The sequence below is a fragment of the bacterium genome (assembly GCA_035308905.1).
In the GTDB taxonomy this organism is placed as follows: Bacteria; Sysuimicrobiota; Sysuimicrobiia; order Sysuimicrobiales; family Segetimicrobiaceae; genus DASSJF01.
Map to the genome: position 1 here is coordinate 57,672 of DATGFS010000003.1, position 55,734 is coordinate 113,405.

At 69.7% G+C, this 55,734-nt stretch carries 58 protein-coding genes and 1 tRNA gene (2 of these 59 running past the window's edge); 23 read left to right on the top strand and 36 right to left on the bottom strand.

Annotation, left to right across the window (positions count from 1 at the left end):
* The 3 genes in view from VKT83_00545 to VKT83_00555 are tightly spaced (at most 18 nt apart) and all read right to left on the bottom strand, a layout consistent with a single transcriptional unit that may run on beyond the window.
* Window positions 1-216 carry the 5' portion of a hypothetical protein gene (locus VKT83_00545; protein HLY20936.1) on the bottom strand. Its footprint begins 108 nt before the window's first position, so 216 of the gene's 324 nt are visible here — the first part of the coding sequence; its start codon is at window positions 214-216; its stop codon lies beyond the left edge, outside the window.
* An 18-nt stretch (window positions 217-234) separates the two neighbouring features.
* Window positions 235-537, bottom strand: coding sequence for a TrbC/VirB2 family protein (locus VKT83_00550; GenBank protein ID HLY20937.1), 303 nt, complete (start codon window positions 535-537; stop codon window positions 235-237).
* Window position 538: 1 nt separating this feature from the next.
* The gene (locus VKT83_00555) at window positions 539-1,867 is read right to left on the bottom strand and encodes a hypothetical protein (GenBank protein ID HLY20938.1); all 1,329 of its coding nucleotides are present in this window, start codon (window positions 1,865-1,867) and stop codon (window positions 539-541) included.
* Window positions 1,868-1,979: 112 nt separating this feature from the next.
* Between VKT83_00555 and VKT83_00560 the strand changes: the two genes are divergently transcribed.
* Window positions 1,980-4,604, top strand: coding sequence for an ATP-binding protein (locus VKT83_00560; GenBank protein ID HLY20939.1), 2,625 nt, complete (start codon window positions 1,980-1,982; stop codon window positions 4,602-4,604).
* Window positions 4,605-4,611: 7 nt separating this feature from the next.
* Here the strand turns inward: VKT83_00560 and VKT83_00565 are convergent, their stop codons facing one another.
* Entirely contained in the window at window positions 4,612-5,211 is a 600-nt protein-coding gene (locus VKT83_00565) for a hypothetical protein (protein ID HLY20940.1), read from the bottom strand.
* A 252-nt stretch (window positions 5,212-5,463) separates the two neighbouring features.
* A complete protein-coding gene (locus tag VKT83_00570; GenBank protein HLY20941.1) occupies window positions 5,464-5,628 on the bottom strand; it encodes a hypothetical protein in 165 nt (54 codons plus the stop codon).
* Between the two features lie 120 nt (window positions 5,629-5,748).
* Here VKT83_00570 and VKT83_00575 point away from each other — a divergent pair.
* The 4 genes from VKT83_00575 (at window position 5,749) to VKT83_00590 (ending at window position 7,687) form a co-directional block, all read left to right on the top strand.
* A tRNA-Glu gene (locus VKT83_00575) sits at window positions 5,749-5,826 on the top strand.
* Window positions 5,827-5,832: 6 nt separating this feature from the next.
* Window positions 5,833-6,402 carry a putative glycolipid-binding domain-containing protein gene (locus VKT83_00580; protein HLY20942.1) on the top strand — a complete coding sequence of 190 codons (570 nt, stop codon included), beginning with the start codon at window positions 5,833-5,835 and terminating at the stop codon, window positions 6,400-6,402.
* Between the two features lie 69 nt (window positions 6,403-6,471).
* Window positions 6,472-7,269 (top strand): sulfite exporter TauE/SafE family protein, encoded by a 798-nt coding sequence (locus VKT83_00585; GenBank protein HLY20943.1) that lies wholly within the window; start codon window positions 6,472-6,474, stop codon window positions 7,267-7,269.
* Window positions 7,253-7,687 carry a DUF1634 domain-containing protein gene (locus VKT83_00590; GenBank protein ID HLY20944.1) on the top strand — a complete coding sequence of 145 codons (435 nt, stop codon included), beginning with the start codon at window positions 7,253-7,255 and terminating at the stop codon, window positions 7,685-7,687. Before VKT83_00585 ends, VKT83_00590 begins: the two co-directional genes overlap by 17 nt.
* 13 nt (window positions 7,688-7,700) lie before the next feature.
* Here the strand turns inward: VKT83_00590 and VKT83_00595 are convergent, their stop codons facing one another.
* Window positions 7,701-8,480 carry an enoyl-CoA hydratase-related protein gene (locus VKT83_00595; GenBank protein HLY20945.1) on the bottom strand — a complete coding sequence of 260 codons (780 nt, stop codon included), beginning with the start codon at window positions 8,478-8,480 and terminating at the stop codon, window positions 7,701-7,703.
* Window positions 8,481-8,493: 13 nt separating this feature from the next.
* On the bottom strand, window positions 8,494-9,843 hold the full coding sequence (locus tag VKT83_00600; protein HLY20946.1) for an aminotransferase class III-fold pyridoxal phosphate-dependent enzyme: 1,350 nt from the start codon (window positions 9,841-9,843) through the stop codon (window positions 8,494-8,496).
* Window positions 9,844-10,029: 186 nt separating this feature from the next.
* Here VKT83_00600 and VKT83_00605 point away from each other — a divergent pair, with 186 nt between their 5' ends.
* The 3 genes from VKT83_00605 to VKT83_00615 are packed head-to-tail and all read left to right on the top strand — an operon-like array spanning window position 10,030 to window position 14,867.
* Window positions 10,030-11,484, top strand: coding sequence for an NAD-dependent succinate-semialdehyde dehydrogenase (locus VKT83_00605; GenBank protein HLY20947.1), 1,455 nt, complete (start codon window positions 10,030-10,032; stop codon window positions 11,482-11,484).
* A gap of 17 nt (window positions 11,485-11,501) precedes the next feature.
* Window positions 11,502-13,442, top strand: coding sequence for an FAD-dependent oxidoreductase (locus VKT83_00610; protein ID HLY20948.1), 1,941 nt, complete (start codon window positions 11,502-11,504; stop codon window positions 13,440-13,442).
* Window positions 13,443-13,445: 3 nt separating this feature from the next.
* Window positions 13,446-14,867 (top strand): MFS transporter, encoded by a 1,422-nt coding sequence (locus tag VKT83_00615; GenBank protein ID HLY20949.1) that lies wholly within the window; start codon window positions 13,446-13,448, stop codon window positions 14,865-14,867.
* A 25-nt stretch (window positions 14,868-14,892) separates the two neighbouring features.
* Here VKT83_00615 and VKT83_00620 read toward each other — a convergent pair whose 3' ends face one another.
* Complete coding sequence (locus VKT83_00620) at window positions 14,893-15,228, bottom strand: cupin domain-containing protein (GenBank protein HLY20950.1); 336 nt, start codon at window positions 15,226-15,228, stop codon at window positions 14,893-14,895.
* Window positions 15,229-15,359: 131 nt separating this feature from the next.
* On the opposite strand from VKT83_00620, the gene VKT83_00625 reads away from it, so the two are divergent.
* Window positions 15,360-16,094, top strand: coding sequence for a class I SAM-dependent methyltransferase (locus tag VKT83_00625; protein HLY20951.1), 735 nt, complete (start codon window positions 15,360-15,362; stop codon window positions 16,092-16,094).
* A 31-nt stretch (window positions 16,095-16,125) separates the two neighbouring features.
* Here VKT83_00625 and VKT83_00630 read toward each other — a convergent pair whose 3' ends face one another.
* Window positions 16,126-16,665, bottom strand: coding sequence for a GNAT family N-acetyltransferase (locus tag VKT83_00630; protein ID HLY20952.1), 540 nt, complete (start codon window positions 16,663-16,665; stop codon window positions 16,126-16,128).
* Window positions 16,666-16,750: 85 nt separating this feature from the next.
* Here VKT83_00630 and VKT83_00635 point away from each other — a divergent pair, with 85 nt between their 5' ends.
* From VKT83_00635 to VKT83_00665, 7 genes are all read left to right on the top strand, one after another.
* Window positions 16,751-17,731: a hypothetical protein gene (locus VKT83_00635; GenBank protein HLY20953.1), complete on the top strand. Its 981-nt coding sequence runs from the start codon at window positions 16,751-16,753 to the stop codon at window positions 17,729-17,731.
* Between the two features lie 7 nt (window positions 17,732-17,738).
* A complete protein-coding gene (locus tag VKT83_00640) occupies window positions 17,739-18,221 on the top strand; it encodes an 8-oxo-dGTP diphosphatase (protein HLY20954.1) in 483 nt (160 codons plus the stop codon).
* A 59-nt stretch (window positions 18,222-18,280) separates the two neighbouring features.
* A complete protein-coding gene (locus VKT83_00645) occupies window positions 18,281-18,943 on the top strand; it encodes a hypothetical protein (protein HLY20955.1) in 663 nt (220 codons plus the stop codon).
* A gap of 32 nt (window positions 18,944-18,975) precedes the next feature.
* A complete protein-coding gene (locus tag VKT83_00650; protein ID HLY20956.1) occupies window positions 18,976-19,800 on the top strand; it encodes a DNA glycosylase in 825 nt (274 codons plus the stop codon).
* Window positions 19,797-20,453, top strand: a complete 657-nt coding sequence (locus VKT83_00655; GenBank protein HLY20957.1) for an isoprenylcysteine carboxylmethyltransferase family protein — start codon at window positions 19,797-19,799, stop codon at window positions 20,451-20,453. Before VKT83_00650 ends, VKT83_00655 begins: the two co-directional genes overlap by 4 nt.
* Window positions 20,454-20,615: 162 nt before the next feature.
* A complete protein-coding gene (locus VKT83_00660) occupies window positions 20,616-20,972 on the top strand; it encodes a luciferase family protein (GenBank protein HLY20958.1) in 357 nt (118 codons plus the stop codon).
* A 34-nt stretch (window positions 20,973-21,006) separates the two neighbouring features.
* Window positions 21,007-21,342, top strand: coding sequence for an NIPSNAP family protein (locus tag VKT83_00665; protein ID HLY20959.1), 336 nt, complete (start codon window positions 21,007-21,009; stop codon window positions 21,340-21,342).
* Window positions 21,343-21,358: 16 nt separating this feature from the next.
* On the opposite strand, the gene selD is transcribed toward VKT83_00665, so the two are convergent.
* A complete protein-coding gene (selD, locus tag VKT83_00670) occupies window positions 21,359-22,408 on the bottom strand; it encodes a selenide, water dikinase SelD (GenBank protein ID HLY20960.1) in 1,050 nt (349 codons plus the stop codon).
* Window positions 22,409-22,482: 74 nt separating this feature from the next.
* Here selD and VKT83_00675 point away from each other — a divergent pair, with 74 nt between their 5' ends.
* The 5 genes from VKT83_00675 (at window position 22,483) to solA (ending at window position 29,096) form a co-directional block, all read left to right on the top strand.
* On the top strand, window positions 22,483-23,391 hold the full coding sequence (locus VKT83_00675) for a LysR family transcriptional regulator (GenBank protein ID HLY20961.1): 909 nt from the start codon (window positions 22,483-22,485) through the stop codon (window positions 23,389-23,391).
* 434 nt (window positions 23,392-23,825) lie between these two features.
* Window positions 23,826-24,998: an alanine--glyoxylate aminotransferase family protein gene (locus VKT83_00680; GenBank protein ID HLY20962.1), complete on the top strand. Its 1,173-nt coding sequence runs from the start codon at window positions 23,826-23,828 to the stop codon at window positions 24,996-24,998.
* Window positions 24,999-25,000: 2 nt separating this feature from the next.
* Complete coding sequence (gene serA, locus VKT83_00685) at window positions 25,001-26,620, top strand: phosphoglycerate dehydrogenase (GenBank protein HLY20963.1); 1,620 nt, start codon at window positions 25,001-25,003, stop codon at window positions 26,618-26,620.
* A gap of 31 nt (window positions 26,621-26,651) precedes the next feature.
* Window positions 26,652-27,941 carry a serine--tRNA ligase gene (gene serS, locus VKT83_00690; GenBank protein ID HLY20964.1) on the top strand — a complete coding sequence of 430 codons (1,290 nt, stop codon included), beginning with the start codon at window positions 26,652-26,654 and terminating at the stop codon, window positions 27,939-27,941.
* Window positions 27,942-27,962: 21 nt separating this feature from the next.
* On the top strand, window positions 27,963-29,096 hold the full coding sequence (solA, locus tag VKT83_00695; GenBank protein ID HLY20965.1) for an N-methyl-L-tryptophan oxidase: 1,134 nt from the start codon (window positions 27,963-27,965) through the stop codon (window positions 29,094-29,096).
* Between the two features lie 233 nt (window positions 29,097-29,329).
* Here solA and VKT83_00700 read toward each other — a convergent pair whose 3' ends face one another.
* The 5 genes from VKT83_00700 to VKT83_00720 all read right to left on the bottom strand — a co-directional run bounded on the left by VKT83_00700 (window position 29,330) and on the right by VKT83_00720 (window position 34,577).
* On the bottom strand, window positions 29,330-29,719 hold the full coding sequence (locus tag VKT83_00700; GenBank protein ID HLY20966.1) for an Hsp20/alpha crystallin family protein: 390 nt from the start codon (window positions 29,717-29,719) through the stop codon (window positions 29,330-29,332).
* 78 nt (window positions 29,720-29,797) lie between these two features.
* On the bottom strand, window positions 29,798-32,029 hold the full coding sequence (locus tag VKT83_00705) for a copper-translocating P-type ATPase (GenBank protein ID HLY20967.1): 2,232 nt from the start codon (window positions 32,027-32,029) through the stop codon (window positions 29,798-29,800).
* Window positions 32,030-32,664: 635 nt separating this feature from the next.
* Entirely contained in the window at window positions 32,665-33,483 is an 819-nt protein-coding gene (locus VKT83_00710) for a DUF2182 domain-containing protein (GenBank protein HLY20968.1), read from the bottom strand.
* Window positions 33,484-33,936 carry a DUF1326 domain-containing protein gene (locus tag VKT83_00715; protein HLY20969.1) on the bottom strand — a complete coding sequence of 151 codons (453 nt, stop codon included), beginning with the start codon at window positions 33,934-33,936 and terminating at the stop codon, window positions 33,484-33,486.
* 32 nt (window positions 33,937-33,968) lie between these two features.
* On the bottom strand, window positions 33,969-34,577 hold the full coding sequence (locus VKT83_00720; GenBank protein ID HLY20970.1) for a DUF1326 domain-containing protein: 609 nt from the start codon (window positions 34,575-34,577) through the stop codon (window positions 33,969-33,971).
* Window positions 34,578-34,779: 202 nt separating this feature from the next.
* Between VKT83_00720 and VKT83_00725 the strand changes: the two genes are divergently transcribed.
* Window positions 34,780-35,073 (top strand): GYD domain-containing protein, encoded by a 294-nt coding sequence (locus VKT83_00725; protein ID HLY20971.1) that lies wholly within the window; start codon window positions 34,780-34,782, stop codon window positions 35,071-35,073.
* A 32-nt stretch (window positions 35,074-35,105) separates the two neighbouring features.
* On the opposite strand, the gene VKT83_00730 is transcribed toward VKT83_00725, so the two are convergent.
* The 11 genes from VKT83_00730 to dnaX form a co-directional block, all read right to left on the bottom strand.
* On the bottom strand, window positions 35,106-35,228 hold the full coding sequence (locus tag VKT83_00730) for a hypothetical protein (protein HLY20972.1): 123 nt from the start codon (window positions 35,226-35,228) through the stop codon (window positions 35,106-35,108).
* 280 nt (window positions 35,229-35,508) lie between these two features.
* Complete coding sequence (locus VKT83_00735) at window positions 35,509-35,922, bottom strand: hypothetical protein (GenBank protein ID HLY20973.1); 414 nt, start codon at window positions 35,920-35,922, stop codon at window positions 35,509-35,511.
* 65 nt (window positions 35,923-35,987) lie between these two features.
* Window positions 35,988-37,232 carry an FAD/NAD(P)-binding oxidoreductase gene (locus VKT83_00740; GenBank protein ID HLY20974.1) on the bottom strand — a complete coding sequence of 415 codons (1,245 nt, stop codon included), beginning with the start codon at window positions 37,230-37,232 and terminating at the stop codon, window positions 35,988-35,990.
* A gap of 294 nt (window positions 37,233-37,526) precedes the next feature.
* The gene (locus VKT83_00745) at window positions 37,527-38,300 is read right to left on the bottom strand and encodes a creatininase family protein (protein ID HLY20975.1); all 774 of its coding nucleotides are present in this window, start codon (window positions 38,298-38,300) and stop codon (window positions 37,527-37,529) included.
* Between the two features lie 25 nt (window positions 38,301-38,325).
* A complete protein-coding gene (locus VKT83_00750) occupies window positions 38,326-38,817 on the bottom strand; it encodes a pyridoxamine 5'-phosphate oxidase family protein (protein HLY20976.1) in 492 nt (163 codons plus the stop codon).
* Window positions 38,818-38,910: 93 nt separating this feature from the next.
* Window positions 38,911-39,531: a 3-isopropylmalate dehydratase small subunit gene (gene leuD, locus VKT83_00755; GenBank protein ID HLY20977.1), complete on the bottom strand. Its 621-nt coding sequence runs from the start codon at window positions 39,529-39,531 to the stop codon at window positions 38,911-38,913.
* A 1-nt stretch (window position 39,532) separates the two neighbouring features.
* Window positions 39,533-40,939, bottom strand: a complete 1,407-nt coding sequence (leuC, locus tag VKT83_00760; GenBank protein ID HLY20978.1) for a 3-isopropylmalate dehydratase large subunit — start codon at window positions 40,937-40,939, stop codon at window positions 39,533-39,535.
* Entirely contained in the window at window positions 40,936-41,529 is a 594-nt protein-coding gene (locus VKT83_00765; protein ID HLY20979.1) for a ribonuclease H-like YkuK family protein, read from the bottom strand. The genes leuC and VKT83_00765 overlap by 4 nt, the downstream gene beginning before the upstream one ends.
* Before the next feature lie 115 nt (window positions 41,530-41,644).
* Window positions 41,645-42,262, bottom strand: a complete 618-nt coding sequence (gene recR / locus VKT83_00770) for a recombination mediator RecR (GenBank protein ID HLY20980.1) — start codon at window positions 42,260-42,262, stop codon at window positions 41,645-41,647.
* Between the two features lie 8 nt (window positions 42,263-42,270).
* On the bottom strand, window positions 42,271-42,585 hold the full coding sequence (locus VKT83_00775; GenBank protein HLY20981.1) for a YbaB/EbfC family nucleoid-associated protein: 315 nt from the start codon (window positions 42,583-42,585) through the stop codon (window positions 42,271-42,273).
* Window positions 42,586-42,599: 14 nt separating this feature from the next.
* Window positions 42,600-44,312, bottom strand: a complete 1,713-nt coding sequence (gene dnaX, locus VKT83_00780) for a DNA polymerase III subunit gamma/tau (GenBank protein HLY20982.1) — start codon at window positions 44,310-44,312, stop codon at window positions 42,600-42,602.
* Here dnaX and VKT83_00785 point away from each other — a divergent pair, their 5' ends adjacent.
* Window positions 44,313-45,281 (top strand): type II CAAX endopeptidase family protein, encoded by a 969-nt coding sequence (locus VKT83_00785; protein ID HLY20983.1) that lies wholly within the window; start codon window positions 44,313-44,315, stop codon window positions 45,279-45,281. It abuts the gene before it with no gap.
* Between the two features lies 1 nt (window position 45,282).
* Here VKT83_00785 and VKT83_00790 read toward each other — a convergent pair whose 3' ends face one another.
* From VKT83_00790 to VKT83_00835, 10 genes are all read right to left on the bottom strand, one after another.
* The gene (locus VKT83_00790; GenBank protein ID HLY20984.1) at window positions 45,283-46,596 is read right to left on the bottom strand and encodes a M20/M25/M40 family metallo-hydrolase; all 1,314 of its coding nucleotides are present in this window, start codon (window positions 46,594-46,596) and stop codon (window positions 45,283-45,285) included.
* A gap of 30 nt (window positions 46,597-46,626) precedes the next feature.
* Window positions 46,627-47,130 carry a cupin domain-containing protein gene (locus VKT83_00795; GenBank protein ID HLY20985.1) on the bottom strand — a complete coding sequence of 168 codons (504 nt, stop codon included), beginning with the start codon at window positions 47,128-47,130 and terminating at the stop codon, window positions 46,627-46,629.
* 20 nt (window positions 47,131-47,150) lie between these two features.
* Window positions 47,151-47,981 carry an ABC transporter permease gene (locus tag VKT83_00800; protein HLY20986.1) on the bottom strand — a complete coding sequence of 277 codons (831 nt, stop codon included), beginning with the start codon at window positions 47,979-47,981 and terminating at the stop codon, window positions 47,151-47,153.
* A gap of 43 nt (window positions 47,982-48,024) precedes the next feature.
* Window positions 48,025-48,945, bottom strand: a complete 921-nt coding sequence (locus VKT83_00805) for an ABC transporter permease (protein HLY20987.1) — start codon at window positions 48,943-48,945, stop codon at window positions 48,025-48,027.
* Window positions 48,946-48,967: 22 nt separating this feature from the next.
* Entirely contained in the window at window positions 48,968-50,572 is a 1,605-nt protein-coding gene (locus VKT83_00810) for an ABC transporter substrate-binding protein (GenBank protein HLY20988.1), read from the bottom strand.
* A gap of 17 nt (window positions 50,573-50,589) precedes the next feature.
* Window positions 50,590-51,279, bottom strand: a complete 690-nt coding sequence (locus tag VKT83_00815) for an isochorismatase family protein (protein HLY20989.1) — start codon at window positions 51,277-51,279, stop codon at window positions 50,590-50,592.
* A gap of 14 nt (window positions 51,280-51,293) precedes the next feature.
* Window positions 51,294-52,346 (bottom strand): Ldh family oxidoreductase, encoded by a 1,053-nt coding sequence (locus tag VKT83_00820; protein HLY20990.1) that lies wholly within the window; start codon window positions 52,344-52,346, stop codon window positions 51,294-51,296.
* A 6-nt stretch (window positions 52,347-52,352) separates the two neighbouring features.
* Window positions 52,353-53,588, bottom strand: a complete 1,236-nt coding sequence (locus tag VKT83_00825; protein ID HLY20991.1) for a Xaa-Pro peptidase family protein — start codon at window positions 53,586-53,588, stop codon at window positions 52,353-52,355.
* Window positions 53,578-54,777, bottom strand: a complete 1,200-nt coding sequence (locus VKT83_00830) for a threonine synthase (GenBank protein ID HLY20992.1) — start codon at window positions 54,775-54,777, stop codon at window positions 53,578-53,580. The genes VKT83_00825 and VKT83_00830 overlap by 11 nt, the downstream gene beginning before the upstream one ends.
* Before the next feature lie 168 nt (window positions 54,778-54,945).
* Window positions 54,946-55,734 carry the 3' portion of a helix-turn-helix domain-containing protein gene (locus VKT83_00835; GenBank protein ID HLY20993.1) on the bottom strand. Its footprint extends 171 nt past the window's final position, so only the last 789 of its 960 coding nucleotides appear in the window; its start codon lies off the right edge, out of view — the gene reads right to left on this strand; its stop codon occupies window positions 54,946-54,948.

The following is a 55,734-nucleotide window of genomic DNA, read 5'->3' on the forward strand; positions in this document are numbered from 1 at the left end:
CAGCCGCCGCCATACAGCAAACACCAACCCCGTGGCGCAGGCGGATACCGCGGCCTCGGCCCGAGGCCACCCCATGGCGCGTCCCACAAACAAGTCGCTCAGTCTGGACAGCACGACAAAGGCTACGCCGAGTCCGAACCAGTCCTCCAGTTCTACGCCCAAGAGCGTGACCGGAGCATCCAACTTCCGGTAGACGACATGGCGGGGCAGCATCACCGACCCTCGTCCGTGGCATTATCCGTGGATCATGCGGATGATCTGCCCGCCGAAAAACAACACGACGGAACCGATGATGACCCACAACGCGTTTCGAATGCCGTTGCGGTGGTCCGCGATGATGACGGCCCCGGCCACTAGCAGCGCAGCCGTGGCATATGCCAGGCCGAAAGCACCGGACAGGCTGAGCGCGGCCTGGTTGAATAGGTTCGTGAGCGGCGCGAAGAGATCGCCGCCCGTGGATCCGGGGGTCTGGGCATGGGCGCGAACTTGCGCAACCAGCACAATCACGACTGCGAGGCCGGGGGGCGTCAATCGCATTTCAGTGCGCCTCTGTCACCAAAATGATGCACCGGGTCCCGGCCGGGATCTCAAGTGTTTCGACGACCGCCCCTGACGTCTGAGGGTTCAACGTATCGGCAAGGCGCGAAGCGGCATATGTCCATCCCGGTGCCGCCCCGCCGACAGACACCTGGGTCGCACCGTCGGCCACGGTAACCTGGGCCGCACGCGCCAGCGCCTGCAGGTAGTCCGAAACGGCCAGCACCACGGCGCGGATGGCCGACGCCGCCGCAGCCCGGCGGCGAATGACGACCCGGCCGGACAGCCCATCCGACAGCGAGTCCGGGTCAAGCGCGACGCCGCTCACAGGTCCGCCGGCCGTCCGCGATCCGCCGGACCCGCCACCGGCGTCGCGGTCCGCGGTCTGGAATGAAATGTGCACCCGTCCGTCTGGTTCGGCCTCGGCGTGACCGAGCCAAGACGACCCGTCCACTCCCTCCGCGATGACGGGTACCGGAGGCACGCCGGCCGCCACGACGACGCCGGTCGCAAGCCGCGCCGCGAGCTGATCGCCGACTTTCCGTGCACCGGCTCGCATGCCGCGAACTTCTTCGGTCGTGCTCGCGCGCAATGTGGGTGCCGCCCCGGTGTCGCCCCCCGCATTACGGGCATATACCACCGGAGAGCGCGGCGCGGCGTCGACGTTGGGTGACGGGATGCCGCTCGACTCGGGCATACGGTTGAAAACGATCGACGGTGAAAGTGCTCTCTCGACGGCGCCTGTTCCCGAGAGAACAGACGGAAGCGGCAGAACGGGCACAGGCGGCAGCTGCGAAAGCGAGCGCATTGCGGGGGCGGGCGGCACAGCCGGCAGCGCCGTCCGCCCCCGCATCCACAGCAGTGTGCCCCGCACGGTGCCCGGAGCAACCGCGGGCGTTGCTTCGTGCGTGGAGCTGCCGGCCCGGTGCAGCGCGCCGACCGGCGCCGGCGAGATCGACGTGCGGTGGGAACGGGTCAGCAGCGAGGACGCGCCGGCGGCTACCAGCAGGACGGCGGCAAGGCCGAGCGGCACCGTCGCCGCGACGCGCCGTTTTGCGAGGAGCCGGTCACCGGCGTCGCTTTCGTACTCACCCCATCCGAACAGCGCGCGACGCAGAACCGTGCGTCGGTGACGGCGGTGCAATACCCGCTCGCTGTCGAGCCGGATGTCCGACCCCGAGAGTTGATCCAGCACTTCGGAATAGAGGTCAGGCGCCGCCTCGGCGAGGCGCGCCAAGACCTGGGGCACCGCTGCCGGCGAGAGGTCTACGGAATCGCCCAGAACCGCGCGAATGCGGGAGGCGGATTCGGGAGCGAGCACGATTTCCACGTCGCGCCTCCTGAGATGCTTTTATGTTTAGATGTTCACACATCACTATAGAGCAGGGCCAGCCTACGTCAAGAGGCGAACGCTTGCTCCTGAACGAACGAGAAAAATTGTCATGTCCACCTCCCTCGGTGACGACCGGCAGCTAAGCCCCGACGCGCTCCGCCGCCGCAGCGACCCGGCGAGCCTCGGGTTTCAGACCACCGCCGAATTGCAATCGGACGGCGGGCCGCGCCTCGTGGGCCAGCCGCGGGCGGTGCGCGCGCTCGACTTCGGGCTGCGCGTCGACCAGCCGGGCTACAACGTCTTCATGAGCGGGCCGCCCGGTACGGGGCGCATGACCTACGCGCGCTCGGCGGTCGAGGAGGCCGCCCGCGGAGGCCGCGTGCCGCCGGACTGGTGCTACGTCCGCAACTTCGCCGCGCCGAGCCAGCCGATCGCGATCATGCTGCCCTCCGGGATCGGCCGCAAGTTCCAGCGCGACGTGCGGGAGTTGCTCGTCGAGATCCGGGAGGGGCTCCGCCAGGCGTTCACGAGCGAGCTCTATGAGCGCCGGCGCGCGGAGGTCGTGAAGCGCTACGAGCAGCGGGTGGGCCAGATCTGGGAGGGGCTCGAGGCCGAGGCGCGCACGAGGGGCCTCATGCTGCAGCGGACCCCGACCGGCATCGCCACGGTCCCCGTTGACCTGCAGGGCAAGCCCATCCCCGAGGAAGTCTTCAACCAGCTGCCTGAGGCCGACCGGACGAAGCTGCAACAACGCACGACCGAGCTCGGCGACGCGGTGACCGAGGCGCTGCGGCAGGTGCGCGCGCTCGAGCGCGAAGGCCGCGACGCCCTCCGCGACCTCGAGCGGCAGACCGCCCAGTACATGATCGACGCGCCGGTGGCGCGGCTCCGCGAGCAGTACGCGGACCACCTGCGGGTCCTCACGTACTTCGACGCCTTGAAGCAGGACATGCTCGACCATCTCTCCGAGATCACCCAGACCGGCGACGAGGAAGGCGGCGGGAGGCCGTCCGTCGAGATGCCGGGCATGCCGCGGCGCGACCCCTTCGCCCGCTACCAGGTCAACCTGCTCGTGGATCACGCCGACACCAAAGGCGCGCCGGTCATCGTCGAAACCAACCCGACCTACTACAACCTCGTCGGCCGGGCCGAACTGCGCGTGGAGTTCGGCGCGCTCGTCACCGACCTCACGATGATCAAGCCGGGCGCGCTGCACCTCGCGAACGGGGGCTACCTGATCCTGCACGTGCGGGACGTGCTGACGAGCCCGTTCGCGTACGAGGGGCTCAAGCGCGCGCTGCGCGGGCGCGAGATCCGCATCGAGCCGCTCGGGGAAGCGGCCGGCATGCTGCCGACGGCGACCCTGCGGCCCGACCCGATCCCGCTCGACCTCAAGGTCATCCTGGTCGGCACCCCCTACCTCTACCACGCGCTCTACGCGCTCGACGAGGACTTCGAGCAGCTGTTCAAGATCCGGGCCGATTTCGACACCGTGGTCGAGCGCACGCCGGAGACGATGCGGGAGTACGCGCGGGCCATCGCCGGGATCGCGCGGCGCTGCGGGATCTGCGAGTTCGACGCGGGGGCCGTCGCGGAGGTCATCGACCACGGGGCGCGCGTCGCCGGCGAGCAGGACAAGCTCAGCACCCGCTTCAACGAGGTCACCGAGATCGTCTTCGAAGCGGCCACCTGGGCCAAGCAGGCCGGGCGGACCGTCGCGACGCGCGACGACGTCCGGCGCGCGGTCGATGAGAAGGCGCTCCGCAGCAACCTCATCGAGGAGAAGATCCGCGAGGCAATCGAGACCGGGCAGATCCTCGTCGACATCCAGGGCAAGGTCACGGGCCAGATCAACGGGCTCGCCGTGCTGCAGTTGGGGGACTACATGTTCGGACAGCCGAGCCGGATCACCGCGCGTGTGCACGTCGGCTCCCGCGGCGTCGTCAACATCGAGCGGGAGACGCAGATGTCGGGCAAGATCCACACCAAAGGCGTGTTTGTCCTGTCGTCGTTCTTCGCCAGCCGGTTCGCGCAGCAGGCGCCGCTCAGCCTCTCGGCCTCTCTCACCTTCGAACAGCTCTACTCGGAAGTCGACGGGGACAGCGCGAGCTCAACCGAACTGTACGCGCTCCTCAGCGAGCTCTCCGGGATCCCGATCGACCAGGGCATCGCCACGACGGGGTCGGTCAACCAGCGGGGCGAGATTCAGCCGATCGGCGGCGTCAACGAAAAGATCGAGGGCTTCTACTACACGTGCAAGGCGCGGGAGCTCACGGGCCGCCAGGGCGTGATCATCCCTCACCAAAACGTCCGCAACCTGATGCTGCGAGAGGAAGTCGTCGACGCGGTGCGCAGCGGCAAATTCCACGTATGGACGGCGCGGACGGTCGACGACGGCATCGAGATCTTGACGGGGGTCCGGGCCGGGGCGCCGGATGCGAACGGCGCCTACCCACCGGACACGATCAACGGACGGGTCGTGGCACGGCTGGCCGACCTGGCGCAGCGCCTCCGGCAGTTTGGCGACCGCCGCGACAACATCCGGGAGACGATCATCATGCAGGGCGGTCCCGCAGCCCCGCCGGTGCCGGGCCCGCCGCCCGGGCCGCCCGAACCGCCCCCGCCCGGCAGTCCCCCCCCCGAGCCGCCGCCGCCTGGGCCGCCGCCCGGCGGTCCGCCGCCGACGTTGCTCACCGATCGAGGTACGGGAGAACCCGAGCCGTTCGGGCCGTAAGCCCGCCTTAACTCCGTGACGGCCGACGGTGCGCGACCTGCGGCATCGGGGCCGTTCGCCGCGGGCCGGTCCGGCCCGAAAGCAGGAGGCCGATCCGGGTGTAGACACGGCGGAGCCCGATCGTCGTATTGGGATCGTCGACGCCCCGCCGCGTCAGGTAGTCGTGTAGCACGCAAAGCAGCATGCCCGACGACATCCGGTTGAGCAGGCGGCGGCTCGCGCGGGCGACCGCCTCCATCTCCACGATCTGCTCCTCGAGCACGTCGTCGTCGAGATCTTCGCCCGCGCGCTGCCGGCGGGCGTGCACGAGCTCGTGCAGGATCGTGAACTGCTTCTCCGGCGCGGGCAGGCCCGCTTCCACCCAGATCTCGTTGCCGTCGTCGCCCATATTGAGCAGGCCGTCGAAGGTCGTATCCGGACTCAGCGGGATGTCCGTCAGTTGACGGGCGAGCGTGCGAAACCGTCTCAGGTACTTCTCGCGAATCACATAGGAACGCTTCGGGAGCCGCGTGAGGCGGGCGGCCCGCTTTTTGGAGCGAATAAGAACGACCCCGCGCGTCGCAGGACGCCTCAGGCGCACCGCGCGGATCCGTGTCTTGCGCGACATACGTCCTCCCACACGAATCGGTGCAAACGATTACCGGGCGAAACGAGCGCCCGGCGCGGAATGTTCCACCGGGACGGGGGAACCCCGATCAGGTGTTCGTGGCCGCGCCGATATCGCTACCCGGTGTATTCCCCGGACGCGGACCGGCCGTGGCGCGCTTCCGGCGGAGGATCGAGGGGCGGTCGAGACGTTGCATCGGACAAAAGATAGAGGGGCCGGAGAACCCCGGCCCCCAAACACCGCTTCTGTTCTTTAGGCGTCTTTCGCCATTTTCATTACTTCTTCGCGTGGAACTCCTTGCGGAAAGTCCTTGCTGTGCGCGTGTTTGACGTGCACGTTCACAACCTCGACCAACTCATCAACGGTATGGACTTTGAATTCAGCTCCACAAGGACTGGGGCATGTGATCTTCTTCATGGATCACCTCCCTTGTCGGCTCTCAGAGCGACCGATTAGAAGACGCACGCCGGATTCCTTCCGAGCGACTGCCACGTAAGCCTTTGCAGGGCTTCAGCGTCCTATGTTAATGTGGGGACGGCCCCGATCGTCTAGGTCGGCCTAGGACATCGGCCCTTCAAGCCGGTAACGCGGGTTCAAATCCCGCTCGGGGCACCATCCAACATGCCGCCTTTCTTCCGCGAGGTCATGTGGCGCCGGGTGCTGGACGACCTCAGCGTCGAGCACGCGCGATTCGAGGGGACCGAGTCCGGCCGCGAGATCTCGGGCGCGGTCATGCTCGCCGAGCAAGGCGCTCCCCTCCGCGTCGACTACCGGATCGCCTGCGACAAAGATTGGCGCACGCGGACGGTCGAGGTGCACACCGCCTGGCAGGGTGCGCGGCGGCTTCTGTGCCTGGAGCGCGACCCCGGCGGGCAGTGGCGGCGCGACGGAGAGCCGAGCCCAGAACTCGACGGGTGCGGCGACGTCGACCTCGAAGTCACGCCGGCCACCAACGCGCTCCCGGTCAATCGCCTGCGGCTTCCGGTCGGCGGGCGGCAGGAAATCCTCGCCGCGTGGGTCCGCTTTCCGTCCCTTCGCGTGATCCCGGCCCGGCAATCCTACGAACGGCTCGCGGAATCGCGATATCGCTACACGAGCCTCGAGAGCGGCTTCACCGCGCTCGTCGACGTGGATACCGACGGTATTCCCATCGACTATGAGGGCATCTGGCGCCGGATCGCGGAAGGCTAACCGACAACAGGGAGCGCGGAACGGCCTCCCGAAAGCCGAAGGGTGTTCGTCGAGATTCTGGCGCTGTCGATGTTCGCGGGCGTGATCGGCGCGCTGCTCGGACTCGGCGGCGGGATCATCATCGTGCCCGCCCTCACGCTGCTGATCGGCCTGCCGATCCGCTACGCCATCGGCGCCAGCATCGTGTCGGTCATCGCGACGAGCAGTGGCGCGGCCGCGGCGTACGTGCGCGGCGGCCTTGCGAATCTCCGCATCGCCATCGGCCTCGAAGTCGCGACGACGGTCGGCGCGGTGTCCGGCGCCTTCATCGCCGGACACGTCCCCGTCCGCGTGCTGTACCTCATCTTCGGGCTGCTGCTCGCCTACTCGACGGTCGCGCTCCTTGGGCGGGTGCGAATCGAACTGCCGGGCGACGTGCCGTTCGACCCGCTGGCCGGCCGGCTGCGGTTTCACGGCGATTACCACGATCAGGTCCTCGGGCGCCGCGTCGCCTACACGGCGACGTCCGTCGTCCCGGGCAGTCTTATGATGTACGCGGCGGGCCTGATGTCGGGGCTGCTCGGCATCGGCAGCGGCCTCTTCAAGGTGCTCGCCCTCGACGTCATCATGCGCCTGCCGATGAAGGTCTCTACGGCGACGAGCAACTTCATGATCGGCGTCACCGCCGCGGCCAGCGCGGGCGTGTACTTCTCACGCGGCGACATTCACCCGCTCGTCGCGGCGCCGGTGGCCCTCGGCGTGCTGGCGGGGGCGTGGAGCGGCACCCACGTGATGCAGCGCCTGCGGAACACGACGCTGCGGAAGCTCTTCGTCCCGGTGCTGGCGGTGATTTCAGTGGAGATGATTCTGCGTGGACTCGGAGTCTAGGGCGGGAAGCGCCCCCGCCTCGCCCGAGGCGGGTCACGAACCCGATGCGACCGCGCGGGTGCTCGGCGCCATTCTCCGGGCGGGCGTGCTGATCTCGGCGGCGATCATCGTCTTCGGCGTGGCCCTGTTCGTGCACCGGCGCGGCGCCGCCGCGGTGCTGTTCGGGGCGCGCGGCCTTCCCGCCGGCTCCGGCGAGGACCCGAGTACCCTCGGCGAGCTGCTCGACGCGCTCCGGAACGACGTCCACGTCCCGGCGGCGGTGACGGACATCGGCCTGTTGACGCTCATGATCACGCCGGTCATCAGCGTCGTCGTCTCGCTGATCGCCTTCGCGCGGGAGCGCGACTGGAACTATGTCCTCCTCGCCGCAATCGTCCTCGGCATGCTGGCGCTCGGCTCCGCCCTCGGCCACATCTGAGGCCGCGCGCCGCCTACCGGCCCGTCCAGCGCGGCGCGCGCCGTTCGTTGAACGCGGCGATCCCCTCCCGGCAGTCGTCGCTGGCGTAGAGCATCCGCTGCAGCTCGCCCTCGAGCCTCAACCCGTCCTCGAACGGATGCGTGAGCCCGTACCGGATCGCCTGCCGCGCGGCACGGACGGCGAGCGGCGCATTGGCCGCGATCGCCCGCGCCGTGTCCGCGGCGGCCGCGGCGAGATCGGCGGCCGGCACGACCGCGTCGACCAAGCCGAGCCGATGCGCCTCCGCGGCGCTCACGCGCCGGCCGGTGAGCACGAGGCTCATCGCCCGCGCCGGACCGAGCAGCCGCTCGAGACGCTGCGTCCCGCCGGCGGCCGGGATGATCCCGCGGGTGACCTCGGGGCAGCCCAACTCCGCGGTGTCGGCCGCCCACCGCAGGTCGCAGCCGAGCGCGATCTCACAGCCCCCGCCGACCGCGAGCCCGTTGATGGCCGCGATCGACGGAATCGGCAGCGCCTCGATCGCGCGCGGCACTTGAACGATCGCCCGGTTGTGCCGCCAGATCGTCTCCTCGGCCGCCCCGGCCCGCTCCTTGAGATCGGCGCCCGCACAGAACGCGCGCCCCTCGCCGGTGAGGATCAGCACGCGCGCCGCGGGCTCCCGGCCCACGGCCTCGAGCGCGGCCGTCAGTTCCCGGCAGACCGCCGTGCTGAGCGCGTTCAGCGCATCCGGCCGGCGGATCGTCAGCGTGACGATGCCGTCGTGCGAATCGAGCGTCACCAGTGGCGCAGCCATTCCCCGTCCCTCCTCATGGTCGTGTGCGGCGCCGCGCCGTGGCGAGCGCCGTGACGGCGCTCGCCACGGCGTCCGCGAGCTCCCCCGCGTCCTGATCCGTGATCGTGAGCGGCGGCGCCACGATCACCGGGTTGTCGGTGAAGCACAGCACGCCGCGGTGGCGCATCTCCCGCTCCAGCCGGTCGATTCCCCGCGTCCCGAGCGCAAGCGGGTGGCGCGTCGCGCGGTCCGAGACCAGCTCGACGGCGGCCATGAGGCCGAGCCCCCGCACCTCCCCCGCGATCGGGCAATCACGAAGCCGCGCCGCGAGCCCGTCCGCGAGGCGGCGGCCGAGCGACGCGGCCCGGTCGACGAGCCCCTCCTCTTCGATGATCCGCAGGCAGGCGAGCGCCGCCGCGCAGGCCGCGGGATGGCCGCTGTAGGTGAAGCCGTGCGGCACCAGCCGGCGCGCCAGCCGCTCGGCGACGTGACGCCGCAGCGCGATCGCGGCCAGCGCTTGATAGCCGCCGGTCATCCCCTTCCCGAGGATCATGATGTCCGGCGTGACCTGCCAGTGGTCGCACGCGAACCACCGGCCGGTCCGGCCGAATCCCGTCACCACCTCGTCGGCCACCAGCAGCACGCCGTGGCGGTCGCAGATCGCGCGCAGCCGCGGCCAGTACTCGGCCGGCGGGACCAGCACGCCGCCCGGCCCGGGCACCGGCTCGGCGAAGACGGCCGCGACGCGGCCGGGGCCCGCGTCGACAATCACCCGCTCGACTTCGTCGGCGCAGGCAAGCGTGCAGGCGTCGAGCACGGCGCAGTGCGGGCAGCGGTACCGGTACGGCGCGTGGACGAACCGGATCCCGGCGAGCGGCGTGCCCATCCCGCGCAGGAGGCCGCGGTCCGGGTCGCTGAGTGAGGAGCCGGCGTAGGTGCTGCCGTGCGCGGAGTACTCCCGGCTGATGACGATCCGGCGCCGGCCCTCCCCCGCGGCGCTGTGAAACCGCCGGGCGAACTTGAGCGCCGTGTCCACCGCCTCCGACCCCGTCGGCACCGGGACGATGCTCACGAGATCGCCGGGCAGCACGGCGCGGAGCCGTTCGGCCAGCGTCTCTACAAGCGGCGAGGCGGCGTCCGTCAGCGGCGCGAACGACAGCGTCCGCAATTGGCCCGCGATCGCGTCGATGATCTCGGTCCGGCCGTAGCCGACGAGCGCCGCCCACAGCCCGGACCGCGCGTCGAGGTAGCGGCGCCCGTCCGCGTCCCAAACGTGCGGCCCCTCGCCCCGCACGAGCCGTAGGGGTCCGCCGCGGCGCGCGAGCGTGGCCTGGACTTGCCCCTGGTACCACACGGAGGGCGGGGACGGCAGCGGCCCGGACATCGCCGACACCTTCTCGGCAGGAAGCGCCGGGACCCGCAGGAAATGCTCCGGCACCCTCCGGCACGGGCGCAGGTCCGGCTTTGATTTCATGGTTGCGGGCGCGCTTTGGCCCTGGGCCTACGGCGTGAGCCAAAGATGCCCGCAGGCCCAGGATCGGCCCGCGCGGGCGGTTGAGGAGGCATGGCGATGGCCGTAAAGCAGTATCCGCTGTTCATCGACGGGCGGTGGGTGAACGGCAACGGGCGCGGCGCGTTCGACGTGCTCAACCCCGCGACGTCCGAGCCGATCGCGGCCGTCCCCGACGGCAGCGTCGAGGAAGCCCGCGCCGCGGTGGACGCGGCCGCGCGCGCGTTCCCCGGCTGGGCCGAGCGGACCGCGCTCGAGCGGGGCGCGATTCTCCTCCGGGCGCGCGACATCCTGACCGGGCGGCTCGATGCGCTGGCGCGCCTCGTCACCGAGGAGAACGGCAAGCCGGTCGCGGAAGCGCGCGGCGAAGTGGCGTTTGCGATCCAGTATCTGCCGTGGTTCGCGGAGGAGGCGCGCCGCGTCTACGGCGAGATCGTGCCCCCGCCGGTGCCGCACAAGCGCCTGTGGGTCATCCGGCAGCCGCTCGGGGTCGTCGGCGCGATCACCCCCTGGAACTTCCCGGCCACGATGGTGCTGCGCAAGATCGCCCCGGCGCTCGCGGCCGGGTGCACCGTCGTGCTGAAGCCGGCGAAGGAGACGCCGCTCACGGCGATCGAGATCGCGCGCGCCTTCGAGGAGGCGGGCCTCCCGCCGGGCGTGTTCAACGTCGTCGTCGGCCGGCGCGCGGCACCGATCGCCGACGTGTTCCTCACGGATCCGCGCGTGCGCAAGATCGCGTTCACCGGCTCCACGGAGGTCGGCAAGACGCTGATGCGCGGCGCCGCCGATCAGCTCAAACGGCTCACGTTCGAGCTCGGCGGCAACGCCCCGTTCATCGTCTTCGAGGACGCCGACCTCGACCGCGCCGTGCAGAACGCCGTCGCGATCAAGTACTTCCGGGTCGGCGGCCAGTCGTGCATCTGCGCGAATCGCCTCTACGTGCAGCGCGCCATCGCGGACCGCTTCCTCGCGAAATTCGTCGAGGCGGTGAAGGCGATCAAGGTCGGCCCGGGCACCGAGCCCGGCGTCCAGGTCGGGCCGCTCATCAACGCCGAGACGCTCGAGAAGGTCGAGACGATGGTCGCGGAGGCGGTGGGCCAGGGCGCGCGGCCGCTCGCCGGCGCCCGGCGGCTGACCGACGGCGCGTTCGCCCGCGGGTACTTCTACGCGCCTACGGTCCTCACCGACGTGCGCGAGGAGATGCGCGTCGCGAAGGACGAGACGTTCGGCCCGGTCGCGCCGATCCTGCCCTTCGACACCGAGGCCGAGGTCATCGAGCGGGCCAACAACACGACCTTCGGCCTCGCCGCCTACCTCTCGTCCCGGGACCTCGCGCGGGTCGTGCGGGTCGGCGAGGCGCTCGAGTACGGCCTCGTCTGCGTGAACGACGCGACCGGGTACACGCACGAGATCCCGTTCGGCGGCGTCAAGGAGAGCGGGCTCGGCCGCGAGGGCGGGCGGCACGGCATGCACGAGTACACGGAGGTCAAGTCGATCTCCATTAACATCTCGTAGCCGCGCCGCGGCGGCGGATGCAGCCCTCCACCCAGATTACGGAGATCGCCTGTGACGTGCTCGTCTGCGGCGCCGGCCTCGGCGGCGTTGCCGCGGCCCTGCGCGCCGCCCGGCTCGGCCTGCGCGTCTGCCTGACCGAAGAAGCGGCGTGGCCCGGCGGGCAGGTCACCACCCAGGGCGTCTCCGCCCTCGACGAGCACCAGTACATCGAGACGTTCGGCGGCACCGCGGCGTACTACGAGCTGCGCAACGGGATCCGCGCCTACTACCGCAGCGCCTACCGTCTGTCCGCGGCCGCGGACAGCGCGGGACCGCTCAACCCCGGCAACGCCTGGGTGAGCCCGCTCTCGTTCGAGCCGCGGGCCGCGGCGACGGTGCTCGAAGCAATGATGGCCCGGTCGCACGACTCCGGCGCGCTGCAGGTCTTCTACCACACCCGGGCGATCGCGGCGGAGGTCTTCAGCGGCGAGGTCCGGTCGGTGCTGACGCGCCAGACCGAGAGCGGCGCGCTCATCCGCTTCCATGCGCGGTTCGTGCTCGACGCGACGGATCTCGGCGATCTCCTGCCGCTCACCGCGACGCCGTACGCGGTGGGCGCGGAGTCGCAGGCTGAGACGGGCGAGCCGTCCGCGCCGGCGGCGGCCGACCCGACATGCTTCCAGTTCCTGACCTTCCCGTTCGCCGTGGAGTGGCGCCCCGGCGAGAACAACACGATCCAGAAGCCGGACGGCTACGAGAACAATCGCACCGCGCAACCGTACTCGTTCGCGTACAAGACGGCCGACCCCGTGGCGCCGGTGTACCAGATGTTCGGGACAGCGCCGGGAACCCACGGATCGTTCTGGACCTACCGGCGGGCGCTCGACGCGGCGAATTTCGACGACGCGCGCATTCCGAACGACGTCAGCATCATCAACTGGACGAGCAACGACTACCGCGGCCCGGCGCCGATCGACCGGACGGCGCTCGAGCTCGCGGCGCTCTACCGCGACGCGCGCCTGCTGAGCCTCGGGTTTCTCTACTGGCTGCAGACCGAAGCCCCGCGCGACGACGGCGGCGCCGGCTACCCTGAGCTGCGGCCCCGGCCGGATGTAATGGGCACGGTCGACGGCGTGTCGCAGATGCCGTACGTCCGCGAAGGGCGCCGTCTCAAAGCGCTGGTCACGATCCGCGAGCAGGACATCGCGGCATCGGCGCAGCGCGGCGCGCGCGCCGCGCCGCAGGCCGCGTCGGTCGGGGTGGGCCTGTATCCGATCGATCTCCACGGCTGCGGCGTCAACACCGTAAGCCTGTCGACCCGGCCGTTTCAGATCCCGCTCGGCGCGCTGGTGCCGCAACGCACGACCAACCTGCTCGCCGCCGCCAAGAACATCGGCACGACCCACCTGACCAACGGCGCGTACCGCGTGCATCCGGTGGAGTGGGCGGTCGGCGAGGCCGCGGCGCTGCTTGCGGCGTTCTGCCTGCATGCCGGCCGCCCCCCGCACGAGGTGCACGACAACCCACGGCTCGTCCTGCGGCTGCAGCTCCTGGCGCTCGATCAGGGTGTCCCGCTCTACTGGTATGACGACGTGCCGATCGGCCATCCGGCGTTCGTCGCGACGCAGCTGCTCGCGGTCGCCGGCGTCTGGCCGGGCAACGACGACACGCTGTCGTTTCGGCCCGACGAGCCGGTCAGCCAGTTCGACGCGAAGCGGACGATCGTCGCCACGGCGCAGATGGTGCAGGCAGCGGGCGGCCGGGCCGTCCCCGTGAGCGCCTCGCTGCAAATCACCATGGGCGACGCGCTCACCCCGATGTCCCGCGAGGCCGCGATCCAGGCGCTCGCGGACGCGCTGCCCGACGCGGGCGGCGCGCAAAGCCCGGCGCTCGCGGACCCGCCGACCCGGGCGGACCTCGCCCGCCTCCTGGCGGTTGTGGTCCGGCACGTCATCGACACCGACCGGTTCGGCGGCTAGGGCGTGGCCCAGTCGACGCCCCGCGGGCTGCCGTGGCCCGTGATCGCAACGGTGTGTCTGGGCACGTTCATGGGCGCGCTCGACAGCAGCATCGTCACCGTGGCCTATCCCACCTTCACCGCGACCTTCCGCGTCCCGGTCTCCCTCGTCCAGTGGGTCGGCGTCGCGTATCTGCTTACCTCGTCCAGCCTCGTCGCGATCTTCGGCCGGATCTCGGACATGGTGGGCCACAAGCGCATCTACGTCGCGGGATTTACCGTCTTTCTCGCCGGCTCGGTCCTGTGCGGCGCGGCGACCGGGATCGGCGCCCTCATCGCGTTTCGGGCGCTGCAGGCCGTCGGGTCGGCGATGCTCGTCGCGAACAGCGTGGCGATCCTGTCGTACACGGTCGGCGGCGCGCGGATGGGGACGGCACTCGGGCTGCTCGAGACCGCGGTGTCGGTCGCGCTCGTCGTGGGTCCCGTCGTAGGCGGCCTGCTGATCCAGGTGTCCACCTGGCGCATGATCTTCTACATCAACGTGCCGGTCGCGATCGGCGCCACGCTGCTGGCCCGGCGCACGCTGCCGCCGCTCGAGGGCCTGGGCGGGCGCGGACGCTTTGACGTCGCCGGCGCGCTGACCTTCGGCGCCGGTCTCGGCGCGCTGCTCCTCGGCGCGAGCCTCGGCCCGGTCATCGGATGGGCGGCCGCCACGGTTGACGTGCTCCTCGGAGCCGGAACCGTACTGCTGATCGCCTTCGTCGCAATCGAGCGGCGGGTGCCGTCGCCGATGCTCGACTTGTCGCTCTTCTACAACCGCCGGTTCGCGGGCGCCAACGCCGCGAAGGTCTGCGCCTACGCGGCATCGTTCACGGTCGTGTTCGTGATCCCGTTCTACCTGCAGCAGGTACTGCGCTACGCGCCCGGAGCGGTCGGCATCGCCATGACGCCGATGCCGGCGGCGCTCGCCGCGGGGTCGCTCCTCGGCGGACCACTCTCGGACCGCGCCGGCTCGCACGTGCTCGCGCCGCTCGGCATGGCGATCGCCACCGTGGGCGGCGCGTTGTTCATGCTGGTGTCCCCGGCCCGCGGGTACTGGTCGCTTGCCGCCGCGATGGTCGTGATGGACTTTGGGATGGGCCTCTTTATCGCGCCGAACGATGCCGTCATCATGAACAGCGCGCCGCGCGACAAGCAGGGCGTGGCGGGCGGCGTGCTCGCGATGATGCGGGCCATCGGCATGATCACCGGCCTGACCGTGGCCGCGACCATCATGCAATCACGCTTGGGCCCTATAGCGGTGGCCGAGGGCACGCCCGGTGGAAGTGGGGGCGGCATCCCTCCGCAGGCGCTGACGCAGGGCATTCAGAACGTCTACGCGGCGACGATCCTGCTCTGTCTCCTCTCAACCGCGCTCTCGCTGCTTCGCGGCCGGCCCCGGGCGTGAGATGGCTCCCGCCGGTAAAGGCCCCTTACGGCCGCAGGTAATCTTCCCGCAGCGGGTGGAACACGTCCAAGACGATCGCGCGGCCGCCGACCGGCCGGCCGCCGTGCGGCACGCCGCCTGCGATCATGTACATGTCGCCCGGCTGCATCACTTTGCGCTCGTCGCCGATCCACATCTCGAACTGTCCCTCGACGACCATCCCGCCTTGCTCGTGCGGGTGGCTGTGGGTCGGCACTTCGCTTCCGGCCGCGAGTTCCACGTAGCTCAGCATCACGTTCTTGCCGGGCAGCGGCTTCATCGTCACGCCTTTCGCGATCTCTTTGCCGCGCAGTTCCTTTGCGGACGTGAAATGACTCGCCATCGCGGGACCTCCAAGAAAGCGCCCTAAGCAGCCGGACCGTTTTGTGATTCGCCTGCGCCGGGATACCTCCTCGGTGGACGCCCTCGGGAGATAGAACGGGAGATCCTCGGAGGCGCTGCGAATCCCGACCCATGTTTACGAAGTCGGTCGCCTGGTACGATGCCGTCTACAGCTGGAAGAACTATGAGCGCGAGGCGCACAGACTCCGGCTGCTCATGGACCAGCACGCACGACGCCCGATCACAACGCTGCTGGACGTGGCCTGCGGCACCGGTCAGCACATCACGCACCTGAAGCCGCACTACACCGTGGAGGGACTGGACCTGGACCTCGCGATGCTGAACCTCGCCCGGCGGCGACACCCGGACGTGACGTTTCACCAGGGCGACATGCGGGCGTTCGACCTCGGACGCCGCTTCGACGCGGTAACCTGTCTGTTCGCCTCTGTTGCGTACTGCCGCTCCACCGTCGAGCTCGCGCAGACCGTCGGATGCATGGCCAAGCATGTGAATCCGGGCGGGCTGGTGATCGTGGAACCGTTCCTCGGACCTGAACAATTCAAGCCGGGATACCTCGGGGCGATCTTCGTGGATCGTCCGGATCTCAAGATCGCCCGCATCCACACCTCGTCCGTCTCCGGACAGGCCGCCGCGATACTGTTCCACTACCTCGTCGGCACCCCGGACGGCGTGGAGCACTTCACGGAACGCCACGAAATGACGATGTTTACCCGTGACGAGTACCTCGTCGCACTCGAGGCCGCGGGCCTTCGCGCGGCACGCGACGACGAAGGATTGATGGGCCGCGGTCTTTACATCGGGGTGCGGCCGTCGCCGGACGCCGCCGGCGGCCGTCCCGTCGATTGAGGCGGCAGGTTGCACGGATTCGAGAAGACGGTCATTTGACCCGCGCGTAGCAAAGGCAATCTCTCGGCGCGGCACTAACGTTGGGGTGCATCGTCCAACGACGCAGGACACCCTCCCGCTGGAAGCGGGCCTTCTCCAAGACCCTCGTGCTCGGTTGATTCTCAACATCACAAACGGCCCAGACGCGGAAGACTCCGGGCTGGTCGAGTAACCACGCCGCGACCGCTTCGACCGCCTCGGTCATGTACCCATGGTTCCAATATGCCTTGCCGAGTACATAGCCAAGCTCGACGCCATGAGCACCCGGCCGAGCCTCCAGCATGCCAATGGGGGAATCCTCACCCGCTAGCGTGAGCACCCATGCCGCGCGCTCTCCTGATTCACGCATCGCCTGGCCACGGCGGAGGAACTCATACACCTCTTCCACCGTCTGGTCCGCACGCCAGGTGAGGTACCGAACGACCTCCGGATCGTGTGCCCACCGCTCGAAGATCGCCGGCGCATCGTCCAGCGTGGGCGTGCGGAGTAGAAGCCGCGCGGTCTGGATGCGGTGAGGAAAAGACAAGATCATCGACTGACGTCCCTGAACGACTGTTCAGTCACACGGTGGGTGTTCGTCGCGAATCTGCTTCGGCCTGTGGAATCCGGCGCCCGCCGTGGAGCGGGAGAACGCCTCCAGGTGGGGTGACCGCCCGTTGGGGGGCCGCCTGGGACGGTCGACCGGAGGGAATCCGGGGGAAAAGGGTTGGGAAAGGAACCTGTTCTATCATTTCGGCGTTTCCCTCACCGTGACGGAGCGCGCGGTGCGCTGCGCACGGCGTTCGGAGGTGACCAGTATCGTGCGACATGGCAGGCTCCAGTTTCTGGTAACAACGGCCGCGCTGATCGCGCTGGCCGTGAGCGGTCCGGCCGTGTTTCCGGCCGCGGGCCAGCAGCCCACCGGCATCCAGGTCGGCAGCGTGGTACTCGCCCACGGCGTCAAACAGACGAGCGCCTTCGGCCAGGGCGACGTCACCCCGCTTGATCCCGGTACTTCGTTCGTGACGACGGACGTGCCGTACGCGATCGTCAAGGTGACGTCGGCGCCCGCGGACACGCCGGTGACCCTGCGCCTCGTCGATCCGACCGGGATCGCCTATTCGGTCGACGCCAGAACGCCCAAGCGGCGCGACACCAAGCCGTGGCAGTCGTTCCAGTTTGCGGCTCCACTCTACATTTTGGGGACGGACCTCGAGTCGCGCACCGGCACGTGGCATTTCCAGGTTCTGATGAACAATCAGGTCCAGAACGACACGGCCTTTCAGTGGCAACCGGCCAGCGCGCTGACCTTGGGAAACATCAGGCAGGCCGTGGACGCGTCCCCGACGCAGGCCGACCTGCACTGGCGGTACGGCGCGGCGCTGGCGCTCTTCAATCACGACGCCGACGCGGTGGGGCAGCTGAAGAATGCGATCCAGCTTGATCCTAAATATGCGCTCTACCACATCTCGCTCGGGCGCGTCTATGAACATGACGGCCGCAAGTCCGATGCGATGAACGAGTTTCAAACGGCGCTCGGCATCCACGGCAGCTTCTACGACGCGGTCTTCCAGGGCTGGGCGCAGGAGCACCTGAACCGGCTGAAGGCAGGCCGGTAGCGGCGGGGTGGGTCCGCGGGTCGACGTCCGCACGCTGTGCTTCGTGCGGGACGGCGACCGGATCTTGCTGCAGCGCCGCCGGCGGCCGCCGAACGAGGGCCTCTACAACGTCCCCGGCGGCAAAGTCGAACACCACGAGGATCCGTACGAGGCCTGTCTCCGCGAGGTCCGCGAGGAGACAGGCCTCAGCCTCTCCCACGCGCGCCTGCGCGCGGTGCTGACCGTGATCGCCCGCGACACCGGCACGCAGTGGCTCTTGTTTACGTTCGTGGCCGAGCGTCCGGCCGGCGACGCGGGCCCCGTCACCGACGATGAGGGCGACCTGCGCTGGGTCCCGCTCGACGAGGTCGCCGCCCTGCCGGTCGTCTCCGACATCCCGCTGATCCTGCCGCACCTCTGGTCCCCGGAGCCCGGCGTCCTCATGGCGAAGATCGACTGCGCCACCGACGACGCCGACAGCGTGATCGGCAGCCGGCTGCGGATGAGCTGATCGAATCGCCGGACGGTGCACGGAAGGGGTCGCCCGCCCCGAAGCCAAACCACTGTGCTGTGCCCGAACAGGTCCTCGTGGTTCCCCGCGCCCGGCTTTTTCCCGACGGAGGCTTCTACGGCTTCAAGCGGGAGGGGCTGGCGGGCTACCTCGCCGCGATCGCGGGGCACGCGTTCTTCGCGCGGCGCGACCAGGTCGAAGAGGACCCCTCCCTGAAGCAGATCATCCCCTACACCGTGGTCCGGCACGACGCGCGCATCTTTCTCGTCGGCCGGACGCGCCGGGGCTCGGAGACCCGCCTCCGGGAGAAGCTCTCGATCGGGCTCGGCGGACATATCAATCCCGTCGACAACCAACCCGACCTGTTCCCGGGCCGGGCGGCCGAGACGGCGATCGACGCCGGTCCGCGCGCAAACGAGGGCGAATCCGCCGGGACCCTCGTCGACGCGGCGATGGCCCGCGAGCTTACCGAAGAGGTCGCCCTGCCCGCCGGCTGGCGGGCGCGCCCGGTCGGCGTGCTGAACGACGACGTCGAGCCGGTCGGCCGCGTGCACTTCGGCCTCGTCTACGTCGCGGACGTCCCGATCCCGGACGTCAGCGTCCGCGAGACCGCCAAACTGACGGGCGCGTTCGCGACGATGGCCGAGGTTCGCGACGCCTACCCGCGTCTCGAGTCCTGGTCCCAGTTCATCCTCGACGGAGTGGACCTGCAGGAGGCCTGACCCTGGCCACCCTCCTGCCTGACACCGCGGGCATCGATCTCGCCCGCACGCTGGATTCGGGACAGGCCTTCCGGTGGCGCTGGGACAACGGCACGCGGCAGGTCGCGACCGGCGTCGTCGGCCGACGCATGGTCCGGCTCGCCCAGGATGCCCGCGGCATCCGGCTGCTTTCGCCCGATGCGCCGGACGCCCGCGATGCGATGCGCCGCTATCTCGGGGCGATCCCCCGCCGCGCCCATCCCCGGCGCGTCGAAGCGACGCTCGCCGCGGATCCTGTGCTGGCCCGGCTGCTCCCGCACACCGCCGGCCTCTCGCTGCTCTCGCAGGATCCGTGGGAAGTCCTGATCTCCTTCATCATCTCGCAGAACAACAACATCCCCAAAATCATGCGGTCGATCGACGGACTCGCGCGCGCACTCGGAGAGCCCCTCGACGACGGCGTGGCGGCATTTCCGACGCCCGAACGTCTCGCGGCCGCGCCCGCGCGCACGCTCGCGGCCTGCTCGCTCGGGTATCGCGTCCCGTACGTGCGGTCCGCCGCGCGCCTTGTCGCGGACGGACGGCTCGATCTCGCGGCGCTGTCGCGGATGGAACACGCCCCGGCGCGCGCGGCCCTGCTCGACGTGCCCGGCGTCGGCGAAAAGGTCGGCGACTGCGTGCTGCTGTTTGGCCTCGGCCACCGCGCGGCGTTTCCGATCGACGTTTGGGTGCGCCGCGCCGTCGAACGGCTGTACTTTCGAGGACGGCCCCGGCGGCTGCGCGAGATCCAGGCCTTCGCCCGTGAGCGATTCGGCCCGCTCGCCGGACACGCGCAGCAGCACCTCTTTGCGTACGCGCGCGCCCGGTTCCGCGCATGAGCGCGATCCTCCGCCCGGCGCTCATGCTCGCGGGCGTTACGGCGTATCTCGGGCTGAGCGTGCTCGCGTGGGGCGGCCCGGGGCCTTTCTTTTCCCACCGGGCGCTCGTCGCGCTGACGGTCGTCACGTTGGCACTGACCGTCGCCACGCTGCGGGCCGGCGGCAATCTCAGTTCGGGCGAGCGCGAGGACCGCGGCAACCGGTGGGTCATCGCCGCGTTCGCGACCATCGGACTGCTCGAGGGCTACCTGCCGGCCTACACCGACCGGATGCGGATGTGGGTCATCGACGGCGACGCGGTGCGGTGGCTCGGCGTCGTGCTCTTCGCGGGCGGAGGCGCGCTGCGGATCTGGCCGGTCTTCGTGCTAGGCCGCCGGTTCAGCGGCCTCGTGGCGATCCAGCCGGGGCACGCGCTCGTCACCACCGGAGTTTACGGGACGATCCGCAATCCGAGTTACCTGGGCCTTCTGATCAGCTCGCTGGGGTGGGGACTCGCCTTTCGCTCGGGCGCGGGCGTGCTGCTCGCCGCGCTCCTGATCCCGCCGCTCGTGGCACGGATGGACGCGGAGGAGCGCCTGCTGCAAAGCCAGTTCGGTGCGGACTACGACGCGTATCGCGCCCGGACGTTCCGGCTGATTCCCGGGGTCTACTGAGCCCGCCGTGTACATCGCGACGCGCGCCGACCCACGGAAGGGTCCGCCCCCGGCCCCTGGCCGTTGAGACAGGGATTCCCTGGCCGCTTCTCCGGTGGACGGCGGCGCGTGGACGCGTATCCTTGAGATGCGGTGCGGTGCTGTTGCCGAAAGGAGGACGCGATGTCTGTCCGTGGTGCGGGTGAAACCATCAAGAATACCGTGTCGGTCTGGGACGGCGTGACCGCGCACGCGCACCGGTTCGGCGGGACCGAGTTTCGGCTCGGAAGCCGGGAGATCGGCCACGTGCACGGCGACGGGCTCGTCGACATCCCGTTTCCGACCAAGGTCCGCAACGAGATCGTCTCCGCGGGCGAGGCGTCGCCCCACCATGTCCTGCCGGAGAGCGGCTGGGTGAGCTTCTACATCCAAAAACCGGAAGACGTGAAACGGGCCATCGGCCTGCTGCGCCGGTCGTATGAGATCGCGGTCGCGCAGCGAACGCGGGCCGACGCGGCGAAGCACTCGCGGCCCGCGTGAACGCGGCGCTCGTCCACCGGCGGGGAGGTCAACGGTGATCCATCAACTGCGGATCTACGAGATTTTCGAGCACAACAAAGCCGCCTTCCACGCGCGCTTCCGCGACCACGCGGCGCGCATCATGCGGAAACACGGGTTCGACATCGTCGCGATGTGGGAGACCAAGACGCCCCGCCGGACCGAGTTCGTCTATCTGCTGGCGTGGCCCGATGAGGCGGCGAAATCGGCGGCGTGGGCGAAATTCTTCGCGGACGAGGAATGGAAAGAAGCGAAGCGCGCGACGGCCGCGCACGGGGATATGGTCGGGGAGATCGAGGACCGCATGCTCGCGCCGGTCGACTACTCTCCGTCGTTGCTCGCGAGGCGCTGATCGACCACCCCGCTCCTCACGCGACGACGGTAATCGCGCCGCCTCCGGGCCCGGTGATCTCGCCGATCACGGCCGCCACGGGGAGCCCGCCCACGCGCAGCGCCCGGACCAGCGCGTCGCACCGCGCTTCCGGCACGGCGATGAGCAGGCCGCCGGAGGTCTGCGCGTCGGCCAGCAGAATTTGCGCGTCCTCGCCGACGCCGTCCCACGACACGACGCCCTGGAGAGATTCGCGGTTGCGCTGAGTCCCGCCCGGGATCGCGCGGGCCCGCACCAGCGGCCACGCGGCTGCGAGGATGGGCACGTCGCGCAGCCGGACGCGCGCGGCAACTCCGGACCCTCGCGTCATCTCGGCGAGATGCCCCAGCAGGCCGAACCCCGTGATGTCGGTCGCGGCGGACACGCCGATGGCGATCATCGCTTCGGCGGCCGGCCGGTTGAGCGCGGCCATGATGCGAATCGCTTCGTCGACCGCGGCCTGCTCCGCCTTGCCCTGCTTGAGGGCCGTGGTCACGATGCCCATCCCGAGCGGCTTCGTCAGCACGAGGCGGTCCCCCGCCCGGGCCGCGGCGTTGGTGATGACGCGCTCGGGATGCACGAACCCGGTCACCGCTAACCCGTATTTGGGCTCGGGGTCGTCGATCGTGTGGCCGCCGATGATGGTCACGCCCGCCTCGGCGCACTTGTCCGCGCCGCCGCGCAGAATCTCGCCGAGCACGTCGAGCGGGAGCTTCGCGCGGGGGAACCCCGCGAAGTTGAGGGCGAGCCGGGGCGTCCCGCCCATCGCGTACACGTCGCTCAGCGCGTTGGCCGCCGCGATCGCCCCAAACCAGTACGGATCGTCCACGATGGGCGTGAAGATATCGATCGTCTGGACCAGGGCCAGATCGGGCCCAAGACGGTAAACACCGGCGTCGTCGGCGGTGCTGGTACCCACCAGGACGTTCGGGTCGGTGATCGGTGGCAGGTGGCGCAGAACCTGCGCCAGGTCCGTCGGACTCAGCTTGGATGCTCAGCCCGCGCAGGCCACCATGCTGGTGAGCCGGATGCGGTCGCGGTCGTTCATGCCCCCTCCGGGCGCGGCGCGTGGCTCGTGCCGCGTCAATTGTAGCATCTGTTATAGTAACGTCTGAGGCTCCCATGGCGGTCAACGTTCACCTGCTGAAAATCTTTCACGCGGTCGCGCGGTCGGGCAGCTTCTCGCGCGCGGCGTCGGAACTAGCGATCAGCCAGCCGTCGGTCAGCATCCAGGTGGGGGAGCTGGAGCGGCAGTTCGGGGTGGAGCTGTTCGAGCCGGCCGGCAAGTCCGTCCGGCTCACCGAGGCCGGGCGGATCTGCTTCGACTACGCGGGGAGGATCCTCGCGCTCATGGAAGAGGCCCAGCGTGCGATGGACGAAGTCAAAGGCCTCGGGCGCGGCCGCCTCCTCGTCGGCGCGACACAGACGCCGGGAACGTACATCCTGCCGGCGATGCTCGGCCGCCTGAAGGCCAAATACCCGCGGCTCGAGATCGCCCTGCGTATCGACGATCCCCGCAGAATCCAGGAAATGGTGCTGCGCCAGGAACTCGACCTCGCGGTAACGGGATGGCGCGTCAGCCTCCCGGATCTCGAGGCCGTCCCGATGGCCGACGACGAGATGGTCCTCGTCGTCGCGCCGTCGCACCCGTTCGCGGACCTGCCGGAAGTGGCGCTTACCGACCTCGCGCGCGAGCCGTTCATCATGCGGGAACGGGGATCTGGCGCCCGGGAATTGCTCGACGACGCGCTGCACCGCGCCGGGGTTTACATCACGCCGACGCTGGAACTCGAGGGCGTCGACGCGGTGAAGCAGGCGGTCGCCGCGAACCTCGGCGTCTCGATGCTGTCGCGCTGCGCGATCGACCTCGAGGTCTCGACCGGCCGGCTGCGCGTCGTGCCGGTGCGGGATTTCAAGGTCGAGCGGACGATCTGGCTCGTGCGCCACCGCGACCGGCAGCTCCCGCGCGCCGCGCAGGCGTTTATCGCCCTCGCCACCGTCTCGCCGGGTGTGGAGCCGGTGCAGACGTAGATTTTGCCGACCGGCGACAACCAGCGCGATGAGAGGCATGCTGACCGAGCAGTAACCCCAGGGGCCGCCGCCAAGCGCGCACAGTGTTGACCCATTGAACGGCAGTTGCTAAGATGCAGAAAACTCAATACGGGCGATGACAGAGAGCGCGGACCGCGCGACTGCCCCGAGAGAGCCGGCGATACGGTGGAAGCCGGCGCAGCCGCGGACCCGAGTCCACTCCTGAGCCCTCGGCCGATGCGGTCCGGCGATGCCGGATCGAAGGCCGGCGGGTCCGCCCGTTATCGCTGTCGAGCGCCGGACGCCCGCCCGATCGAACGGCGGGACGGCCGGCAAAGGAGTGGCACCGCGAGCGCTCTCGCCTCCTACGGCGGGAGCGCTGTCGTTTGTCATCGACGCACCGAACAGCACATAACACAACCAGGAGGTCTGCGATGCGCGATCTGCCGGACGCGAACCTGTTGATCCCGGGACCGACCCCGCTCCCGCCCGAGGTTCTGGAGGCCATGAACCGGCAGATGACCAACCACCGCGGGCCCGTATTCGGCGAGATCATGCGCGAGGTGCTCGACGGGCTGCACGAGGTGTTTCAGACGCGGAACGACATTCTGACCTTCGTCGCCTCCGGCACCGGCGGCCTCGAAGCCTCGGTGGTGAACGTCTTCTCGCCGGGCGACCGCGTGCTGTCGGTCACCAACGGCTCGTTCTGCGAGCGGTGGGCCGAGATGGCGGAACTGTACGGCGCCCGGGTGGACCGGATCTCCGCGCCGTGGGGCCGGCGCGTCCCGGTCGCGGAAGTCGCCGCGCGCCTCGAGGCCGACACGGGCGGCGAGTACCGCGCCGTGCTCGTGACGCAGAGCGAGACGAGCACGGGCGTCCACAACGACGTGCGGGCGATCCGGGAGGCGATGGGCCGGCACCCCGCGCTCCTCATGGTCGATGCGATCAGCGCGCTCGGGGCGATCCCGCTCGAGACCGACGCCTGGGGCGTCGACGTCGTCGTGACCGCCTCGCAGAAGGCGCTGATGAGCCCGCCGGGGCTCGCGTTTCTCAGCGTGAGCGACCGCGCGTGGGCCGCCGCGCAGCGGAGCACGACCCCACGCTTCTACCTCGACTTCGTCCGGGCGCGGAACGCGGCGCGCTTCGCCAATCCGTCCACGCCGTTCACGACCGCCGTCTCGGTGGCGTACGCGGTCCAGGCGGCCGTGCGGCTGATCCGCAAGGAAGGCCTCCAAAACGTGTTCGCGCGGCACCGCCGCATGGCGCAGCTCGTGCGCGCCGGCGTCCGCGGCATGGGCCTCGAGCCGTTCGTAGACGACGCCTCGGCGGTCGACACCGTGACGACCGTGCGGATGCCGCAGGGCGTCGACAGCCAGAAGGTGGTCGCGCACGCCCGCGACCGCTATCAGGTGCTCATCGGAAACGGCATCGGCAAGCTCGAGCACGACATCGTCCGCATCGGCCATCTCGGCTACACCAGGCCGGAGTGGCTGCTTGGCGGGCTCGAGGCGCTCGGGAAGACGCTCGGCGACCTCGGGCGCCCGGTCCGCACCGAGAGCGGCGTGCGCGCCGCAAACGGCGCGCTCAAGGCAGGCACCCTGGGCTAGCCATGCGCGTGCTCGTCGCCGACGGTCTCGCGGACGAGGGCCTCCGCCGCCTCTCCGCCGCCGGCGAAGTCGTGGTGCGCGCGGGCGTGCCGGACGACGAGCTGCGTTCGCTCCTCAGCGGGTTCGACGCGGTGATCGTACGGAGCCGCACCCGCGTGCCGGCCGGCAGCCTTGACGACGCCGGCCACCTCCGCGTGATCGCACGCGCCGGCGTCGGCGTGGACAATATCGACGTCGAGGCGGCGACCCGCCGCGGCATTCTCGTCCTGAACACCCCGGAGAGCAGCACGATCGCGGCGGCCGAGCACACCTTCGCGATGATGCTCGCGCTCGCGCGCCACGTCCCGAGCGCCGCCCAGGCGGTCGCCCGCGGCGAGTGGGCGCGGGAGCGGTTCCTCGGCACGGAGCTCACCGGCAAGACCCTCGGCGTGGTCGGCCTCGGCAAGATCGGCAGCGAAGTCGCCCGGCGCGCCCTCGCCTTCGGCATGCGCGTGGTGGCGTCGGACCCCTACGTGTCCGAGGAACGCGCGCGGCGCCTCGGGGTCGAGCTCGCCCCGTGGCCCGACATCCTGGATCTGGCCGACGTCGTCACGCTGCACGTGCCGCTGGGACGCGATACGCGGGCGCTCGTCGGCCCGGATGAGCTGGCGCGGATGAAGCCCGGCGCGTTCCTCATCAACTGCGCCCGCGGCGGGCTCGTCCACGAACCGGCGCTCCTCGCCGCGCTGGAGCGAGGCCAGCTCGGCGGCGCGGCCCTCGACGTGTTCGCGAAGGAGCCGCCCGGCGACAATCCCCTGCTGCGGCACCCGCGCGTCGTCGCCACCCCGCACCTCGGCGGCTCCACGGTCGAGGCCCAGCGCTCGATCGCCATCGAGGTCGCCGACCAGGTGCTCGCCGCGCTCCGCGGCGAGCCCGTCCGCGGCGCCGTGAACGCGCCCGCGCTCGGCGAGGACGTCTGGCAGCGGCTCGACCCGTTCCTGCACCTCGCCCGCTCCCTCGGCGGGCTCGCCGGCCAGCTCGCCGACGGCCAGATCCGCGCCGTGGCCCTCGTCTACGAGGGCGAGGTGGCCCGGCTCGACACGCAGCCCCTTACGGCGTCGGTGCTGGTCGGCCTGCTGCGCCACGCCTCCGACCAGCCGGTCAACCTCGTCAACGCGGTGCTGCTGGCCAAGGAGCGCGGGCTGCGCGTGAGCGAGTCCCACGCCGACCTGTGCGAAGATTTCGCGAGCCAGCTCGTCGCCGAGATCGAGACGTCGCGCGGGACGCTCCGGCTCGGTGGCACGCTGTGGGGCCACCGCGCGCCGCGCATCACCCGCCTCAACGCCTGGCGGCTCGACCTCGCGCCGGCGCCGCACATGCTGTTCGTGTGGAACGCGGACCGGCCCGGGATGATCGGCCACGTCGGCACGATCCTCGGCCGGCGCGGCGTCAACATCGCGAACATGCACGTCGGGCGGCTTGAATTACCTGATGGCCGGCCGCTTGTCGGCCGGCACGACGCCGGCGGGACCGCGGTGATGGTCCTGACGCTCGACGCCGCGCCGCCGGTCGACGTGACGCGCGAGATCGCGCAGGCCGACGGCATCACCGCGGTGCGGGCGACTCAGCTGCCCTCGGCGTAGGGCGCCGGCGGGCCGAAGGAGACGTGAGACGGTGCTGGACCTGCGCCTGATTCGCGAGCAGCCGGACCAGATCAAGGCCGCGATCCGGCGCAAAGGCGCCGACCCGGGCCTCGTCGACGCGGTGCTCGAAGCCGACCGCCGGCGGCGCGACGCGCTGCAGCGTGTCGAATCGCTGCGCGCGGAGCAGAATCGCGCCTCCACGGAGATTCCGCGGCTCACCGGCTCCGCCCGGGAGGCGCGCATCGCGGAGATGAAGCGGATCGCCACTGAGCTTCGCGGGACCGAGCCGGATCTCGCCGCGGCCGACGCGGCGCTCGAGGCCGCCCTGCGGCGCATTCCCAATCCCCCGCACCCGGAAGTCCCGGACGGCGGGCCCGAGGCGAGCGTCACCCTCCGCACGTACGGCGAGCCGCCGCACCCCCCGTTCGAAATGCTCGACCACGTCGAGTTGGGGACGCGGCTCGACATGCTCGACATCGAGCGGGCGGCCAAGATCTCCGGGTCCCGCTTCGTGCTGCTGCGCCGCGACGGCGCGCTCTTGGAGATGGCGCTCTTCCGCTACGCCGTCGACCGCCTCACGGCCGACGGCTTCATTCCCGTCATCCCGCCCGTGCTGGTGAAGCGGGAGGCCGTGCTCGGCACCATGGGCGGCGGCGGCCTCGACGAGCAGATGGTCTACCGGATCGACGGCGAGGACCTCGCGCTCGTCGGCACCTCGGAAGTGGCGCTCGGCTCGATGCTGGGCGGCGAAGTCCTCGACGAGGACGCGCTGCCGATGCGGTTCGTCGGCATCTCGTCCTGTTTTCGGCGGGAGGCCGGCGCGCACGGCAAAGACACGCGCGGCATCTTCCGCCTGCACCAGTTCGACAAGGTCGAAATGTTCTCGTTCTGCCACCCCGACCGCTCCTGGGACGAGCACGCGTACCTGCTCGGCCGGCAGGAAGCGCTCTGGCAGGGCCTCGGCCTGCCGTACCGCGTGGTCGACATCGCCGCCGGGGACCTCGGCGATCCCGCCGCGCGCAAGTATGACATCGAGACCTGGATGCCGGGCCGCGGCGGCTACGCCGAGACGCAGTCATGCAGCAACTGCACCGACTTCCAGGCGCGGCGCCTCAACGTGCGTTTCCGGTTGCGCGGCCGGCGCGGTCTCGAGTACGTGCACACCTTGAACGGCACCGCGGTCGCGGCCACCCGCACGATCATCGCCGTCATGGAGAACTTCCAGCAGGCCGGCGGCAGCATCCGGATCCCGGCGGTGCTGCAGCCCTACATGGGAGGCCGTACAGAGATCGTGCCGCCCGCGGCGCCGGCGCGGCACTAGCCACACAGTCGGGGGGACCGAATGCGGCGCTACGATGTCATCGTGATCGGCGTCGGCGGGATGGGCAGCGCCGCCGTCTACCATCTGGCCCGGCGGGGGAAGGCCGTCCTCGGACTGGAGCAGTTCGACATCCCCCACGATCGCGGCTCGTCCCACGGCACCAACCGCATCATCCGCCTCGCCTACTGGGAGCACCCGTCATACGTGCCGCTCCTGCGGCGCGCGTATGAGCTGTGGCGCGAATTGGAGCACCGCGCCGAAGAGCGCCTCCTCATCATTACGGGCGGCATCGACGCGGGCCCGGAAGGCTGCCCCACCGTGGCCGGCTCGCTCCTCTCATGCGATATTCATCACCTGCCGCATGAGACGCTCAGCGCCGCCGAATTGCACCGCCGTTTCCCGGGGTACCGCCTCGCGGGCGACATGGTCGCGGTGTACCAGCCGGACGGCGGCTTCCTGCTGTCGGAGCGCGCGATTGTCGCGCACGTGACCGCGGCGCAGGCGCTCGGCGCCGAGGTGCGCGCCCGCGAGCCGGTGCTCGATTGGGAGCCCGAGCGCGGCGGCGTGCGTGTGCGCACGGAGCAGGGAACGTACGCCGCCGAGCGGCTGGTCATCACCGCCGGGCCGTGGGCGGCACGGCTCGTGCCGGCGCTGGCCCGGGCGGCGGTGCCGGAGCGGCAGGTGCTGCTGTGGGCGCAGCCGCTCAAGCCCGAGCACTTCCGGCTCGCCACGTTCCCGGTGTTCAACATGGAGAGCCCGGAGGGCCGGTTCTACGGATTCCCGATCTATGGGGTCCCGGGCTTCAAGATCGGGAAGTACCACCACCGGCTGGAGCGCACCGACGCCGACGCGGTCGACCGGGAGATCCACCCGGAGGACGAGGCGGTGCTGCGGGAGGGCATCCGCCGCTACTTCCCGGACGCCGACGGCCCGACGATGGCGATGAAGACGTGCCTCTTCACGAACAGCCCTGACGAGCACTTCATCCTCGACCGGCACCCCGACCACACGAACGTCGCCATCGCCGCCGGGTTCTCCGGCCACGGCTACAAGTTCTGCAGCGTGGTCGGCGAGATCATGGCCGACCTGGCGCTCGAGGGACGGAGCCGGTTCGACCTCAGCTTGTTCGGAATCGGGCGGCTTGCGAAGAGCTAAAGAGCAGGTGGGCGCTTTGAAGCAACGTTGAAACTTCAAAGTACGACCAAACCGTTGAAGCCCCGTGCCGGTTGAGCGTGACGCGCCGCGGGGGGCCTGAAGCCTAACATATCCTTGACTCCGCGGACCGGTCTTGTCGATAGAAGTCGGAATCTCAGCGATAGAACGTGCGAGGATTGAACCTCGAGGACCTATTCCGTGTCAAGGACACGCTCACTCGGCATCCGTTGCTCTCAGACCGGCTGCAGATCTTTCCCGACGTGGCGGCGACACCGACCCTTTGCGGTGCCGACTTTCGTCATCGTAATCGTGCCGGAGACCGTCTGCGCCACCCGGGGAAACATCACGACAAGAACGCCGTTGTCGTAGGTCGCGTTGGCTCTAGTCGCGTCGACGGACTCGGGCAGTTCGACCTCGCGACGGTAGGGGCCGACCATCCACTCGTGTTGAAGGTACCCCGACCTTTGCTCCTGGCCAACGCCTCTCAGCATGCCCTGAATCGAGAACCGGACTCCCTTCACCTCGAGACGAATATTCTGCGGCTCGAGACCGGGAAGCCGCGTGGCCACCATGAGCCGCCGAAGCCCTCGATAAATGTTTACAGGAACGGTGATATCTGTCATATCCGGCCTCCCTGCTCAAGTATCGCGGCTCTCATTTCTTTCATCTTGAGTTCCTTGTTCGGACAGACGTGTATCGATTCACAACTCTCTCATGGACCGCTCGGCGGTCTTGAGCAGCACCGCGTTGGTCGCCACGATGATCGAGGACGCCGACATGAGGAGCGCCGACCACTCGGGCCGAAGCATGATGCCAAAGCGTGGATAGAGCACCCCGGCGGCGACGGGGATGGCAAGCACGTTGTAGAAGGAGGCCCAGAAAAGGTTCTGACGCATCTTCCCGACGGTCGCCTTGGAGAGGTAGATGGCCCGCAGGACGTCCGCGGGGTCGGACCGCATCAGCACGACCTCGGCGGTCTCGATGGCCACGTCTGTCCCGGCCCCGATGGCGATGCCGATGTCCGCCTGGGCCAGCGCCGGCGCGTCGTTCACTCCGTCCCCGACCATCGCGATGAACTTCCCTTCCTGTTGCAGTTGCTTCACGTAGTCGGCCTTCTGCTCCGGTAACACATCCGCGAAGACCCGCTGGATGCCCAGTTGTCCTGCCACGGCCTCGGCCGTCTGCCGGTTGTCGCCGGTGATCATCGCGACCTCGATTCCGAGACCCCGGAGCCCTTCCACCGCACGGCGCGACGTCGCCCGGATGGGGTCGGCGGCCGCGGCCACCCCGGCCATCTTGCCGTCCACGGCCACGAGCATGATCGTCTTCCCGCCGGCAAGCAAGCGGTCCAGGTACGTCTGCCCCGGCGCCAGGTCGATGCCGCGGTCCCGCATCAGCTTGGCGGTCCCCACCACGACGTTTCGCCCGGACACCGTCGCCTCAACGCCGTGCCCCGCGAGGTTTTCGAATCTCGTGACTTCGCTGTCGACGGAGATCCGTCGCCGTTCGGCCTCCTCGAGTACCGCCTTGCTGAGCGGGTGACCCGAGCGCGCTTCCGCAACCGCGGCGAAGCGAAGCACCTCGTCCGGTTGGAACCCGTTGACTCCCTCGACGTCGGTGAGGCGCGGGTGCCCCTCGGTGAGTGTGCCGGTCTTGTCCATGACGATGGCGGTGATGCGTGACACCCGTTCGAGCGTCGCCGCGTTCTTGATCAGGATGTTGTGGCGGGCGCCGATCCCGGTCCCCACCGCCACGGCGGTCGGCGTCGCAAGACCAAGCGCATCCGGACAGGCAATCACAATCGCGGAAATCGCGAACGTCAACGCGACGAGCAGGGACGCGTGCATGAGCCCGGCCCAGACCCCGAACGTCACAATGCCGGCACCCACCGCGAGGATCACGAGGTATTGCGCCCACCGATCGGCGATCCGCTGACCGGGGGCCTTGGACGACTGGGCCTCCTCGACGAGATTCACGATCTGCGCGAGCGCGGTCTCGTCCCCCACTTTGGTGGCCTTGAACCGGACCGATCCCGACTGGTTGATGCTGCCCCCGACAACCGGATCGCCCGGCCGCTTCGGAACTGGAATGGACTCCCCGGTCACCAGGGACTCGTCGATCGCGGTCTCGCCGTCCGCGACCACCCCGTCCACGGGAACGCGATCCCCGGGACGCAGTTCCACGAGGTCGTCTTTCTGAATCTCGCTCGTCGGGATCTCCACCACCTGGGCGTTGCGCACTACCCGGGCCTTCGGCGGCACTAAGCTCAAGAGGGCCTGGAGCGCGTCCGAGGTGCCGCGTCGGGACCGCATCTCCATCCAGTGGCCGAAGAGGACGAACGTGACGAGCATCGCGGCCGCCTCGTAGAACGTCTCGCCGGCGTTCAGCACGGTAATGATGACGCTGAAGAGATAGGCCGCTAGTACGCCGACGCTGATCAGCACCGACATGTTGAGCGCGCGGTTACGCAGCGAGCTGTAGGCGCCCGTGAGGAAGATCGAGCCGGTCCAGAACACCACCGGGGTGGTCAGCAGGAACAAGATCCTGTTGACGGGGATCGGTTCCGGCAACTGCAGGCGGAGCAGCGTTTGGCCCAACGGTGAGTACAGGATCGCCGGAATCGTCAGCACCAGCGACCACAGGAACCGATGCCGCATGTCCGCTTCCATGAACGCGGCCATGCGAGGATCCGCCATCATCGCCTCGTGGTCGTGCGCCTCCCCCATGCCGTGCCCCGCGGCATGATGATCATGAGCCTGGGTCTTGCCGGCGATCCCGTACTCGAACTGCTTGGCCTCGAATTCGCAGCCACAGGTCGCGGCGAGGAGCGCGGCCTGACAGGAGAGACATGCCTGTCCGCAGGAACAGGAGACTGAACCAGTGTGGTGCGGCACGTCCACGTCCGCTTCGTGGCCTTGTGCCAACGGCCTCATTCGCGTGTCCTCACTCTTGCCTGATGCCTATCTGTCCGCAGTCCACCGTTTGCTCAGCCAGTTTGACGTTTAGCATTGCTCTCCCCTTCCAGTTAATGTCGCTTGTCGTCATCAAATGCACTCCCGCGACGGCCCCAAAGTGGTTAACCAACGATTGAGACAGGGACAAAGGTTTTGCCGAGGCTACTCCGCCTGAATCGAGCGAACGCAAGTTCGCGCCGCGGGGGGAACCCCGGTCAAATGGATCGGGACCAATATTTTTCGCGCATCCCATTCCTCGCTCGCTCTCGCTCGATATGAATGGTAACTGAGGGCGGGACCAGAGTGGTTAATGAAATGTTAAGTCTCTCCGGGAAGCTCGGAGCGCTGCCAGCCGAGAACGAGCGCGCCCGACCGAGCGGCTGGGGCGCACTTCGTCAGACCGGCTGCCCCGGCCGTACCCGTCCACGTCGTCGACTCGCAAGGGTAGCTGAATCGGCAAACACGCAGGCGATCTTCCAGGCGCTCCAAGAACCGGCGACGACCTGAAAATGACCTCGATTACGATCCACCGTGTCACCGACGGCCAACTGGTCGAGAAATGGTCGGAAAAGCACGTGATGATCTTGCGGCAGATCGGCGTGATGCCGCCGATGTCAAAGCATCCCTGATACGGGCACAAGCAGGTAGAGCGCCCAGGCAATGAGGGCGGCGCCGGCCGCATGGCTCGGCCACGGGCCGCGCGCCACGGTCTTTTCAACGAGGACAAAGATGGCGAGTACCGCGATCCACAGCAGGTTCATGATGCCGACCACGAACAACAAGGCCATCAACGCCCAGCAGCAACCCACGCAGTAGGCGCCGTAGCGCAGCCCCATCACGAGGACGCCCCAGTTGCCGCTTCGCCACCCGGTCAAGAGAAAGCCGAGCGGCGACTGGCAGCGCGAGAGACACCGGTACTTCAGCGGTGTGAACTGATAGACGCCCGCCACGATGAGGATCGTCGCGGCGAGCGGCGTCCGCACGATGGCCATGTGCGGGGTGAGTGCGACCGCGGCCTGAAGCGTCCACTGGAGCCCCGCCGCGAGCCAGCTCCACACGGCCCAGCAGAGAAGAAACCCGGCCGCGAAGAGCCAGACGGCCAATCCGATCGTGCGCTTCCCGCTGCGCGAGCGCCGGGTCGCCGCGAAAAACAGCAGCATCGGCATCGCAGACGGCAGCATCATCGCGACCATCATCGTCGTCCACATGATGCCAGCCGCAAACAGGTCCGGGAGGTACCACGGCATCGAGCGCGGCACGTGCATGGCCATATTCATGCCGCTCATCCCTTGGGCACCGCCTGATGTCGTCGTCATGTCCTGCGCCATCGCGGCCGCCCGTCGCCAAACGTCGAGCCACGCGAGCGTGGTCAGGGCAACGATGCCCGCGAGGGCGACCGGAAGCTCGCGTGAGCGGAGCACGTCCCGAACCACCTACGCGCCTCCCTGCCACCGGATCTTCGCGAGTTCCCCGCACCGGCCGGGGTGGGCGTACTGGATTTCCGGACCGGCCTGGACCCAGAACTCCTTCAGCGTGTACTGATCCGGTTCGTTGGTGAGCAAGCCCTGTGCCAGCACCACCTTCGACGGCGCCCCGGCCTTGCTCACCGGATTGCGGATCGGCAGAAACGCGATCCGGATTTGATCGCCCACCCGGATTTCCGTGTCCTTGCCCGCAAGCTTCGCGTCGAATTTCACGAACTGGGGCCCCAACACGTGGCTCCAGGTGAAGGCGAAGATGGCGAGCGGCGGGCCGGCTTGGCCCGTGACGAGTTTCGACATCGCCTCGCGCTGCGGCCCCGACGCCCGCTCGTCGACAAACAGCGCCGCCACCCCGTTGCCCTCGTGGATCGCGCCGGGCCATTTCGCCGGCGCTTTCGTTGCCATCGGCATGACCTCCGAGAGCGAGCGCGTCCCGTTCAGGCGGCCCAGGAGAATGGCGCCGAATGCCCGTTCTTGCCCGGGTTCGAGAACTTTAGGCCGAACGCATTCACCGTGGATCGAGTCGCCTTCGCGATCGTCAACGTCGAATTGGCGGGGTGGAACACGCCGGTGATTTTGGAGACTTCACCGGTGGTGCTCTGGGGCGTGGCGAGATCTTCGATCTCGATGTCGACGGCGTTTCCGATCTTGACCGAGTGTCGGCGCCCATTGTCCTTGTATTCAATCGGCACCGTCTCCATGCCCAGCATCTCGCCGATCAGCGGCGCTAGTCCGGCCATCGGCCCGCCCATTTGGCCGGAGAACACGGCGCCGAGTTTCTCGGCTTGCTGCTGCGAGGCCTTTTTGTCCATGAACACGCCGACCCGCCAGTTGCCGTCGTGCATTTGGGCCGGCGTGTCGGCAACGACCGCGACGCTCAGATTGCTCACATCGACACCGTCGATCGCGCCCGTATCGACGTGAAACGCGAGCACCACCCGGCACCGGTCGTTGTCGGCCGGAAGCGTCAGGCTCGAAGCGCTGCACGGGCAGACCACGTCGCAGTTGCAGTTCTCGAAGTACGTGCCCTTGAGCTGCCATGCCATGGCGTGCCTCCTTTGTTACGAGCTGCGCAGCCGGGGATCCCGGGTGCCCCGCAGCGCGCTTGCGGGGGTTCCGTCGCCTGGGATCGATTTTCCTTCCACGCGGGCAACCCGGCGGCCCGCCCGCCACGAAAGGATCATGGCGGCGCCGGCGGGTAGATGCTACGGCACGACTCGCATGCGGCTCTACGGGAGGTGGCGCGGAATGGTGACCTACGTCGTGCTCGGGAATTACACGGAACAGGGCATCCGCAACATCAAGAAACTCCCGGAGCTCCGGCAGTCCGCGGAGCGGTGGGTGACGAGCAAGGGTGGACGCATCGTCGCAAACTACACGACGATGGGCGCCTACGACTTTGTGATCATCTTCGAGTTTCCGTCGGAGGAAGTGGCGTTGGAGGGCGCGTTCCTGTTCGGCAGCATGGGGGACATCCGGTCGACCTCCTTGCGGGCGTTCACAACGCAGGAGGCGGAGAAGATCGCGCAGCGCCTGCCGTAGCCGCCAGCGCGGGCCGTCCCTCAGCGAGCGGGTTACTCGGCCAGCGCCCCGGTCTCGATCATCCGGGCGAGGCGCTCAATGCGCTCGGCAAACATCTTCTCCTCGAGCTGCGCCGTGGAGCCGCGCGCGTCGCCGAGGATGCCAGTCGGGCTCATCGTGTCCATCGGCGGCGGCACCTTGCCGAAGCCAAGAAGCATTTTGACCCGAACAACGCGCTGACGCCTGGACCCGGAATGTCCGGATAACTGTCCGTGGCCCAAAAATTGCGAAAGTCCCCATCAAAGGAGTCGAGCAAAAACGGGATCAAGTCAACGCAGCGATTTTAGCGAAGGAAAAATCCAGTACATTCGAAATGGTAGGTCGCCGTGGCGAATCGAACAAATGTTCGTGGTGCCGGGAGCGGGATTTGAACCCCTGACGGCGCCCGATCGTCGTTCAGGCGAGGCCGAGTGCCTTCGCCGCTCGCTTTACATCCCGAGGTTTGACCCACAAGATAGCCCCGAAGCGTCCGGCCCCAGCTACGATAGCGCTCGTCGCCGTCACGTTGATCTTTGCGTCCTTCATCTTCGCGAAGAAATCCGTCAGCGCGCCAACGCGGTCGTCGCCTTCGATGACGAACGCCTTCTTCGGCCCGGTAACCTTCCACTTCGCCATCTTGGCCGCGGCCTTGAACGCCCCCGCATCTGACGGAACGAAGTCGACCTGGGTACGCCGGCCTGCCGGAAACGCGTGCACCGCATTGAGATGGACGCCCGCCCCCCTCAGCACATCGAGCGCGCCGGCGCCCTGTCCGGGCCGATCGCTCACCTCGATATAGAAGTAATCAACTAGCCGGATCGTGTCCGCCATGTGCCTCGCCCCCTAATCCCCTGAAGATCTGCCGCCATCACGGCCGTCCCTTGCGAGACGCTTGTTCACGCCACGGCCCGGAGACCCAGGGACCGGGCGCCGAGCACCATGGCTACCCGCAGGGCATTGCGCCGTGCCCCCGGCGGGGCGAGCCACCACTGCTCGAAGAGCACCTTCCCCCAGTGCCACACCTGCCCCGGTCGCCCCAGCCGAACCTCAGGGCTGGGCTCGCCGAAGAAGTTCCCGAAGGCCATTCCGGCGATGCCCCCGCCGGCCTCGAGCATACAGTATCCGTACCCGTCGAAGTTCGCCGGGCGGGCGCCGGTGAGCTCCGCGGCGATCTGGCGGGCCGCAACTTCGCCCTGAGCGTGGGCGAAGACCCCGGCTTTCGGCAACAGCATCGGGACGTCCGGTTTCCAACGTCCGGGGATGGAGATCGCCGTCACGTCGCCGACCGCGTAGACGTGCTCATATCTTGTTCTGAGCGTCGTCCGATCGACCGGCACCCAACCGGCGTCATTGGTCAGGCCAGCCTCCCGTACGACCCGCGGACTGCGGTGCGGCGGCACCGTCACCAGCAGATCGAACCCCGCGGGCTCGCGACCCTCAAACTGCAGCCGCTGTGCGGCGCCGTCTACCGCCGTGACCTTGTGCAGCGGATGAAAGGCGACACCCCGAGCCCCGAGCATCTCTTGGACGGCCCCGCCCAGCGCCGGGCCGGCCACCGGCATTGGCTGCGGCTCGGGGGTGTACAGATGCACCTCGATGCGCCCGCCAAGACCCCGATGGCGAAAATAATCGGCGATCAGCATCGCCCCTTCGTACGGTGCCGCCGGGCACTTGTAGGGCATTCCACACACGGCGACCGCTACTCGGCCCCCTTTTTCGGGAAACGCCCGGAGGGCTTGCTGCAGCGTCGCAGCGCCGCTTAAGGTGTAGTAGGTGTGTGCCGTCGAGTCCAGCCCCGGGACGGAGTCCGGCGCGTACTCTGCGCCCAGCGCCAGAATTAGGTAATCGTAGCCGATGGATTGGCCGGTCGTTTCCACACGCCGGTTGGCCAGATCGATGTTCGAGACCTCGGCCCTGATGAGCTCAACCCCTGGGACCATGAGGCTGCGCAGATCGCGGACGATCTGATCCTCGCGGCGCGCTCCGACCATCAGCCACAGGAAGGATGGTGCGAACGCGTGACGGTGATCCTTCTCGACGAGCAGGACGCGGTGGTCCCGCGGGAGCAGGCGCCGCAGGGTGTTCGCGGCCATCAACCCTCCCACTCCGCCACCTAGCACCGCGATCGTCTTACCAGCCATGCCCAATCACCGCCTTCAGCCGGTTCGGCTAGGCACCGCGACCGCGTGTTCCGAGAACTTGCGCGACTGGGTGAAGGATCCGGCCACGGACATGCTGCGGGCGGCCGGCGCTAAACGCACGGGAAAACAAAATGAAACCGGCACGACCGTAGCCATGCCGCACCCCTGACAGATCGTTTCGGGACTCGTCTTCAGTATGTCGCCTAAGACTAGCAAGCCCAGCCCGCGGCTGTCATCGGGCCAACGTCGTATTTGAAACTGAATAGACATTCACGCGTGTGGTGCCCCGGCTGGCTATCCATCTCCACTAAGCTCACGGCGGGCGAACGCGACCAGATGATCCGACAGCCGCTCGAGCACCGCGGCGCCGATCTCGGGCGTCGCGGCTCGGGCGTCCCCGATGATGCCGTTCGGCGACATCGCCCGAAGACCTCGCCGGAACATCTCGTCCGCGTCGATCCGGCCCATCCGGCCCTGTTCCAGGCGATCTCTCGCCACGAGCGCCGGATGCCTGGCCATCATGACCGACGTCTCCGTCAGCTCGGCGTGGAGCGCGTCGACGTCCTGACGGGCGCCCAGGGACTCCGCCGCACCGTTCATGACCCGCATCATCTCGAGCAGCGCGGCCCGGCCGGCGTAGGCCGCGATCCTGACCTTCTTCGGTGTGAACTCGTCCCGCAGGCGGCGCGCCGCGTCTTCGAGCGCGTCGAAATTGCCGCCGTGGGACGAGAAGAGCACGAAGTTCTGAAACCCGGACGGCGCGAGCGACCGGACGTAGGCGAGCACGGTCTCGATCAGCGTCTCGCGCGGGATGGACAGGCTGCCCGGGAACGCCAGGTGGTGGTCCGAGCAGCCCGGGCGGATCACCGGCGCGAGCAGCGCCCGGCCCAACTTGCGCGCGACGCGCTCCCCGACCGCGTAGCCGATCGCGGTGTCGGTCATCGTCGGCAGGTGCGGCCCGTGCTGCTCGATCGAGGCGACGACGATCACCACGGTGCGGACGCCGGCGTTCAACGCCTCCTGAACCTCCGGCCACGACAGTTCCTCGAGAAGCACGGTGTCCTTCATCGCTCGTCTCCCCCCGGTGATGCGGCTACTCCAGCGTGCCGTCGAACGAGAAGACCCGCTCGGGCCGCAGTTCCAGCATCGCGGCGGCCCACGTCGGGTCGCTCCCGAAGCGCATCCGCCAGTTCTCGCCGAACGCCGGGTCCGCCTCTCCGATCGCGGCGCCCTCGTGGATGATCACGGTCCCCTCGGCGATCACCGCCCGATGCTGAGGGCGCACGTCGCCTTCCATAACAACGATGGACGCGTACGGGCGCGACCGTACGTTCCGAAGCCGGGCCCCGCGAACCGTGGCGATCCAGAACGCGCCCCGCCAGACGCTGAAGGCGATCGGCGCGGCATGGGGCCGCCCGTCCGGACGGCCCGTGGCCAGCACGGCGTAACGCCGACGGTCCAAAAACGCGGCCATCCGCGGCAGGTCCATCGCGACGGCTCGCGGGAACGACTCGCGCAGACCCGGGGCGGCTCGATCGTAACTACGATCCTGAATCTCGATCAACGGGCGGACGTCGTCGGTCATCACTCGCCTCCCGGGAGAACCTGGACGCGCTGAACCCCGAGGTCGCGAAGCCCCTCGGGGTCAGAGACGGCGGAAGCGCGGACGGGAGAGCGCCTAAGCCTGTCCCGCTTCCACCTTCGGCAGCCAGTCCGCCCGCGCGGCCTCGTAGGACGCGATCTCGTCCTCGTGCTGGAGGGTGAGGCCGATCGGGTCGAGGCCGTTCACGAGACAGTGCTTCTTGAAGGGATCGATGTCGAACCGGTCGGTGCGGCCGAACGCGTCCGTGACCGTCTGCCGTGCGAGATCGACGGTGACCTGGTAGCCTTCGCGGGATTCCGCGACCTCCAGCATCTCGCGCACCCGCGCCTCCGGCAGGACGATGGTCAGCAGGCCGATCTGCGCGCAGTTGCCGGCGAAGATGTCCGCGAACGACGGCGCGATGACCGCCTTGAAGCCGTAATCTTGGAGGGCCCACGGCGCGTGCTCGCGGGATGAGCCGCAGCCGAAGTTCTTCCCGGCGATAAGGATCGTGCCGTCCCGGTATTCGGGCTTGTTCAGGACGAAGTCCGGATTCGGCGATCCGTCCTCGCGGTAGCGCAGGCTGTAGAAGAGCACGTCCCCGTAGCCGGTGCGCTCGATCCGCTTCAGGTAGCGCGCCGGGGTAATGAGGTCCGTGTTGCAGTCCGGGATCCCCAGCGGAACGACGATCCCGTTGTGGGTGTGAAACGGCTCCATCCTAGGCCCTCCACTCGCGGACGTCGACGAAGTGCCCCGCGATCGCCGCGGCGGCCGCCATGGTCGGACTCACGAGATGCGTGCGGCCGCCGGGCCCCTGCCGGCCCTCGAAGTTCCGGTTGGAGGTCGACGCGCACCGCTCGCCGGGGCCGAGGATGTCGGGGTTCATGCCGAGGCACATCGAGCAGCCGGCTTCCCGCCACTCGAACCCCGCCTCCGTGAAGATGCGGTCGAGTCCCTCCCGTTCCGCCGCGGCTTTGACCAGCTGGGAGCCGGGCACTACCATCGCCCGAACCTTGGGGTTCACGCGGTGGCCGACGACGACCTGCGAGGCCGCGCGAAGGTCTTCCAGCCGCGCGTTCGTGCACGAGCCGATGAACACGCGGTCGATCGCGATCTCCTGGATCGGCGTCCCGGGGCGCAGCGCCATGTATTCGAGCGCGCGCGCCACCGCGGTGCGCGCCTGTGGGTCGGTTTGGGTGTCCGGGTCCGGCACGCGGCCCGTCACCGGCTCTGCCTGCGCGGGGTTCGTGCCCCACGTCACGAAGGGTTCGATCGTCGACGCGTCGACCGGCACCGTCGTATCGTACCGGGCGTCCGGATCGGTCGGCAGGGCCCGCCACGTGGCGAGGGCCGCGTCCCAGGCCGCGCCCTTCGGCGCGTACGGCCGCCCCTCGGCGTACTTGAACGTCGTGTCGTCGGGCGCGATCAGTCCGGCCCGGGCGCCGCCCTCGATCGTCATGTTGCAGACGGTCATCCGTCCTTCCATAGAAAGGGCCCGGATCGCGGCGCCGGTGTACTCGACGATGTGCCCGGTCCCGCCGCCGACGCCGTTCTGGCGGATGATCCCGAGGATCAGATCCTTGGGCGTGGTGCCGCGCGGCAGGTCGCCGTCCACCCGTATCTCCATCATCTTGGGCCGCCGCTGCGGCAGCGTCTGCGTCGCGAGTACGTGCTCGACTTCACTCGTCCCGATGCCGAACGCGAGCGCCCCGAACGCGCCGTGCGTCGCGGTATGGCTGTCACCGCAGACAATCACCATCCCCGGCAGCGTGAGCCCGAGCTCCGGGCCGATGATGTGGACGATGCCCTGCCGCGGGCTCAACATGCCCTCGAGACGGACGCCGAACTCCTCGGCGTTGCGCTCGAGCGCCTCGACCTGCACCTTGCTCGTCGGGTCGGTGATCGGCTCCGTGCGCGGCGTCGTCGGCACGTTGTGGTCGAGCGTCGCGTACGTGAGGTCGGGCCGGCGCACCTTCCGCCCGGCCAGCCGCAGGCCCTCGAACGCCTGCGGCGACGTCACCTCGTGGACGAGGTGCATGTCGACGAAGAGCAGGTCCGGCTCACGGTCGCCGCCGGCGACCACGTGCGCGTCCCAGATTTTGGCGGCCAGTGTCTTTCCGGTCATGATTCCCCCTCGGTCTGCGGCGCGGGCGCCCGGTTCGGCACAGGACCTCCGGCCGAGTCGCCCTGCCCCGCCCCCGCGGTCCGTTTGGGCCGCGGCAGCGGCCGCGGCCGCACGCCCATCTTTCCGGTCTCGCGGTCCGCGACTTTGCTCGCTCCGTAGCTGTCCGGCTTCGTCACCGCGGCGTAGCCGCTGCCCTGGACCATCCCGACGACCTCGCGAATGATCCGCTTCGTCTCCCCGCGGTCCCCGACGTCCAGGTGAATCTCGAGCGGGAGCTCGCTGTAGCCGTTCTTCGCGAGCTCGGCGCTGATCTGGCTGGCGGTCTCCAGGCTGAGCGAGGTCTCGAACAGGATCCGCTGCCGCAGGCTCTCGATCTTCCGGTTGCGGAACCGGTGGTAGAAGTACCGTCCGCCGTGTCCGACCCGGTGGATCACGACCGCGGTCACAAAGCAGGTGTCGTCGCCGAGCAGCGAGTCCGTCCCGATGATCAGGTTGTACTGTTGGTCGCGCTGCTCTTCCATATAATGGACGATCTGCGCGAACATCCGCTCGAAGCTCAGTTTGCCGTGCGTTGGTGAGATAAACTCCATCTGCGTCCCCTGCGCCTCAGTATATCAGAAACGATCATGGCGGACCGGAGGTTCGCCGGCGGCGGCGGCGCGGAGAGCCGCCTCTACTTGGCGGGGGCGGCAGTAGGCTAGTCGATCAGAGGTCCCGGCGGCCTTCGAGTGCGCGGGCGAGCGTCACCTCGTCGGCGTACTCGAGGTCGCCGCCGACCGGCAGACCATGGGCGATGCGGGTCACCCGCACGCCGAGCGGCTTCAAGACGTGCGCGAGATAGAGGGCGGTGGCCTCGCCCTCCACGCGCGGATTCGTCGCGACGATCACTTCCTGCACGGCCCCCTGGGTCTGTCCCGGCGCCGGCGCGACGCGCCGCAGCAGCTCCGCGATGCGGAGGTCGTCCGGCCCGACGCCGTCGAGCGGGGAGATCGCCCCCTGCAGCACATGATAGACGCCTGAGAACTCGCGCGTCCGCTCCATCGCCGCGATGTCGCGGGGGTCCTCGACGACGCAGATCACGGCGTGGTTACGCCGTCCGCTCGTGCAGATGGCGCAGGGATCGACATCCGTGATGTTGCCGCAAATCGAGCAGTGGCGGATCAGGCGCTTGGCCTCGAGGATCGCCTCGGCGAGCGCCTGCGCGTCCGCCGGACTCATCGACAGCATGTAGAATGCGAGCCGCTGCGCGGTCTTGGGCCCGATCGTGGGAAGCTTGCCGAGCTCGTCGATGAGGCGCTGCAGCGGCGCCGCGTAGACCGACACCGGAACGACTAGGAGCCCACGCCGGGCAGGCCCGGCAGCTGCAGGCCGCCGGTGATGGCCTTCATCCGCTCCGCGGCCAGCTCCCGCGCCTTTCGAAGCGCCTCGCCGACCGCGGCGAGCACCAGATCCTCCAGCAGCGAGACGTCGCCCGGATCGACGGCGGCCGGATCGATCTTAACCTCGAGCAGATCGCCGTGGCCGTTCGCGACGGCCCGCACCACGCCGCCGCCCGCGGTCGCCTCGACCCGCTCCTGGGCCAGGGCCTCCTGGACGCGGGCCATGTCCTCCTGCATTTTCTGCACTTGCTTCATCATCTTCTGCATGTTGAACACGGGCGTCACTCCAGACGGCGGACTTCTTGGACCGGGTTGCCGAAGCGCCGGACCGCTTCGTCGACGAGCGCCCCCTCCCCCGGGGCGGACGTCTCCGCGGCGAGCGCGACCGTTTCCGCCGTCTCGTCGAGCATGAACCGCGGGCGAACCGCCGCCCCGAGCACGCGCGTGAGCGCGTCGGCGACGACGACGCGATTCTTGGGCTCTTCGAGCCGCTCCAGGTGGAACGGATGGCGGACGCCGAGCACGACCTCGTCGCCGGCGACCCCGCGCGGCGCGCTCTCGAGCAGGTAGGCGTGCACCGCGCGCGTGCGCTGCTTGACGTCGTCCATCACGGCCGGCCACCGCGCGCGCAGGCCGTCGATCGTCAGCGGCGCGCCGGGCGGCACAGACGAACCGACCGCGGGCGCCGGCGCGGACACGGCGGCCGGCGCCGGCGAGGATGCCGCGGCCCCGGGGGAGGCGGGCGAGGCCGGCGCCGCGGATCGCGGCGGGGCCTTTCGGCCCGGCTTGGCCGCGGGTTTCTCCGCGGGCCGGTCCGGCGCCGGCGGCGGCGTGCCGGCCGCGTGCGGCGGGGTCACACCCGCGCCCTGCTCCAGCGCGGCAACGCGCGCGGCGAGCGTTTCCAACGACGGGTCGAGTTCGGGCCGCGCCGCCCGCAGCAGCGCCATCTCGAGGACGACGCGGGGCTGCGTCGCGGCCCGGGCTTCCGCTTCCGCCGCGGCAAAGACGCGGATGTACTGGGCGATGGCGCCGGGCGCGAGGCGCGCCGCCTGCGCGCGAAGCGCCTCGAGCCGCTGCTCGGTCGTCTCGACGAGATCCTCGGCATGCCGCATCACCGCGACCACGAGCAGGTCCCGAAACTGGTCGACGAGGGTCCGGAGGACTTGCCGGACGTCCCGCCCCTCGTCGATGAGCCGGCCGGCGAGGACGAGGCACGCACCGGCATCCCCGTCGATGATCGCCTGCGCCAGGTTGTGCGCGACCTCCTCGTCGACGACGCCGAGCACCGCGAGCACGTCCGGCTTGGTGATCTTGCCCCGGCAGAACGCGTTGAGCTGGTCGAGCAGCCCCTCCGCATCGCGCAGCGCGCCGTCGGCGGCGCGCGCGATGAGATGGAGCGCGTCGTCGTCGACCTCGAGCGACTCGGCCGCGGCGATCGTGCGCAGCCGCTCGACGATCGCGGCCTGCGGGATGCGCTTGAAGTCGAAGCGCTGGGTCCGCGAGGTGATCGTCGTCGGCAGCCGGTGCGGCTCGGTCGTCACGAGCACCAGCACCGCGTGCGGCGGCGGCTCCTCGAGCGTCTTCAGCAGCGCGTTGGCCGCCTCGGTCGTGAGCATGTGCGCTTCGTCGATGATGTAGACCTTGTAGCGGCCCGCGACCGGGACGAGGCGCACCTTCTCGCGCAGGTCGCGGATCTCGTCGATGCCCCGGTTGCTCGCGGCGTCGATCTCGATGACGTCGAGCGAGGAGCCGTTGCCGATCGCGACGCAGGACGGACAGACGTTGTCCGGCGTCGGCGTCGGGCCGCGCACGCAGTTGAGGCACTTGGCGAGAATGCGCGCGGTCGTCGTCTTGCCGCTGCCGCGATGGCCGCAGAACAGATACGCGTGCACGATCCGGCCGGCGGCGATGGCGTTCTGCAGCGTGCGGGTCACGCGCTCCTGGCCGACGACGTCCTCGAACGTCTGCGGGCGCCACTTGCGGTAGAAGGACACGTGGGACAAGCGAACGTCACCTCGCGCAGGTCTCGCCCCGTATTCGCCGAACGTTTCCCGCACTCCTGGAGGTGGCCCATCGCACCGCGATTTCTCGCGCTGGTCTCGCTCGCCGCCGCCCTGCTGGTCTTCGCCGATGCCCGCCGCAAGATGCGCCGCCTGCCCGCGGCGCTGTGGGCGATCGCGGCCGTGGCGATGGTCGGCGCGGCGGTGCCACTCTACCTCATCGTCCGGCCGTCGGGACGCGCCACCTGGGGCCTCGTGGAGGTCGCCGGGGTGACGCTCTTTTTCGCGGGGACGCTGCCGCTCGCGGGCCTGCTGCTGCCCCGCGCCGCCGGCGGGCTCCCGCCGTTCTGGCTCGTCATCGTGCTCGCCGTCGCGCAGAACGCGTTCTTCGTCGCGGCGGGCGTGTACCTCGCCGTCGTGAAGTACCGGCAGCCCCTCGCCGCGCTCGGCCTGCGGGCCGGCGACGCGCGGCGCCGCGTGCTCCAGGGCCTCGGTGCGTCGGTCGCGGCCGTGGTCGGCAACGGCCTCGGGCAAAACCTGACGGTGTTCGTGCTGGCGCTCGGCATGGGCCAGGCCGCGGCAACGAAATACGTGAGCAGCGAACAGCAGCACAGCCCGATCTATCGAATGATGCCGCAGCTGCACGCCGGCGTCGAGATCACGCTGCTCGCGCTCATCGTCGGCGTCGTCGTGCCGGTCGGCGAGGAGATCTTCTTCCGCGGCCTCGTGCTCGGCGCCCTGCGGCGCGCGCTCCACAGGCACACCGCGGTGGTGGTGAGCGCCCTGTTCTTCGCCGCGGCGCACCTGCAGGCCGTGGAGTTGCTGCCGATCCTGATCCTCGGCCTCGTCCTCGGGTATCTGTACGAGATCACCGGCTCGCTGGTCCCCGGCATGATCGCGCACGGCCTGAACAATCTCGCCGCGCTCTTCCTGTTCTACCAGGGCCCGTCGATCGGCGGCTGATTCAGGGCCGGCGCGCGACGCCGCAATAGTCCGCGACGAAGACGGCGACCCACGTCATCGCCCGGCGCAGGTCGTCGACCGGCAGCATCTCTTCGGGGCTGTGACAGCGGTGAATCTCGCCCGGTCCGAAGTTGATCGTCGGGATCCCGCCCGTATTGACGAGGTAGCGGGCGTCCGTGATCGCCGAGAATCCCTGGACCGCCGGGGTTTCGCCGAGCGCGCGGCCCGCGGCGGCGAAGGCCGTCACCGCCGGATGGTCCGGATCCGTGACCGCCGGATCCATCGGACGGTCCAGCCACCGCAGCCGCGGCGGATGGTCGACCGTCCACGGATCGGCCGCGGTCACGCGGGCGATCGCGTCCTCGATCGTGCGCCGCATGTCGGGGACGCGCTCGCCGCCGATCATGCCGGCGTTGTAGTGGAGTTCGCACGCCTCGGGGACGGCCGGGCCGGCCGGGCCCGAGTTCAGCGCCAGCAGATTCCACACGTGGCCGGCGGGAAGCGGCCGCCACAACGGATGCATCGCCGTGCGATCCAGTTCCGCGCGGAGCGCCTCGAGCGCCTCCACGTAGCGCCACGCCTGCCGGACGGCGTTGACGCCGCGCCAGCCCTCGCCCGGGTGGGCCCGGCGTCCGGCGATGCGCATCACGAGGGTCGCCGAGCCGCGGGAGCCGGGACAAACGGCGAGCCCGGTCGGCTCGCCTACCACCGCCGCGCCCGCCGTGTATCCGCGGCGGATACAGTCGAGCGTCCCGGCGCCGCCGGCTTCCTCGTCCACGACGGATTGGAACGCGACCGGCCTCCGCGGGATGAGGCCCGCCGTGCGGAGGATCGTCAGCGCGCCGAGAAACGTGAAAAGCGCGCCCTTCGCGTCGGCCGCGCCGAGCCCGATCAGGTGTCCGCCGGTGATCGCGGCCGCAAACGGCGGCGACGGCCACGCCGCCGGATCACCCGCGCCCACGGTGTCCGCGTGGCTGTTCAGGATGAGGTGGGCGGAGCGGCCCACGGGCCGGTCCGCCGAGGGCGCCCAGGCGACGACGTTCGGCCGGCCGTGGAATCCCTGCGCCGGCAGCACAGGCCGGATGAACGGATACTGCTCGGCCAGCGCCTGCGCGTCGGGCTCCCAGGTCTCCACGCGGCAGCCGAGCCGTTCGAGCTCGCCGGCGAACATCGTCTGAAACGGCCCCTCGCCGTGCGCTCCCCCGTGCGCGGGGTTCACGCTGTCGATCCGGACTCCCGCCTGCAGGCGCGCCGCGACGTCCGGGGCGATCTCCTCCCCGGCGCGGCGGATCGTGGCGGTCAGGTCGGCGTCCATCTCAGCGGCGCACGGCGGGCCGCGGGACGATCATCGCGCGCGCCGCCGCGCGGCGCGCGGCGCCTTCGCGAGTTGGACGAAGCTCGTGATGCCGAGGTGGTTCAAGAGCGGCCAGTTGGCGATGAACAGCAGGCGCGCCGGCCGCCGCGAATCGTCGTTGACGTGCTGGTGCACGACCATCGGCGGAATGTACAGGCCGTCGCCGGCCTGCCAGCGCACGACCTTGCCGTCGTGGACGTCGTGGCCGCGGCCCTCGAGCACGTACGCGACGGCCTCGAAGTTGTGGTGATGCGAGCCCGTGGCGGCGCCCGGCGGAATCTCCCGGATGAACATCGCCAGGTTCTTGGAATCGAAGCCCGTCACCGAGTCGACGATGTACGCGCTGCGGCCGTGCAGGTTGTCCTCCCAGCGAAGCGCCTCCGAGCGGATCGCGCGCTTCCTCGCGCGCCGGCGGCTGTCCACCGCCGCCCGCACGTAGTGAATGCGCTCCACGAACTTCCGCATTGTCCGCTGTGTCTTGCCCCGGGTCGCCATGTGTCCGTCCCCCCCTTTGTTCAGCCGCGCCGCCGCTGCCGCGGGTCGAGCCGCTCGGCCAGCGATTCGCCGAGCACGTTGAAGGCAATCACGGTCAGCGACAGCGCGGTCGCCGGCACGATCACGAGATACGGGTGACTCTGCAGAAACTGGAACGCCTCGTTGATCATGAGGCCCCAACTCGGCCGCGGCGGCTGCACGCCGATCCCGATGAAGCTCAGCGTGGCCTCGGTCAGCACGAGCGCGCTCACGTCGAGGGTGGCGCGCGCCGCCAGCAGGTGCACCGCGTTCGGCACGACGTGGCGGAGCAGCAGCCGTCCCGGGCGGGCGCCGAGCGCCCGCGCCGCCTCGACGTAGTCCCGCTCCCGCAGCGCGACCACCTCGCTGCGGATGGTACGCGCCATCGCCGGCCATGCCGTCATGGTGAGCGCGAGCACGATGTTCACGAGGCTGGGCCCGAAAATGCCGGTGACCAGCACGGCGAGCAGCAGCGATGGGAAGGCGATCAGCAGGTCCACGACGCGCATCAGCGCCGCGTCGACCGCGCCGCCGTAGTAGCCGGCGACGGTGCCCCACGCCACGCCGAGCACCGACTCCGCGGCCACCGCGGAGAAGCCGACGGTGAGCGAGATGCGCGCCCCGTGGAGCAGCCGGCTCAGCAGATCGCGGCCGTACTGGTCGGTGCCGAGCCAGTGCTGCGGCCCGGGCCCCTGCAGCGCGCGGTCGAGGTCCTGGCGGTCGTATCCGTACGGCGCGATCCACGGCGCGCCGAGCGCCAGCACGATCAGGACCGCGAGGAACCCCGCCGCCGCCGCGGCCGGCCAGTCGCGCCGCACCCAGCGCAGGAACACCGGCGGGCGCGGCGCGGTCCCCGCGCGAGGCCCGGCGGCCGCGTCAGTAGCGGATACGGGGATTGAGGGCGGCATAGGAGAGGTCGACGGCCAGGTTCACGAGGGTGCAGATCGCCGTGTACACGAGCACCGCGGTCTGAATCACCGAATAGTCCCGCTGCAAGATCGCGTCGACCGCGACGCGGGCCATGCCCGGGATGTTGAAGATGACCTCGACGACAAACGCGCCGGTGATGGCATAGCCGAAGGCCAGCCCGATCGTCGTCACAATCGGCAGCGCGGCGTTGCGCATCACGTGCCGCGCGAGAATGCCGCCGGCGGGCAGCCCCTTGCTGCGGGCCGTACGGACGTAGTCCTCGGTCAAGACCTGCCGGACGCTTGCCCGGCTGATTCGCGTGATATAGGCGACCGGCGCGGCGGCCAGGGCGGCCACGGGCAGCGCGTAATCGGCGGGATGACCCCATCCCGCGACCGGCAGGAGGCGCCAGCGCAGCGCAAACAGCAGCACCAGCCCGGCGGCGACGACGAAACTGGGGACCGACAGCCCGGCGAGGACGCCGAGCTGGATCAGGCGGTCGGCGAGCGAGCGGCGGAACACCGCGGCGCACACGCCGAGTGCGATCCCGCAGACGGCGGCCGCGGCGACGGCCAGCGCGGCGAGCCGGAGGCTGATCGGCAGGGTCTGCCGCACGATGTCGGCGACCCGCCGGTCCGGATTGATGTACGAGACCCCAAAGTCGAAGCGCGCGGCGTGCGCGACGTAGGCGGCGAACTGCGCCGCGAGCGGCCGGTCGAGCCCCAGCTCGTGACGCAGATGGGCGGCCGCCGAGGGCGTGTAGTGGTCGGCCAGGAGGACCTGGACGGGATCGCCGGGCGCGTAATGCCCGGCCAGAAAGATGAGGAGGGCCGTCCCCAGGAGCAGCGGCACCATGAGCGCGACACGGTACGCGAGATACCGAAGCACCCGGGGACGGCCGAGGACCCTGTTACTTCTGGATGCTCACCGTGTTGAACTTCAAGTATCCGGACAGCGCCCCCGTGGTCTGCAGCCCCTGCACGTAGGGCTTCTTCAACAGCGCGAACTGCGTGAACACCATCGGAATCATCGCTCCCTCCTCGACGGCGAGCGCCTCCGCCTTGTGGTACAGCGCCGTGCGCGCCGCGTCGGTCGCGGCCGCGTTGGCCTGATCGACCAGCCGGTCGAACTCCGGGTTCGCGTAGCTCACCCGGTCGAGCGGCGACTTGCTGTACAGCAGCAGGTCGAGGTAGTCGCTGTAGTCCAGGTAGTCCGCCGCCCACCCGGTCATGAACGACGCGAATACGGTGCGCCGGTTCATCCCCTGCTGGAAGCTCGCGAACTCCGCCCGCTGCAGCCGCACGTCGACGCCGAGATTCTCCTTCAGCATCGCCGCGGTCGCCTCGGCGGCCATCTGATAGTCCCCCGCGATCGGGTTGATCGCCATCGTGAGCGGGGGCAGCTTGCCGGTCATCCCCGCCTCGTCCAGCAGCTTCTTGGCCTGCGCGGGATTGTAGGGCAGGCCCTTATACCCGCTGTAGAATCCCGGGATGCCCGGCGGCACAATGGACGCCGCCGGCTGGTAGAAGCCGAAGAAGACCGTGCGCGCGATCTTCGCCTTGTCGATCGCGAGGGCAAACGCGCGGCGCACCCGCGCGTCCTTGAACGGCTCGTAGACGCGGGGGTTGGGGCCGAGCCAGATGATCTGGGCCCGCGGGAACACCAGCAGCTCCTTGCCCATCACCGCATCCGACTTGATCCGCTGAAAGTCGGCGAGCGGCACCGCCACGAGGTCCAGCTGGCCGGCCTGGTACTCCGACAGACGCGTCTGGGCCTGCGTCACGACCGGCATCTCGACGCCCGAGATCTTCGGCGCGCCGAGGAAGTACCGCGGGTCGCGCGCCATCGAGACGTGGTCGTTGTGCGCCCATTCGCGCATCGTGAAGGGTCCCGATCCGGCGTCGTGCGCCGCGAACCACGACTTGCCGCCGCGCTCGACGACGTCGCGGTCCAGCACGACCGCCGCGTAGTACGCGAGGCGGTTCAAGAAGCCGCCGCGCGAGTTGGGGTTGAGGACGATTTGCAGCGTCAGCGGATCGACCACCTTGATGCCGGCGAGCCCGCCGCCGCCGCTCTGCTGGGCGTCGTATCCGGCGACGCCGCCGACCACGACGTCGCCGACCTCGGTCTTGACCGCCGGATCGCCCATGCGCTCGAAGGACCACTTCCAGTCGGCGGCCGTCACCTTTCGGCCGCTGTGGAAGTACACGTTGTCGCGGAGGTGGAACGTATAGACGAGGCCGTTCGGCGACACGTCCCAGCTCTTCGCGGCCTCGGGCACGAGCCGGCCGGCGCCGTCGAATCCGACGAGCGTGTTGTACATCAGAAGCGTGAGATCGCCGGACGAAAAGTCCGTCGCGAAATACGGGTCGATCGTGGGCGGCTCGCCGCCGAGCGGCGTGCGGAACACGCCGGCGGCCTGCCCCGCCGCGGGCGACGGGCCCCATCCACCGGCCAGCGCGCCGAGCAGCGCCGCGGCAACCATCAGAGCGGTGAACCCTCGATACACGGACATCCCCTCCCCCTTCTGGATCATGACGAACGGGTGCCGGCGAGCACCTGCTCGCCGTGTTTTACGGTCCGGAGATAGTCGAGCACTTCCGCCGCCGGCACGACGTCGGCGTACTTCATGTGCAGATCGAACAGCGTGACCTTATGCGAAGTGATGCCGCGGTCGCACACGGCCTCCTGCGGCACGATGACCCGGAAGCTGTAGTTGAAGGCGTCCAGCGCCGTGTCGCGGACGCAGCCGCTCGTCACGGTGCCGGTGACGATGACCGTGTCGACGGTGTGGAAGATGAGATAGCTCACGAGGTCCGTGCCGAAGAACGCGCTCGGCGCCGCCTTCACGACCACCGGCTCGGTCGGCAGCGGCGCGAGCTCCGGCACGATCTCGTAGGCCGCGGGGTCCGCCATGATCGGGCGCACGTTGGCCGCGGTCGTCTTCCAGCGGCCGCGTTCGGCGGGGATCGAGCGCCGCGCGCCCTTCGAGAAGAACACCGGGCACTCCGCGGCGCGCGCGGCCGCGAGCAGCGTTTGAATGGCGCGGACGGTCGCGGGGGCCGAGGGACTGCTGTACGGATACGCCGGATCGACGAAGGCGCGGTACATGTCCACGACCAGCAGCGCCGGCCGGCGGCCGTACCCGACCGACCCGCCCCACCCGCCGCGCTCGTACAGCGCCTGCTCCTCTTTCGGCACCACGTCGTCCCAGATCGCCATGATCCACCTCGTCTTTATGCCGTCGTGCGCCAGGTCTCGAGCAGCGGATGCGTCACGCCCGCGCCGGCGGCGAGTGATGCGATCTCCGCCCACATCTCCGACGACACCATCAGGCCGCGTGCGGCGCTGCGGCGCTTGCGCGCCGCGCTGCCCTCGCCGGGCAGGTGAATCGCGTCGACGCCGGGGCGCCGCGGGCCGGACGTGATCTCCTCGGCGAGGCCGGCGAGGCTTTGCTCGTACGTCTCCATCGGCAGGAACGCCTCGACGTCGATCGCGCCGACGAAATTCGCCGACGATTCGGGCGGCCAGATCCCGGCGAGCACGCCGCACAAAATCTCCAGGGCCACGGCCAGCGCGTACCCCTTGTGCCCGCCCAGCGGGGCGAGCGTGCCGTGAGGCGGCAGCGCCTGGCGGGGGTCCCGGGTCGGAGCGCCGCCCGCGTCGAACGCCCAGCCCTCCGGCAGCAGCGCCCCGACTTTCTGGGCGAGCAAGACGTTGCCGCGGGCGCCCTGCGTCGTCGAGATGTCCACGACCACGGGCGGGCCGTCACCGCGCGGGAACCCGATCGCGAGCGGGTTGGTGCCGAAGATCGGCCTCGTCCCGCCCCACGGGGCGACCCAGGAGGATTTCGGGTTGCCGGCGCACGCGATGAGCCCGATCGTGCCCGCGGCCGCCGCGGCTTCAACGTACGCGCCCAGCCGTCCGATGTGGTTCGTGTTGCGGACGACGGCCACGCACACGCCCGAACGCTTCGCGCGCTCGACGCAGCGGGCCATCGCGTCCGCGGCCGCGACGTGGCCCCAGCCGTTGTGCGCGTCGAGCACAAGGACGGCGCCGCCGTCGCGCTCGACCGTCACCGAGGTGGGCGAGGTGATCTCGCCCCGCCGCGCCCACGTCACGTAGGCCGGGATGCGCACCAATCCCTGCGACCGGTTCTCGCGCTCCTCGGCGTCGACGACGTGCGCCGCGACGACGCCCGCCTCGTCCTCCGCCACACCCGCCGCGGCCAGCACCGCCCGCAGCAGCGCCGTGAGGTCGCCGGACGCGATCGGACCGATCTCAGCCACCGCCGGCTACCACCACCGGACCGGACACTGGTTCAGGCGCTCGACGCCGGATGCCGTGACGACCCAGTCGTCCTCCCAGCACGCGGTGCCGAAGCCCTCGCGCACGAGCATCGGCTCGAACGCGAAGACCATATTTTGCTCGAGGCGCGCGGGGTTGCCCGGCGCAAACGCCGGCAGGTCCTGCACCGCCGCGCCGACCCCGTGGCCGCGGAAGTAGAGGTAGTCGGCGTAGCCGGCCTCCTCGGCGCGGGCGATCGCGATCTTCGCCAGGTCGGCGATGACCGCCCCGGGACGCGCGGCCGCCATGACCTCCTCGACAATGCCGATCTGCGTCTCCATGAAGCGCCGCTGCTCCACGGTCGGCTCGCCGCAGACGCGCTGGCGCGACGCGTCGCTGTAATAGCCCATGTAGCGCGCGCCGGCGTCCATGTAGACCATGTCGCCGGGACGCACCTGATAGCCCGTCGGCGCCATGTGCTTGAATCCCGACCGCGCTCCCGCGCACACGGAGATCGCGAACGCCGGATGCTCGGCGCCGCCGCTGAACATCGCCCGGTTCGCCTCGCCGGCTAGCTCGAACTCCGTGATCCCCGCCCGCACCGCGTCCATCGCCGCGGCCAGGCCGGCGTCGGCCAGCCGGCACGCGCGGCGGATCACCTCGATCTCGCGGTCGCTCTTGAGCGCCCGCATCTCGCGCAGCATCGGGCCGGCCTCGACGACGCGCGCCTTCGGAAACGTCTCCGTGAGAAACCGCGCGAGGGGGCCGCTCGAGTCGCCGACGATCCCGATCGTTCCGCGCGCGCACCCGCGCTCGGTGATGAAGTCCTCCACGTGGTCGAGGACCGTGGCCGGGCTCGCCGCGCCCGTGACCGTCCGGGGCGCCGCCGCGCAGCGCACGTCTTCGATCCAGCAGTCCTGAATGCCGGAGTGCATCGGCTCGCCGTGCATCACCGCGTTGGTGGTGAATCCCGGCGGACCGTCGCGCGGCACGACCAGCATGCTGTCGCCGCCGTAGAAGTCCTCGAAGTTCGTGAGATAGCGGATGTTCGTCCCGTCCGAGCGGTTGCCGAGAACGACAAGACAGTCGAGATCCTGCCCGCCCATCCGCTCGGCGAGCCGCCGCAGCCGCTCCCGGTATTCCCCGACGGGAAACGGCAGGTTCATCCACGGCGCGCGGTCCGCGAATGAGTACGGCACGCGCCCCCACCCGTACGGCATCGCGGGCCGGCCTTTAGCGCTCATCGCCGCCTCCGGGCGCCGCGTCGTCCGGGCCCGCGTCGGGCGGCGTGGCGACGCCCTTCAATCCGGTGCCGGTCAGCGCGACCACCGTCGTCGCTCCGGCGGAGAGCACACCCTCCGCCAGCAGGCGGTCCGCGGCGGCGGCCGCCACGGCCGCGGTGGGCTCGACAAAGAGGCCCCGGCCGGCGAGATGGAACCAGCCGGCGTAGATCTCCGCCTCGCTCACGGTCACGATGTCGCCGCCGCTCTCGCGCACGGCGGCGAGGATCTGGCGGTCGCGGGGCGGCCGCTGAATCCGGATGCCCTCGGCCATGCTGTCCTTCAGCGGGAAATCGACGTCCTCGGTGCTCTCCCGGCCCCCGCGCAGCGCGTAGTGCAGCGGCGCGCAGTTCGCGCCCTGCACGCCGAAGATCCGCGGGAGACGCTCGATCTGGCCGGCCGCCCGCAGCGCGCGGAACCCGAGTGCCGCGCCGAGCAGCAGGGTACCGGCGCCCACCGGGACGACGACGGAGTCGGGAGCGCGCCCGCCGAGCTGCTCCCAGATCTCGAACCCGAACGTCTGCGTGCCGGCGAGAAAATACGGCGACCACAGATGGCTCGCGTAGAACGCGCCGTCGGAGGCGGCCTCCGCGGCGCGCGAGACGTCCGCCCGGGTCCCTTCGATCAGCACGAGCCGGGCGCCGTGACTGCGGATCTGCCGCGTCTTTGCCGGCGAGGTCGTCGCCGGAATGTAGAGGTCGCACGTAATCCCGGCGGCCGAGAAGTACGCGGCCATCGACGCGCCGGCGTTTCCGGACGAGTCTTCCACCGCGCGCTGCACGCCGAGCGCCGCGAGACAGCTGACCAGCACCGTCGAGCCCCGGTCCTTGAACGATCCCGTAGGGGACAAAAACTCGAGTTTGTACTTGAGACCGGTGCCGCGCCGGGCGTCGATGAGCGGCGTGCCGCCCTCGCCGAGCGTGACGATGGCCTCGTCGGGCAGCGAGGGCAGCGCCTCGCGGTACCGCCACACGCCGGGCGCGCGGCCGGCGAATGCCTCGGGACGGAAGCCGGCGGCGCCGGCGAGGTCGAGGGGACCGCCGCACTCGCACCGCCACGTGTCGCGCGATGCTGGGTAGGTACGGCCGCACCGGCTGCAGCGCAGGTCGGGTAGTCGTACGGCGGTTGATGCCCGCGGCTGGACCTTCGCCATCCCGGCTGGTTCACGCTCCTCACGCGGCGTCGGATATCCGGCGCGGATGTCCGTTACCAAATTGCGAAGAAATTCTCAATCCGGGAACACGGACAGAACGTATGATACGACGAGCCCACAGGGGAATCCTCGTCCGACGGCCTCCCGAACGGCTGCGGGGGTGGACGGCTAGTGCGGGCGGCGCAGCGGCCGGGCCGAACGCCGGCGCAGCTTCCGGTACAAGGTGGACAGGCTGATGCCGAGCGCCCGAGCGGCGCGGCGCTTTCCCGCCCCCGAGGTCCCGTAGCGCGCGAGCGCGTCGTTGATCAGCTGGCGTTCGGCATCGCCAAGCGTGGGCGGCGAAGGACGGATGGAGGACCGTCCGGCGCCGGCCTCGCGGAGCACGATGAGGATTCCGGCGGCCCGCCCTCCCCTCCGCAGCGGACTGCTCGTCTCGAGAAACCGGAACCGCTGCCCGTGACGCTCGAAGGCCACGTCGCGGGTCTGAGGGCCGGATAGGTCCGCGAGCGTTTCGGCGGGCGCGTACCAGTGCCCAAGCACCTGGCCGGTCAGGTCCATCTCCGCGCGCAACATCGCGAGCGCCGTGTGGTTGCAGTACAGGACGACGCCCCGCGCGTCCACGGCCAGCAGGCCGTCCGGCAGAGACTCGAGCACCGCGGCTTCCACGCGCTCGGTCCGGCCCGCGGACGGCGCCATCGCGCGCCATCCTGCCGCCCCGCGCAGCGGCTCGGACACCGCCGCGACGAGATCGGTGATCTCTCGGGGGCGGGCCCGCAGGGATTCCGCCTGCCCCGCCAGGACCGGCAGAAGCCCGATCGCTCCAACGACATCGCCCGCCGCGACGATCGGACACGCGACGATGGGACCCGGGCGGCCGGACGCGGCGGCGCCGGCCCACGCCGGCAGCCTTGTCCGCATGCAGGCGACGTAGAGCGCCGGCTCCGGCGGCGTGCTCGA

Coding starts and splice junctions, on each gene's coding strand:
- VKT83_00550 (HLY20937.1), bottom strand. CDS start 537: ATGCGATTGACGCCCCCCGGCCTCGCAGTCGTGATTGTGCTGGTTGCG.
- VKT83_00560 (HLY20939.1), top strand. CDS start 1,980: ATGTCCACCTCCCTCGGTGACGACCGGCAGCTAAGCCCCGACGCGCTC.
- VKT83_00565 (HLY20940.1), bottom strand. CDS start 5,211: ATGTCGCGCAAGACACGGATCCGCGCGGTGCGCCTGAGGCGTCCTGCG.
- VKT83_00570 (HLY20941.1), bottom strand. CDS start 5,628: ATGAAGAAGATCACATGCCCCAGTCCTTGTGGAGCTGAATTCAAAGTC.
- VKT83_00580 (HLY20942.1), top strand. CDS start 5,833: ATGCCGCCTTTCTTCCGCGAGGTCATGTGGCGCCGGGTGCTGGACGAC.
- VKT83_00585 (HLY20943.1), top strand. CDS start 6,472: ATGTTCGCGGGCGTGATCGGCGCGCTGCTCGGACTCGGCGGCGGGATC.
- VKT83_00595 (HLY20945.1), bottom strand. CDS start 8,480: ATGGCTGCGCCACTGGTGACGCTCGATTCGCACGACGGCATCGTCACG.
- VKT83_00600 (HLY20946.1), bottom strand. CDS start 9,843: ATGTCCGGGCCGCTGCCGTCCCCGCCCTCCGTGTGGTACCAGGGGCAA.
- VKT83_00605 (HLY20947.1), top strand. CDS start 10,030: ATGGCCGTAAAGCAGTATCCGCTGTTCATCGACGGGCGGTGGGTGAAC.
- VKT83_00610 (HLY20948.1), top strand. CDS start 11,502: ATGCAGCCCTCCACCCAGATTACGGAGATCGCCTGTGACGTGCTCGTC.
- VKT83_00620 (HLY20950.1), bottom strand. CDS start 15,228: ATGGCGAGTCATTTCACGTCCGCAAAGGAACTGCGCGGCAAAGAGATC.
- VKT83_00625 (HLY20951.1), top strand. CDS start 15,360: ATGTTTACGAAGTCGGTCGCCTGGTACGATGCCGTCTACAGCTGGAAG.
- VKT83_00630 (HLY20952.1), bottom strand. CDS start 16,665: ATGATCTTGTCTTTTCCTCACCGCATCCAGACCGCGCGGCTTCTACTC.
- VKT83_00655 (HLY20957.1), top strand. CDS start 19,797: ATGAGCGCGATCCTCCGCCCGGCGCTCATGCTCGCGGGCGTTACGGCG.
- VKT83_00660 (HLY20958.1), top strand. CDS start 20,616: ATGTCTGTCCGTGGTGCGGGTGAAACCATCAAGAATACCGTGTCGGTC.
- VKT83_00675 (HLY20961.1), top strand. CDS start 22,483: ATGGCGGTCAACGTTCACCTGCTGAAAATCTTTCACGCGGTCGCGCGG.
- VKT83_00680 (HLY20962.1), top strand. CDS start 23,826: ATGCGCGATCTGCCGGACGCGAACCTGTTGATCCCGGGACCGACCCCG.
- serA (HLY20963.1), top strand. CDS start 25,001: ATGCGCGTGCTCGTCGCCGACGGTCTCGCGGACGAGGGCCTCCGCCGC.
- solA (HLY20965.1), top strand. CDS start 27,963: ATGCGGCGCTACGATGTCATCGTGATCGGCGTCGGCGGGATGGGCAGC.
- VKT83_00700 (HLY20966.1), bottom strand. CDS start 29,719: ATGACAGATATCACCGTTCCTGTAAACATTTATCGAGGGCTTCGGCGG.
- VKT83_00705 (HLY20967.1), bottom strand. CDS start 32,029: ATGAGGCCGTTGGCACAAGGCCACGAAGCGGACGTGGACGTGCCGCAC.
- VKT83_00715 (HLY20969.1), bottom strand. CDS start 33,936: ATGGCAACGAAAGCGCCGGCGAAATGGCCCGGCGCGATCCACGAGGGC.
- VKT83_00720 (HLY20970.1), bottom strand. CDS start 34,577: ATGGCATGGCAGCTCAAGGGCACGTACTTCGAGAACTGCAACTGCGAC.
- VKT83_00725 (HLY20971.1), top strand. CDS start 34,780: ATGGTGACCTACGTCGTGCTCGGGAATTACACGGAACAGGGCATCCGC.
- VKT83_00730 (HLY20972.1), bottom strand. CDS start 35,228: ATGAGCCCGACTGGCATCCTCGGCGACGCGCGCGGCTCCACGGCGCAG.
- VKT83_00735 (HLY20973.1), bottom strand. CDS start 35,922: ATGGCGGACACGATCCGGCTAGTTGATTACTTCTATATCGAGGTGAGC.
- VKT83_00740 (HLY20974.1), bottom strand. CDS start 37,232: ATGGCTGGTAAGACGATCGCGGTGCTAGGTGGCGGAGTGGGAGGGTTG.
- VKT83_00745 (HLY20975.1), bottom strand. CDS start 38,300: ATGAAGGACACCGTGCTTCTCGAGGAACTGTCGTGGCCGGAGGTTCAG.
- VKT83_00750 (HLY20976.1), bottom strand. CDS start 38,817: ATGACCGACGACGTCCGCCCGTTGATCGAGATTCAGGATCGTAGTTAC.
- leuD (HLY20977.1), bottom strand. CDS start 39,531: ATGGAGCCGTTTCACACCCACAACGGGATCGTCGTTCCGCTGGGGATC.
- leuC (HLY20978.1), bottom strand. CDS start 40,939: ATGACCGGAAAGACACTGGCCGCCAAAATCTGGGACGCGCACGTGGTC.
- VKT83_00765 (HLY20979.1), bottom strand. CDS start 41,529: ATGGAGTTTATCTCACCAACGCACGGCAAACTGAGCTTCGAGCGGATG.
- VKT83_00775 (HLY20981.1), bottom strand. CDS start 42,585: ATGCAGAAGATGATGAAGCAAGTGCAGAAAATGCAGGAGGACATGGCC.
- VKT83_00790 (HLY20984.1), bottom strand. CDS start 46,596: ATGGACGCCGACCTGACCGCCACGATCCGCCGCGCCGGGGAGGAGATC.
- VKT83_00795 (HLY20985.1), bottom strand. CDS start 47,130: ATGGCGACCCGGGGCAAGACACAGCGGACAATGCGGAAGTTCGTGGAG.
- VKT83_00810 (HLY20988.1), bottom strand. CDS start 50,572: ATGTCCGTGTATCGAGGGTTCACCGCTCTGATGGTTGCCGCGGCGCTG.
- VKT83_00815 (HLY20989.1), bottom strand. CDS start 51,279: ATGGCGATCTGGGACGACGTGGTGCCGAAAGAGGAGCAGGCGCTGTAC.
- VKT83_00825 (HLY20991.1), bottom strand. CDS start 53,588: ATGAGCGCTAAAGGCCGGCCCGCGATGCCGTACGGGTGGGGGCGCGTG.
- VKT83_00830 (HLY20992.1), bottom strand. CDS start 54,777: ATGGCGAAGGTCCAGCCGCGGGCATCAACCGCCGTACGACTACCCGAC.